Genomic DNA, 55,925 nt, shown 5'->3' on the forward strand with positions numbered 1-55,925 from the left:
TACGCGATCCCGAAGGTCCGCTTCACGGACATCCGGGTCGACGGCACGGGCACCTCCGTGGTCAGCGCCCGCGTGAAGGGCTCGGCGTCCTTCGAGAACGTGGACGCCCGCAACGTGGGCGCGGTGGGCGTCAACAACTGCGGGTCCTTCAACTTCCCGCCCACGGGATCGGAGTTCTCCCTGACCGACCTCGGCGGCAACGACGGCGGCTGGCTCGCCCCCTGGATGCTGCCCAACACCATCACCTGCGACGACCGGCCCCCGGTCGTCCCCCCGCCCGCCCCGTCCCCCTGGTGACGACGAGGTGCACGAGCTTTCCCCGCGGTGTGCAAGCACGATACGGGGGGCTGCCACCCGCATCAGAGGCTCAGGCATTCGCAGACTGAGGCTGATCGCGTGATCGTTCAGGACGTCCGTCGCCTGCACCCAGATGCAGGCGGCGGACGTCGCGGTGTCCGAGCCCGGATGATCTCCGGGACCAGGCGTCGAGGGCTTCGGCAATAGGGGTGATCGTTCAGCCGTCTCGGTGGTTGCTCACGATCGAATGGAGCAGCGCCGTCGCGGCGATTCCCGCCATCGCCCCGGAGGCCACGCTGGCGCTCGCCACACCCACGGCCGTTCCGGTCGGCGGCGAAGGGGATTACCTGCACCGTGACATGAGGTTCCTGCGCGACGGCGAGGAGGTGCTCGAGCTGGGTGGCCATGACCGCGGGACCGGCGACCACGCGCCGCAGCGCCGCCTCGTCGATGAAAGCCGAGTAGCGCGGGGGATCGCTTAGCGACAGGATCCGACCGCGGCGCATCCGCACCTCTACACGCCGGAGCACCTCACTGGCACTTGCATCAGGGAAATGCCACTGGCAATTGCCAATGCCGCAGGCCCGCCGGGAGGTGGCGGCGACCCTGACGAGGAGGGGACGGGTCGGCGGAGAGGTCAGACAGGGGGCTTGTCGGCGGCGGGGACGGTGGACAGTTCGACCGTGCAGAAGGCGCAGCGCCGGGCGTCGACGGGGATGTCCGACAGGCACTCGGGGCACTTCTTCTCGGTGCTTTCCTTCTTGGTGTCGAAGAGGCTCAGGAAGCGGGTCATCGGCAGGACGACGAGCCAGTAGACCACGGCGGCGACGATCAGGAACGTCAGCAGGTGGTTGATGAAGTCGCCGTACTTGAACACCGCGCCGTTGACGGTGAACTTGTAGCTGGAGAAGTCGGGCTGTTTCCCGCCGGTGACGGCCGCGATCAGGGGGGTGATCAGGTCCTGTACGAGAGCCTGGATGAGCCCGCTGAACGTCGCGCCCACGACCACGGCGACGGCGAGCTCCACCAGGTTGCCCCGCATGAGGAACTTCTTGAATCCGCTCATGGGGCAACGACCTATCCGGTTTTGCCCCCGTGATGCAAGGGTGTGACCCGGATTGCGGACCCGAAAAGATCAACACAAGGAAGGGGAAGAAGTTGCCGGAGCGATCGGAAAGCCTCGCCGGCGAGCCTTTCGGTGGCCGGTATCCGACCAGCCATGAACGGATGACCGGGCTGTCATGGGACGCGTCGTATCACGGCGGTCCCGCGCCGTGGGACACCGGACGACCGCAGCCGGCGGTAGTGCGTCTGGCATCGGAAGGCGGATTCGCCGGCGCGGTTCTCGACGCGGGCTGCGGGACCGGAGAGAACGCTCTTCACGTCGCCTCGCTGGGATTGCCGGTTCTGGGCGTCGACGTGGCCGAGACGGCACTGGCGATCGCCAGGGCGAAGGCCCGCGACCGTGGGATCGAGGCGGAGTTCGCCGCGGCCGACGCCCTCCGTCTGGAGCGTTTGGGGCGCAGGTTCGAGACGGTGCTGGACTGCGGGCTGTTCCATACCTTCGATGGCGACGAGCGGTCCGGATATGTGACGAGTCTCGCGTCGGTGACCGAACACGGCGGAACCCTGTACGTGTTGTGCTTCAGCGACGACGGCCCCGAGACCGGCCCGCACCCCGTCGGCCGGGAAGAGCTCAGGGCGGCGTTCGCTCCTGGCAACGCATGGAGTGTCGTGGCGATCCAACCGGACCGGGTTCAGACGAGGTATCACGACGACGGCGCGCCGGCGTGGTTCGCGACGATCAGACGGATCTGACCGCCGGCCGGGGGCTGGGCGTCGTCGGCCGGCCCCACGGCAGTAGAAGATGATTTCGGACGCGAGCTGAACGCTTAACGGACGCGGTCGGACTTTCGGTCCTGACCGAACTCAACAGAGGGTTGTTCTGGGAGCGCTCCCACGTCAGGTGTCACGGGCCTCGGCGAGGGCGGCTTCGACCCGGTCGAGCGCGGCCAGCAGTTCCCCCTTCAGCGTGAGCGGCAGCCGTCCCTCCTGATACCGGACCTCGATCTTGGTACGTATGGTGGACAGCCCCTGACCGTTGCCGACGGCGTTGCGCAGCACCTGCTTGAGATCGAGTGCGACGTCGTCGTCGATGTCGTGGGTGGCCTCCGCGCCGTCCACGAGCAGGTTGAACTGCCGGACCGCGGTGTCGACCCGCAGCGGCGCGGCCGTGGTGGCCAGAGGCAGCGGCGCCACGTCGGACTTGCGGGTGGCCGAGGTCTTCGGCCGCCTGACGGTGTCCCCGGCGTGCCGGTCCTTCTCGACGACCTTGACGCTGACCGAGGGGGAGGGGTGGTGCCGGACCGGCCCGGCCGTGCGTAGGGGGTCCGCGACGGGCGCGACCGTGTGCCGGGGTTCGGCGACGGCTTCGGCCCGCTGCGGCGGCGAGGCGGTGGCCTGCGCGTACACGGGCGACGGGCTGGGCAAGACGGCGACGGCTCCGACCTCAGGACCGTGCGTCTGGGTGAACCAGAGGATGCCGCCCAGGGCCGCGGCTCCGACTGCGGCGGCGCCCCAGCCGGCCCCCCGCGGTCCGGGCGGCTTCTTCACCGCGGTCAGGGCGGCGGCGACCGCCCGCGCGCTCGGCCGGTCCACGGGGTCGGGGCTCAGGCAGAGCCGGCACAGGTCGGCGACCTCCTGCGGCAGGCCCGGCACCCCTTCGGGCGCCGGCGGCGGTCCCTCCCGCCGTGCCGCTTCGATCGCCTCCCAGGTCTTCTCCGGGTAGGGCAGGGCGCCCGTGAGCATCTCGAACAGCAGCACGCCGAGCGCGTAGACGTCCACGGCGGGGTCGGCGGTCGTCCCTTTCAGCCGCTCCGGCGCGACGTACGGCGGCGTGCCGAAGTCGGCGACGAGCTGGTCGTCGGCCTCGCCGATGAACGCGGCGATCCCGAAGTCGAGCAGCTTGGGCCCGTCGTCGGCGAGCAGCACGTTTTCCGGGGTGACGTCCCGGTGGACGATGCCCCGGTCGTGCGCCGCCGCCAGCACCTTCGCCAGCCCGGCGGCGATCTCCACCGCCTCGGCCCAGGGCAGCGGGCCCTCGGTGATCCGGTCGGCCAGCGACCTGCCCTCCAGCAGGCGCATGACCACGAAGGACGCCAGCCTGCCGCCGTTCGTGACCGTCTCGCCGTAGTCGTAGACCTCGATCGCGTCCGGGTGGATCAGCCGGGCGGTGGCCCTGGCCTCCCGCCGCATGAGTTCCCGCCCGGGGTTGTCGTCGTCGAGCGAGCCGTCCAGCACCTTGATCGCGACCATGCGCTGGAGTGACTGGTCGAAGGCACGCCAGATGACCGACATCCCGCCCGTCGCTATGCGCTCCTGGAGCAGATAACGACGGGTCAGGACATCGCCTTCTCGAAGCTCAGGCCGATTCACGAACCACCAGTTCCGTGGGCAGCACCGGATTGCCCTTGGGATTGTCCCCGTCCCCGAGTGTCATGAGAAGCAGTCGTGCGGCGAGCGTGGCCATTTCCTCGACCGGCTGCCGGACCGTGGTCAGCGTCGGCGAGGTGTGCCTGGCCACGGGCGCGTCGTCGTACCCGATGACGGCCACGTCGTCCGGCACCTTCCGCCCGGCGCGGCGCAGCGTCTGCATCGCCCCGGCCGCCATCACGTCCGACGCCGCGAACACGGCGTCGAGGTGCGGCGCCCGTTGCAGCAGCCACTGCATGGCGTGCGCGCCCGACGCGTGGGTGAAGTCGCCGTACGCCACGGGCATGTCGAGCACGCCGGCGTCGCGGAGCGTCTGCCGGAAGCCCTCCAGCCGGTCGCGGGCGGCCGGCAGGGTCGGCGGCCCGGCGATCGTGGCGATGTGCTTGCGGTTGTTGAGCAGCAGGTGCTCGGCCGCCTGCCGTCCGCCGTCACGGTTGTCCATGTCGACGAACGGGAGGTCGATGCCGTCCGGCGGCCGCCCGGCACAGCGCACCGGGACGCCCGAGGCCGCCAGCGTGACCGCGAGGGGGTGCCGCGCGCGTGCCCCGATCAGGAGGACGCCGTCGACGGCGCCCGCGACCAGCGGCGGTGCGGCGATGGAGGCGGTCGCAGGGGTCGCGGTCATCACGACCATGGGGACCCCGTGCGTCGTCAGCACCTCCTCGCAGGCGGACAGGAGCCTGGCGTAGAACGGCTCGGTGAAAAGGCGTGGACTGTGCTCGCAGACGACCGCGGCGATGATCTGCTCGGCCCGCCTGCCCGCGGATCCCCTGGGGGCGCGGCGCCGTACGTAGCCCAGACGCGACATCGCGTCGTGGACTTGTCGGCGGGTCGACGTGGTCACGCGTACCGAGCCGGTCAAGACCCGGGAAGCTGTTGCCGGGGAGACGCCGGCTGCGGCGGCTACCTCTGCGAGGGTGGGAAGATCGGCCATCCGGTCTCCTCGGCCCGAAGGTTCACACGGCTTGGGAGCGCTCCCAAGCGAAAGTATCACTGTTTCGCTCGTGTCAACAGAGGTTTCCTCGGTGTGAAACCTTTCGTAGAGTTTCGCTCCTGTTTGGCACAGTTGGAGGCTAGAGCACGAGGGTGATCCAGGGAAGCGAATGGGAATTTTGACACAAGATGCCCAGCTTGTCCGATAATCACCGTAAATATGCCGAAATGCCATGCGGGGGCGGCCGGAGTCGCTGCCCGGCGGTAGGGTCCTGCGGCAAGGGATCACGGACGGACCCGATCGCGCCCGGCCCCGGCGGCCGTCGCGTCCGTCCCCGAGCGAGAACCGGAAAGGCCCTCAAGTGACGACCACTATCCGCCGGCTGCCCTCTGTGCAGGCTCGTGTGACGGCCGCGTTAACGGGCGTGCTCGCGACGGCCCTGCTCGCAGGATGCGGCGCGCCGGACCGGGCGGGCGACGCCGCCTCGCCCGCCCCGGCGGTCCCGGCCGCCACCTCGCCCGCCGCCACCCCCGAGGCGGCGCTCACTCCGGAGGCCACGCCGAGCCCCGAGACCACGCCGAGCCCCGAGGCCGCGCTCACCGCCACGCCGAGTGAGACCGGCGCGGCGGATCCGTCCACCGGGAGCAACGCCGCCGACGTGGCGTTCGCCCGGCAGATGATCCCGCACCACCTCCAGGCCCTGGAGATGGCCGGGCTCGCGCAGGCGCGGGCGGGCGACCTGTGGCTAAGGGAGTTCGCGGCGAAGGTCGCCGTGGCCCGCGACACCGACACGCGCACGCTTAAGGGCTGGCTCGACATGTGGGGGGCCGAGCCGCTGCCGCGCGACCACGCGATGCCGGGCATGCAGACGCGGGCCGAGATCGAGGCGCTCGCCAAGCTGAACGGCCCGTCCTTCGACCGGAAGTACGTGACGCTGATGATCGAGCACGACAACGGTGCGATCAAGCTCGCCCGGACCGAGCAGGCGGACGGCGCCTTCGCCGGAGCCAAGGCGCTGGCCGTCGCCACCGCCACCTCGCTGGGCGCCGAGGTCAAGGAGCTCAAGAAGCATCGCGCCCTCCTGGACTGAGCCAACCCGAACCGGGCCCTCCTGCACCCGGGGCCTCCGGCCGGGGCACTGGTGAATGTTGAACTGGGCCCTGCCGGACGGACCGCGCCGGCTGGGCCTGCTCAGTTCTCGTACGTGTCGAGCCTGGGCGGCAGGGCGTTCCATGTGCAGAACGCCGACGACTCGTGGATGTCCCGGAGGAACGCGACCCGCAGCCACTGGTCGGCCTCCCAGACCTTGACCTCGTAGCCGTCGTTCGGGGTCGCGGTCACGACGCGGCAGTCCCTGGAGGTCACCGCGATCGTCGCCCGGCCGCCCTTCAGCGTGAACGTGTGCAGGCTCTCCCCGCCGGCGGCCTTGCGCGGCCGGGCGGTGGGCGAGGACTCCGCCGATCCCGCCGATCCCGCTGGTTCCGTCGGCGACGTGGAGCGGGCCGGGCGCGGCGCCGGGGAGGTCCGCGCGGTCCGGGCGGGAGCGAGGGTGGACCGGGAGGGGGACGGCACTCCGGACTGCTTCTCGGGCGGCTCACCGGACGGCTGCCCGGATGGCTTCTCGGGCGGCTCCCCGGCCGGTTCCCCGGACGGGCCGGCGGAGGCTCCGCCGTCCGGCGTGCCTTGCGGGGTGGGTGCGGGGGTGCCCGGAGAGGCGGAGAGGGGAGCGGCGACGGCCACCACGGGGGCGAGGGGCGCGTCGTCCAGGATCGCGCTGCGCAGCACGTCGCGCACGCCGAGCCAGGACACGCCGACGGCGAGTGCGGTGGCCCCGCACCAGGCGATCAAATAACCTGCGGCCCTTCTCATGGTGGCCGCTCACTCTATCTCGTGGCCCCTATTTACCGCTCCGCCGTTTTCGGGCAACCATTAGCAATTTTGGCCTGCCTTAAATCGCCACAAGTCTCCACGTTTCGGATCGCTCTTCCCGGGACGCCGTACCCGGCGGGAGTGTACGTTTCTGCCCCATGGCGACCGTTCTGGTGGTTGAGGACGACGAGTTCGTCCGATCCGCGATCATCCGCGACCTGACCGGGCGCAGCCACGTGGTCCGCAGCGCGGGCCGGGCGCTCGACGCCCTGCGGGAGATCGCCCACGTCGCCCCCGACGTGGTCGTCCTCGATCTGGGGCTGCCCGACCTCGACGGCGCGGAGGCGCTGAAGATGCTCCGGGCGATCTCCGACGTCCCGGTCATCGTGGCCACCGCGCGGGACGACGAGGCCGAGATCGTCCGCCTGCTGCGCGACGGCGCGGACGACTACCTGGTCAAGCCGTTCTCCGGCGACCACCTCAACGCCCGCCTGGAGGCCGTGCTGCGCAGGGCCAGGCCCGGGGCGCCGTCGTCGGTCGCGAGGGTCGGCGGCCTGGTCGTCGACGCCGACCGCAGGGAGGCCCGCCTGGACGGCGTGCCGCTCGACCTCACCCGCCGGGAGTTCGACCTGCTGGCCTACCTCGCCGCCCGTCCCGACCGCGTGATCTCGCGCAGGGAACTGCTGGCCGAGGTGTGGCGGCAGTCGTACGGGGACGACCAGACGATCGACGTCCACCTGTCCTGGCTGCGGCGCAAGCTCGGCGAGAGCGCGTCCCGCCCCCGATATCTGCACACCGTGCGGGGCGTCGGCGTACGCCTCAGCCCCCCTGCCGGGGGCTGAGCCCCCGAAGCGGGAACCGCGATGACGGCACGAGCCCCGGAGCGGGAGCGGCGGTGAGACGGAGCCTGGCCCTGGTGGCGGTGGCCGTGACGGCGATGGTCGCGCTGGCCTTCCTCATCCCGCTGGCCGTGGCGGTCAAGGAGATCGCGGAGAGCCGCGCGCTCGCGGACGCCGAGCGGCAGGCCGCCACGATCGTGCCCGCCCTCGTGGTGACCGACGACGCGGCCGCACTGGAGCGCGCGCTGGCCAGCACCCCGGCGGGAACCTCGCGCCTGGCCGTCCACCTCTCCGGCGGGCGTACGGTGGGCCGCTCCCGGGTGGAGCCCGCCGACGTCGCGAGCGCGGCGGAAAGCGCCAGGACCGTGCCGGTCGGCAGGGGATACGTGCTGCTCAGGCCGGTCGCGCTGGGCGGCGGACGGCGGGCCGTCATCGAGGTGTACGCGCCCGAGGCGGACGCGAGGAAGGGCGTGTCCACCTCCTGGGCCGTGCTGACCGGCGTCGCGGTCACCCTGGTGGTGGGGTCGGTGGTGGTGGCCGACCGCCTCGGGGCCCGGGTGGTCCGGGCGGCACGCAGGCTGGGGCAGGCGGCGGCGGCACTCGGGGCGGGCGACCTGACGGTGCGCATCGTCCCGGACGGCCCGCCCGAGCTGGTGGCCGCCGGGCGCGCGTTCAACACGATGGCCGACCAGGTGGCGGGGCTGCTCGCGGCCGAGCGCGAGCTCGCCGCCGACCTGTCGCACCGGCTGCGCACCCCGCTGACCGCGCTCCGGCTGAACCTCGGCGGCACCGGTCCCGAGGCCGAGCAGCGCAGGCTCGCCATCGACCGGCTCGAACAGGCCGTGGACGAGATCATCGAAGCCGCCCGGCGGCCCTCCCGTGCCGTGCCGGCGGGCTGCGACGCCGCGCTCGTGCTGCGGGAACGGCTCGCCTTCTGGTCGGCGCTCGCCGAGGACCAGGCGCGGCCGTGGCAGCTCGTCGGCGCGGACGAGCCCAGCCCGGTGCCGGTCGCCGCGGCGGATCTCGGCGCGGTGGTCGACGCGCTGCTCGGCAACGTCTTCCGCCACACGCCGCAGGGCACGGCCTTCCGCGTCACCCTGCACCGGGGCAGTGGCATGGTGGGCATCCTCGTCGCGGACGCGGGCCCGGGCATCCCCGATCCCGAGAAGGCGCTGCGGCGGGGCAACAGCGGAGCAGGTTCCACCGGGCTCGGCCTCGACATCGCCCGGCGCCTCGCCGAGTCGACGGGCGGCGGGGTGCGCATCGAGCCCTCGGCGCTCGGGGGGACCGGGGTCAACCTGTGGCTGCACACCGACGGCCGGGCCGCCGGCCCGCGTCGCCGTCTGCTGCGGCGCACCCGCGCCCGCGGCTCCCGCCACTGACCGTTTGTCGCAGATCGTCCGAAAAGACCGACTGGGGCGGGATACATTCGGGGGACCGCAACCGGAGGGGATCGCGTTGGAGTTCCGCGTGCTCGGCCCGGTCGTCGTGCTCGACGACGGGGGGACGCCGCTCGACATCGGGCCGTCCCAGCAGCGGGCGGTGCTGGCCCTGTGCGTGCTGGCGGCGCCGCGTCCGGTGAGCACGGCCAGGATCGTGGACGCGCTCTGGGAGCAGGAGCCGCCGCCGGGGGCGGTCAACACCGTGCAGGCGTACGTGTCGAAGCTGCGGCGCGTGCTCGAACCCGGCCGGGTGCGCAGGGCGAAGCCGTCGGTGCTGGTGAGCAGGCCGGGCGGCTACGCGATCGAGCTGCCGCCCGAAAGCTTCGACCTGGGTCGTGCCGGGGCGGCCGTCGCGGCGGGCAGGCGGCTGCTGGAGGCGGGCGACCACGCGGGAGCCGCCGGGCAGCTCCGCCTGGCTCTGAAAGAGTGGCGGGGCGAGCCGCTGGCGGGGTTCGAGGACGAGCCCTGGGCACGCGACGAGATCGCCCATCTGACCGAGCTCAGGCTTTCGGTCGTCGAGGACGTGGCGCAGGCCGAGCTCGCGCTCGGGTCCGGGCGGGCGCTGGTGCCCGAGCTGACGAGGCTCGTGGCGGCGCATCCCCTGCGCGAGCGGCTGCGCAGGCTCGGCGCGCACGCCCTCTACCAGGCCGGCCGTCAGGCGGACGCGCTCGCGCTGCTCACCGAGGGCCGCCGGCTGCTCGTCGGCGAGCTCGGCCTGGACCCCGATCCGCGCTCCCGCGAGCTGGAGCGGCGGATCCTGGAGCAGGACCCCGCGCTGACGCCCGCGCCCGCGACTTCCCACGACCCCGCTCCCGTAGCCGCCGCGCTGCCCGCGACTCCTCGTGACCCCGCTCCCGTAGCCGGCGCGCTGTCCGCGACTTCCCGTGACCCCGCCCCCGCTGCCGATGGGGCAACGGGCGCCGACGGTCCCGGCCGGCGGGAGGGCGCGCTCATCGGGCGGGCCGCCGAATCACGCGTCCTGCGCCGCGCCGTCACCGCGGACGGCCCGCGGATCGTGCTCGTGGCGGGCGAGCCGGGCATCGGCAAGACCAGCCTGGCGGAGGACGCCGCCGCGCACGCGCCCGTCGCGGTCTTCGGCCGCTGCTGGGACGGCACGGGCGCGCCGCCGTTCTGGCCCTGGGCCCAGGCCGTACGGCAGCTGACCGGACGGCACGGCGAACTGGCCGAGACGCTCGGCGCGACCCGGGAGTTCGCGCTGTACGAGGCGTTCGCCCGGCTCGTCGCCGAGCACGCCGCGGCGCACGGCAGGGTGCTCGTCGTCCTCGACGACCTCCAGTGGGCCGACGCCTCGTCCCTGCGCCTGCTGGAGTTCCTCGCCACCACGCGGGCGTGCCCGGAGCTGACCGTGATCGCGACGTACCGCGACACGGAGGTCGGCGGGCCGCTGGCCCGCACGCTCGCCACGCTCGTACGGCTCCCGCACGTCGAGCGGATCACGCTGGGCGGCCTCGGCGAGGACGCCATCGCCGAATACCTGCGGCGGGCGGGCGCGGACGCGACGCGGGCGGCCGAGGTGGCCAGGCGGACCGGCGGCAACCCCTTCTTCCTGGGGGAACTGGTCCATCTGGACGGCGGCGAGGTGCCGGGGGCGGTGGCGGACGTGCTGCGGGGCAGGATGGCGGCGATGCCGCCGGGCGCCCCCGGCGTCCTGTCGGCGGCGGCGCTGCTGGGCCGCGACGCCCCGCTGGACGTGCTGCTCGACGTGGTGCGCGACGTGATCGACGTGCCGCGCGACGAGGTGCTCGACGTGCTCGACGCGGCCGTCCGGGCGCGCCTGCTCACCGAGCACGACCTCGTCTACCGGTTCGCCCACGACATCGTCCGCGACGTGCTGCGCGACGGCCTCGCCCCGCTGCGCAGGCGCCGCCTGCACGCCGGCATCGCGGCCGTGCTCGAACGGCGCGGCACGCACCTGGCCGAGCTGGCACACCACTACCGCGAGGGCCTGGTCATCTCCGGCATGGCGGCCAAGGCGATCGAGTACGCCCGGCAGGCGGCCGCCCACGCCATGGCCCAGTTCGCCTACGAGGACGCGGTCGAGCACCTGCGGCACGCCGTCGCACTCACCGGCCAGCTTCCGGTGCCCACCGCGAGCAAGAGCCTCGCGCTGCGGTGCGACCTGCTGCTCGGCCTGGCCGAGGCGCAGTCGGCGGCCGGGATGAGCACGCAGGTCCACGCCTCGCTGGAGGAGGCGGCCGAGATCGCCGACGCTCTCGGGGACGACGACCGGCTCGCCCGCGCCGCGCTCGGGTTCTCCGACCCGCTGTCGTGGGCGATGTACGAGGAATGGGCCGCGGGCGGCGCGCTGACCGGGCGGATCGAGCGGGCGCTGCGAAGCCAAGGGGAGGGCTCGCCCTGGCGGTCGCAGCTCCTGGCGGCCTTCGCCGTCACGGGCTGTTTCACCCGGCCGGTCGAGGAGAGCTGCGCGCTCGCCGCTGAGGCCGTACGGGAGGCCCGCCTGCGAGAGGACGACAGGTCGCTGCTGCGGGCGCTGAGCGCGTACGAGATCCTGTCGCGGGGGGTCGCCGGGCACGCCGAGCGGCAGGCGGCCATCGACGAGATGACCGAGGTGGCCCGCCGCACCGGAGACCTGGTGGCCGAATGGCTGGCTCGCGAGGCCGAGCACGTCGAGCTGGTCAAACAGGGCGAGCTGGAGCGGGCGGCGCAACTGCTGACGTGGCTGTCGGACACCGCTCGCAGGATCAGGCAGCCCGCCCTGCTCAGCCTCACCGCCTGGCTGTCGGCGATCCACGCCCATCTCACCGGCGACCCCGGCCGCGCCCTGGCGGAGGCGGAGGAGTCGGCCCGGCTCCATCCGGAGGGCGCGCTCGGCCGCGACCACGCCGAGAGCCGGGCCCGGGTGTTCCGCTGCCTGGCGGCGCGGATGCGAGGTGACGCGGCGGCGGCGCTCGCGCTGTCGGAGGAGGCGCTGGCACGGCGGCCCGGCCAGCCCGGATGGCGGGTGCTGCGCTGCGCGGCCCTGCTCGACCTCGGCAGGAGGGACGAGGCCGCGGAGGTCCTCGCGGGGCTGGCCCGCGACGGCTTCGCCGGCATGCGGGGCGACATCGCCTATCGGTTCATCCCCGACCTGCTGAGCGAGGTGTGCCTGGCCCTGGGTGACACGGCCGCGGCGGCGGCGCTGCACGACCTGCTCCTGCCGCATCAGGGCCGCCTGCTCGGCTGGTCGGTGACCGACCTGTGCCTGGCCCGCCTGGCGCTCGCGCGGGGCGACCGCGAGGCGGCGGGCCGCCGCCTGCGCGCCGCGCTCGCTCTCGTCCGCCGCTCCGGGGCCACCCTGCACGAGAAGCCGATCCTGGCCCTGCTCACCAGCGTGTGATCACCCGTTCTTCAGGGCCTCGGCGAGGGTGTCGCGCAGCGGCGTGGTCGGGCGGCCGATGAGGCGGGACAGGTCGCCGGGGGTGTCGCCGAGCCAGCCGTCGGCGATGTCGGCGTCGACCTGGGCGAACAGGGCCGCGACCGGTTCGGGCAGGCCGTTTTCCTGCAGCGCCTTGGCGTACTCGGCGACGGGCAGGTCCCGATACTCGACCGGTGTGCCGGACACTTCGGAGACCACGGCGGCCAGCTCGGGCATGCTCCACGCGAGGTCGCCCGTCAGCTCGTACACCGCGTTCCGGTGCCCTTCGGTGGCAAGGACGGCGGCCGCGGCGGCGGCGAAGTCGGCGCGCGCCGCCGATGCGACGCGGCCGTCGCGGGCGCTGCCCAGGATGAGCCCGCTCTGCGCGCCCTGCCGGGCCGCCGCGACGTAGTTCTCGTGATACCAGCCGTTGCGCAGGAAGGCGAAGGGCAGCCCGCTCGCGCGGATGTACTCCTCGGTCGCCCTGTGGTCGGGCGCGAGGCCCAGCGGGCTGGTGTCGGCGCGCGGGATGCTCGTGTAGGCGAGCAGCTCGACGCCGGCCGCCCTGGCGGCGTCCACCACGGCCTTGTGCTGGTCGACCCGACGGCCGGGCTCGGTGCCGGAGACGAGCAGGACCCGGGTGGCGCCCTCGAGCGCCGGTCCCAGCGTGTCAGGACGGTCGTAGTCCGCCTCGCGCACCTGGACGCCCCGCCCGGCCAGGTCGGCCGCCTTCTCCGGGCTGCGCACCGCCGCGACGATCCGCGAGGCGGGCACGCGCCCCGCGAGCTCCTCGACGACCAGACGGCCGAGGTGTCCGGTGGCTCCGGTCACGACAATCATGGTTACTCCTCCGCAGTGCTTTCTATCGGTTAGTGCTTTCTATCAGAAAGTACTTCGAGAGCGTAAGCTGGCGGCCATGGAGGAGTTCGAGGACCTCGTCGCCGACGTCTTCTCACGGAAGTGCACCTCGCGCACCGTGCTGGAGACGCTCACCGGCAGGTGGGCGATCCTGGCGCTGGCGGCCCTGCACGAAGGGCCCTACCGCTTCAACGCCCTGCGCCGCCGGGTGGACGGGGTGAGCGAGAAGATGCTGTCCCAGACCCTCCAGGCACTGGAACGCGACGGCATGGTGCTGCGGGAGGCCGAGCACACGATCCCGCCCCGGGTCGAGTACAGCCTCACCCCGCTCGGCCGCGAGGCCGCCGAGCGCCTGCTCCCCCTCATCGCCTGGACGGAGGAGCGCATGCCCGAGGTCGTCGCCGCCCGGGAGCGCCACGAGGGACGCTGAAGCGGGCAAGCCCGCGCCAAGTTCGGAACAAGACCGTCCGCCGAGCCTGTGGAGCATGGACACACAGCCGACAGGTCCCTGGCGGATCGCGCCCGACGTGGTGCTCGTCCCGGTGATCGAACCCGTCGTGGCGGGATACGCCCACACCAACTCGATGGTCATCACCGGACGCGAGCCGGTGATCGTGGACACCGGCGCGGCCGAGCACCGCGAGCGCTGGACCGAGGACGTCTTCTCCGTCGTGGAGCCGCGCGACGTGCGGTGGATCTTCCTGAGCCATGACGACCCCGACCACACGGGCAACCTGGAGACCGCCCTCGAGATGTGCCCGGCCGCGACGCTGGTCATCGGCTCGCCCCCGCGTCCGGGGCGCGGTTTCGCGCCGCCGCCGGGCCGTACGCGCCGGATCGCCGACGACGAGTCGTTCGACGCGGGCGACCGGCGGCTGACCGCGGTGCGGCCCCCGCTCTACGACGCGCCGGGGACCCGGGGGCTGTACGACGACCGCAGCGGGGTCTACTGGGCGGCCGACTGCTTCGGGGCCGAGGCGCCGGTCGCGACCGCGGACGCGGGGGACCTCCCGCCGGAGGACTATCTGGAGGCCGTGCGCGCCTTCGGCTCGGGGCTCAGCCCCTGGCACCGCTGGCTCGACCCGCGGATCTTCGGCCGGCACGTCGACCGGCTCGCGGCCATGGAGATCATCGCGATCGCCTCGGCCCACGGGCCCACCGCGACCGGGGACCGCGTCGCCCGGGTGATCGGCGCCGTACGCGGCCTCGCCGGGGCGCCCGATCCCCGGTGAGTCACAGCCGGACGGCTGCGGTCGGTGACGGGCGGGCGGACGCCCCGCGCCTGTACGCGGCGAGTCGGTCCAGCTCACCGGCGCTTTGCTCGTTGATGGCCGGTTCGCCCCGTTGCCATACGCGCAGTTAACGTGGCGGGACTGTCGAAGCCTTTTCTGGGCAGGCACGATGTCTTATGAACGACGCTCAGCACCACCAGCTCGTGCGCGGAGCTCCCGGGAGGGGCCGGGCCGCGAACGGGCGCGACCATAGAGCCGGTGGGCTCCGGGACCTTCCCGGCATGACCGCCGAGCCGGAGGGCGAGGAGGTCCAGTGAGGGAGATCTGGCCGGGGGATTCCTATCCGCTCGGGGCGACGTACGACGGCGCGGGCACCAACTTCGCGCTCTTCTCGGAGGTGGCCGAGCGCGTCGAGCTGTGCCTGTTCGACGACGACGGCAACGAGGAGCGCGTCACGCTGAGCGAGGTGGACGGCTTCGTCTGGCACTGCTACCTGCCCGGCGTGGGGCCGGGCCAGCGGTACGGCTACCGCGTCCACGGACCCTACTCGCCCGCGGACGGCCTGCGCTGCAACCCCAGCAAGCTGCTGATCGACCCGTACGCCAAGGCGGTGGAGGGCTCGGTCAGCTGGGACCAGGCGGTGTACGGCTACCGCTTCGGCGAGCCGGACAGCCGGGACGACAGCGACTCGGCGCCGTACGTGCCGAGGTCGATCGTCGTCAACCCCTTCTTCGGGTGGGGACACGACCGGCCGCCGGCCACGCCGTACCACGACACGGTGATCTACGAGGCCCACGTGCGCGGCCTGACGATCAGCCATCCGAAGATCCCCGAGCGGATCCGGGGCACGTACGCCGCCCTCGGCCACCCCGAGATCATCGACCACCTCACCTCGCTCGGCGTCACCGCGATCGAGCTCATGCCGGTCCACCAGTTCGTGACCGACCACATGCTGGAGAAGCGGGGGCTGTCCAACTACTGGGGCTACAACACGATCGGCTTCTTCGCGCCGCACAACGCGTACTCGAGCTCGGGGCAGCGCGGCGGGCAGGTGCTGGAGTTCAAGGCGATGGTGAAGGCCCTGCACGAAGCGGGCATCGAGGTGATCCTCGACGTCGTCTACAACCACACGGCGGAGGGCAACCACCTGGGCCCGACCCTGTCCATGCGCGGCATCGACAACGCCAACTACTACCGGCTGGTCGAGGACGACCGGCGCTACTACATGGACACCACCGGCACCGGCAACAGCCTGCTGATGCGCAGCCCGCACGCGCTCCAGCTGATCATGGACTCGCTGCGCTACTGGGTGCGCGACATGCATGTGGACGGCTTCCGCTTCGACCTCGCGGCCTCCCTCGCCCGCGAGCTGCACGAGGTCGACCGGCTGAGCGCGTTCTTCGACCTCGTCCAGCAGGACCCGGTGCTGTCGCAGGTCAAGCTCATCGCCGAGCCGTGGGACGTCGGCCCCGGCGGCTACCAGGTCGGCAACTTCCCGGCCCGCTGGACAGAGTGGAACGGCCGCTACCGCGACACGATCCGGGACCTGTGGCGGGGCGAGCCCGCCGCGCTGCCGGAGTTCGCCAGCCGCCTCACCGGGTCGAGCGACCTCTACCAGGACGACAGCCGCCGCCCGGCCGCGTCGATCAACTTCGTCACCTGCCACGACGGCTTCACGCTCCAGGACCTGGTGTCGTACAACGACAAGCACAACGAGGCCAACGGCGAGGACAACCGCGACGGCGCCGACGACAACCGCTCCTGGAACTGCGGGGTGGAGGGCCCGGCCACCGGGCCGGTCGCCCAGCTCCGCGAGCGGCAGAAGCGCAACTTCCTGGCCACGCTGTTCCTGTCGCAGGGCGTGCCGATGCTGTCGCACGGCGACGAGATCGGCCGCACCCAGCAGGGCAACAACAACTCCTACTGCCAGGACAACGAGGTCAGCTGGGTCGACTGGGGCGCGATCCTGGAGGCCGGCGCCAGGGACTCCAGCGCCAGGGACTCCGGCGCCAGGGTCTCCAGCGGGAAGGACGACGCGGGGATCCGGGAGAAGCGCCGGTTGCTCGACTTCACCCGGCGCCTGGCCCGGCTGCGCCGCGACCACCCGGTCTTCCGCCGCCGCCGCTTCTTCTACGGCCGGCCCGTACGCGGATCGCACGATGAGCTGAGCGACATCGCCTGGCTCACGCCGTCCGGCACGGAGATGACCGACGCCGACTGGACGAACGGCTACGCCAAGGCGCTGGCGGTGTTCCTGAACGGCGACGCCATCACCGAGCCCGACCGGCGCGGCCGGCGGATCCGCGACGACTCGTTCCTGCTGCTGTTCAACGCCCACCACGAGGTCATCAAGTTCACGATCCCCGACGACTACGGCGAGCTGTGGGCGACCGAGCTGGACACGGCGATGCCCGTGCTGAGCGAGTCGCGCGTGTGCCGGGCCGGCGAGGCCGTTCCCGTCAGCGGCCGGTCGGTGCGGGTGCTGCGCCGCGTCTGACCCGTGCCGTCTCTGAGCCCGCGCTGTCTCCGGCCCACGCTGTCTCCGAGCCGCGCTGTCTCCGAGCCGTGCGGTCTGACCTGGCGCGATGGCCTGACCAGCGGTGATGTCGCACTAGAGTGCGATGCGGTGTTAGTCCGCGTCGCACCGGGCAGGAGGGGAGCCGGTCCGTCGCTCCTCCTGGCCGTCGCGGTGCTGGCCGGGGCGCGCTCGTGACGTGCACTATGAACACGACCTCCGGAAACGCGCTGCGAAAGGTGGCTCGGTGACTTCTACCTATCGGGTGCAGCTGACGCCTGACTTCGGATTCGCCCAGGCCGCGAGCCTCGTCGGATACCTCCGCGAGCTGGGGGTGGGCCACTTCTACCTGTCGCCGATCCTCCAGGCCTGCCGGGAGTCCCAGCACGGGTACGACGTGACCGACCACGGCCGCGTACGCGAGGAGTTCGGCGGAGAGGACGGCCTGCGGGCGCTGGCGGCCGAAGGCATGCCGCTGGTCTCCGACATCGTGCCCAACCACATGACCGTGCCGGTGCCGGAGTCGGACAACGCCCAGCTGTGGGCGGCGCTGCGGGACGGTCCGGGGTCGCCGGCCTCCCGGTGGTTCGACTTCCAGTGGCCGGTCACGCTGCCGCTGCTCGGCGACGACGCCGGCGAGGCGCTCCGCGTGGACGGCGGCATGGACGGCGGCGCGGACGGCGGCGTGGACGGGAGGGTGCTGCGCTACCACGACCACGCGTTCCCGATCAGGCCGGGCACCGAGCACCTGCCGCTGCCTGAACTGCTGGAGGCCCAGCATTACCGGTTGGCCCACTGGCGGGAGAGCCCCGGCTACCGGCGGTTCTTCGACGTGTCGTCGCTGATGGGCCTGCGCGTGGAGGACCCCGAGGTCTTCGAGGCCACCCACGCCGTCACCTTCCGCCTCATCGACGAGGGGGTGATCCACGGGCTGCGCGTCGACCACCCGGACGGCCTGGCCGACCCCCGCGGCTACCTGCGGTGGCTGCGCCCGCACGTGCCCGGCCCGCTGTGGGTGGAGAAGATCCTCATCGACGGCGAACGGCTGCCCGCCGACTGGCCGTGCGACGGCACCACGGGATACGACGCGCTCAACATGGTCACCCGGCTGTTCGTCGACCCGGCCGGCCGCGACGCGCTGATCGAGACCTTCGGCCGCCACACCGGCGTGCGCGACGACTACGAGACCGTGCGCCACGACGCCAAGAAGCACGTCATCGACCTGTTCTTCCGCGGAGAGGTCGACCGGCTGACCGACGATCTCGGCGACCCCGCGCTGCGCGAGGCCGTCGTGGAGCTGCTGGCCGCGATGCCCGTCTACCGGGCGTACGTGAACCCGGGCGAGCAGCCGTCCGCCGAGTCCGAGGCGATCATCCAGGAGGCGGCCGGGCTCGCGGCCACCAGGACCGACCCCGACGCGGTGGCCAAGGCCGCCAACCTCGCCCTGTACGGCCCGCCCGAGGCGGTCACCCGCTTCCAGCAGACCTGCGGGCCGGTCATGGCCAAGGGCGTGGAGGACACCGCGCTCTACCGGTGGTATCCGCTGGCCTGCCTCAACGAGGTGGGCGGGGAGCCCGACAGGTTCGGGGTCTCGCCCGCCGAGTTCCACGAGTTCTGCGCGGGGCTGCCGCCGCGGACGATGACCACGCTGTCGACCCACGACACCAAGCGGTCGGAGGACGTGCGCGCCCGCCTGGCCGTGCTGTCGGAGCTGCCCGAGGAGTGGGCGATGGCCGTCGACTCCTGGGCGGCGGCCGTGTCGTTCGACCCCAGGCTCGACTACCTCGCCTGGCAGTCGCTGATGGCGGCCTGGCCGATCGGCCTCGACCGCTTCACCGACTACCTGCTCAAGGCGGCGCGGGAGGCCAAGACGTCCATCTCCTGGCTGAATCCCGACCCGGCGTACGAGGAGGGCATCAGGGACTTCGCCCGGCGGGCGATGGACGCCTGCGGCTACTCGGTCGCCTCGTTCACCGAGGTCGTGGACCGGTACGCGCGGGTCAACTCGCTGGGGCAGAAGGCCGTCCAGCTCCTCATGCCGGGCATTCCGGACGTCTACCAGGGCAACGAGATCACCGACTTCTCCCTGGTCGACCCGGACAACCGGCGGCCGGTGGACTTCGAGCGCCGCCGCCGGCTGCTGGCCGAGCCCGACGACAGCTGGGACGGCCAGAAGATCCGCGTCACCGCCGCCGCGCTCGGGCTGCGGCAGCGGCTCGACCCCGAGGCGCCGTACGCGCCGATCGAGGCGGGGAAGCACGCGGTCGCGTTCACGCGGGGCGTTCCGGGGCAGGGGACGGCCGCGGTCGTGGTCGCGACCCGGCTGCCGGTCGGGCTGGAGCGCAGGGGCGGATGGGGGAGCGACACGATTACCCTGCCGCAGGGGCGCTGGCGCGACCTGCTCACCGGCGCCGAGCACGCGGGTGAGGTGCGGATGGCCGACCTGCTGTCCGCGTATCCGGTCGCGATTCTCGAAGGCTGACGGCTTCGTCCAATAGGGGGATATGCGCATGTTCGAGGTGTGGGCGCCCGGGGCGGCGCGGGTCGAGGTCGAGCACGGAGGCGCCCGGCACGCGATGACGCGGGGCGAGGGCGGCCGGTGGACCGCCCCCGGCGACGAGCACGGCCTCGACTACGCCTTCTTCGTGGACGGCGACGGGCCGTTCCCCGATCCCCGGACGCGGCGGCAGCCGTACGGGGTGAACGGCCCGAGCCGGGTCTACCACCACGACAGGTTCGCCTGGAGAGACCAGGACTGGCTCGGCCGCGACCTGCGCGGCGCGGTGATCTACGAGCTGCACGTCGGCACGTTCTCGCCCGAGGGCACGTTCCGGGGCGTGGCCGACCGGCTGGAGCACCTGGTGGACCTCGGCGTCGACTTCGTCGAGATCATGCCGGTGCCGCCCGTGCCGGGCAAGCGCAACTGGGGCTACGACGGCGTGGACCTCTACGCGGTCTTCGAGGAGTACGGCGGCCCGGACGGGCTCAAGAGCCTGGTCGACGCCTGCCACCGGGCCGGTCTCGGCGTGATCCTCGACGTCGTCTACAACCACCTCGGGCCCTCGGGCAACTACCTGGCCAAGTTCGGGCCCTACTTCCACGACGCGAAGGGGTCCTACTGGGGCGACGCGGTCAACCTGGACGGGCCCGGCTCGGACGAGGTGCGGCGCTACTTCATCGAGAACGCGTTGCAGTGGCTGCGCGACTACCACATCGACGGGCTGCGCCTCGACGCCGTGCACGCCCTGCACGACAAGCGCGCCGTCCACTTCCTGGAGGAGCTGTCGGCCGAGGTCGACGCGCTGTCCGCCGCGGTCGGCCGCCCCCTGACGCTCATCGCCGAGTCGGACCTCAACGACCCCCGGATGGTCACCCCGCGCGAGGCCGGCGGCCTCGGCATGCACGCGAGCTGGAACGACGACGTCCACCACGCCATCCACGCGAACGTCACGGGGGAGACCAACGCCTACTACGGCGACTTCGCCACCCTGTCGTCCCTGGCCAAGGTGCTGACCAGGGGATACTTCCACGACGGCACCTACTCGTCCTTCCGGGGGCGCTCGCACGGCAGGCCGGCGACGGGGGTGCCGGGTCACCGGTTCGTCTGCTGCGCCCAGAACCACGACCAGATCGGCAACCGGCCCGAGGGCGACCGCATGCGGCCCGAGCAACTCCGCCTCGCCTCCGGGCTGCTGCTGACCTCGCCGTTCACCCCGATGCTGTTCATGGGCGAGGAGTGGGGGGCGACCACGCCGTTCTACTTCTTCACCGACCACTTCGAGCCGCACCTCGCGGCGGGCGAGGGCGAACGGCGCAGGAAGGAGTTCGAGGGCTTCGGCTACGACTGGAAGGCCCCCGAGCCGGGTGAGGAGGACACGTTCCTGCGCTCCAAGCTCGACTGGGAGGAACTGGCCAAGGACGAGCACGCCTCGCTGCTGGGCTGGTATCGCGACCTGATCGCCCTGCGCCGGTCGCGTCCCGACCTCACCGATCCCCGTCTGGACCGGGTGCGGGTCGAGGTGGACGAGGACCGGCGCGTCGTGGTGATCGAGCGCGGCTCGCTGCGGGTCGCCGCCAACTTCGCCGAAGGCCCCGTCCCCGTACGGCTGGCCGCGTCGCGGATCCTGCTCGCCTCCGACGAGTCCGCCCGCCTGACCGACGACGTTCTCGACCTGCCCGGACGCTCCCTGGCCGTCGCGGAGATCTGAGCGGTGCGCGCGGACGCACCCAGGTGACTCCAGCCACGGTACGCGACACGCACGTCGTTGCTCCCGAGCACCAGGAGGACGTCGGCTTCGACCGGCCCGCTGTCGACGACATGGAAATCCCAGAGGGTCTCCACATCTTCGCGGATTCCGGGTGCGAGCCTGGTTTCGAGATCATTCATGGTGAACCAGCCTGATGGACGGGCGAAAAGACGGTTCAGACATCTGTAACACGCCGAAGCGTTGCCAGAGCAATCTCCGGCGATTCGGGGGAACTCGATGTTGCTCTTTTCCGAGCGGCAGTCTCGCATGTGCCGTCCGGTGCTGATCGAAGACGAGCGCCTGGCCCGCCGTCAACCGTACGCGGACGGCGGCATTCCTCAGCACCCGGTCGAGAGCGCGCAGCGCCGCCCTCTCTTCGGCGGCGATCGCTCCATGGAGCAGCAGGCGCCCGGTATAGCGGAATCTCCATTTGCCGTGATCGGCAATCGCCTGGTCGATATCTGCGCGCTATTCGGTGCCGTTGGCACATGCGCCGGCCAGTATGGTCCTCCTCTCTCGTTTCCGCCAGACGTATCGTGATTTGGCGTGCCCGATTTCGTGGCAGCCCGCTATTCGGGCGGTCGGTATCGCAAGGAATCGTTGCGCGAAATGTCGTGCCGCCGCTTTTCGCCCGCCGCGTCGCCGTGATTGGTGAACGTGCTCAAGCGGCCCGGGCGACGGGCAACTCGAAGGTGACGGTGTCAGGGACCGCGGTGTAGAGCCGCCAGCTCAGGTGGTCGCGCTGGGAGACGACGGTGACGTGCAGGCCGCGGCCCGCCAGCCAGACGGCAAGGTCGGCGAAGAAACCGTCGCCCGACCCGATCACCGCCCGCTCGAACCTCAGGTCGATCCGGTCCGTACGCGCGGCCTCGTCGAGCGCCCGGTCGGCGCCGTCGGGGCCGGAGCGGACCAGCAGCTGCACGCCGCCGAGCGCGAGCCCCATCGCGACCCCGACCGGCACGAGCGCGTTGTGGTTGACCGCGACGATGAACTGGTCGAGCGGGCCCACCGGGACGTTGTGCCGATAGGCGCCCATCACCCGTTGCACGTCCTCGGTCGTCGGCACGGGAGAGCCGGCCAGGTTCTCGATGTCCAGGAGATGGATCGCGCGCCCGCGACGCAGTGACCTGAGGCGTGTGATGGGGGTGCTCACGATCCTTGCTCCCTTCCATGGCGACTCCTGGCGTCCATTAGAGCATGTGTTGACACAATCAACCAGGTCTTGGCGCGACGTTGCCCATGTCCGAGGCATCGGATATGGTCCGGTCTGATCGGAGAACTGGCGGAAGGCGGAGCGGGGTGCGGCGAGACGTACACGTCACCGCGGCGGACATCGCCCGCCTGGCCGGCGTGGGACGTGCGGCGGTCAGCAACTGGCGGCGCCGGCACGACGACTTTCCCGAGCCCGTGGGGGGCACGTCCACCAGCCCGGCGTTCTCACTCGCGGAGGTCCGGGAGTGGCTGCGCGGCCACGCCGAGGGCAGGGACCTCCCCCCGGACGAGTGGCTCTGGCAGGACCTGCGCACCGCCGTCGACGACGACGACCTCGCCGACCTGATCGCCGATCTCGGGGCCTTCCTGGTGTACGTGCAGCACGAGGCGGACGACTGGGACAGGCTCTCGGCCGGGACCGACGAGGAGGTCGCGCGGGAACTTCCGGCCCGGGTAAGGACCGCGTGCGCGAAGACCGTAAACGCCGAGGCGTTCCCCGAGACCGTTCCCGTGACCCGGATGCCGCTGGTCCGCTCGATCGCCCGGCTCGCCGCCGAACGCGGCGCCCGCGGCACCTTCGAGTTCCTGCGTGAGCGGTACTTCGAGGTGCACACCCGGCGCGTCTACTCCACCCCCGCCGAGATCGTCACGCTCACGCTCGACCTCGTGGGCGACGGGTTCGGCTCCGTGCTCGACCCGGCCTGCGGCTCGGGCCGCATCCTCGGTCGCGCGCTCGAGCGCTCGCCCGGGGCCCGGCTGCTCGGCCAGGACGTCGATCCCGTGGCCGCCCGGCTCACCGCCGTACGGCTCGCGCTGCGCTGTGACAACGCGCGCATCAGGGCGGGAGACTCCCTGCGCGCCGACGCCTTCCCCGGCGAGCTGGTGGACGCGGTGGTGTGCAACCCGCCGTTCAACGACCGCAACTGGGGATATGAGGAACTGACGGCCGACCCCCGGTGGGAGTACGGCCTGCCGCCGCGCGTGGAGCCCGAGCTGGCCTGGGTGCAGCACGCGCTCGCGCACCTGGCGCCCGGAGGCGTGGCCGTGCTCCTCATGCCCCCGGCCGTCGCCAGCCGCAGGTCGGGCCGGCGGATCAGGTCCCAGCTGCTGCGGCGCGGCGCGTTGCGCGCGGTCGTCGCGCTCCCGCAGGGCGCCGTGCCCAACGTGGCCGTCGGCCTGACGCTGTGGATCCTGCGCCAGCCGCCCGAAGGAGGCACGCCGAGCCACGTGCTGATGGTCGACACCTCCGGCAGGCCGGACGACTACGCCAGACTCGCTGTCGAGGCGTGGCGGGAGTTCGGCGAGGGGCGTGAGCTGGACGAGCCGGGGGTGAGCAGATCGGTCCCGCTCGTCGACCTGCTCGACGAGGACGTGGACCTCACCCCCGCCCGATACCTGTCCACGGCCGCCGACGACCTGTCACCGGAGCGGATCGCCGGAGCTCGTTCCCGGCTCGCCGAGCTGCTGGGAAGCATCGCCCGGATGATGCCGTCCGTCGCGGCGGCACCGCCGGACGAGCTCGCCCTGGTCCCGCTGCCCGAGCTGGTGCGGCGCGGCATGCTGGTCCTGGAGCAGCAGACGCCGTCCCGGCCGGGGGAGGAACCTCCTCAGGGGGCGCCGGTGCTCACCGTCGAGGACGTCCTCGAAGACCGGCCCGCGACGGGGACTTCGCAGCACGCCGGGGCGAGGCCGATCGTCACGCGGCCCGGTGACGTCGTGGTGCCGCAGGTCGTGACCGCCCCGGTCGCGCGGGTGCTGACAAAGGGTGACGCCCTGCTCGGCCCGCACCTGTCCCTGTTGCGGCCCGACCCGGAGGTGCTCGACCCCGAATTCCTCGCCGGCTTCCTGTGCGCATCCATCAATGTGCGCCATTACAGCTCCATGTCGTCGCGTTATCGGGTGGACGTACGGCGTGCGGAGCTGCCCCTGCTGCCGATGGAGGAGCAACGCAGGTACGGCGAGGCGTTCCGGCGCCTGGCCGAGTTCCGGTCGGCCCTGCGCGAGACGGCGGCGCTCGGCGACGACCTGGCGAGGCTGGTGGCCGACGGCCTCACCCACGGCGTGCTCGCACCGGCCGGGCACGTCGATATGGACGGCGCGGGGGTTGACTGATCCTGAGATCCTGCTCCCTGTCGCCGTTGCGGTAAACGTCCATCACGCCTGAGTGGCTTCTTCGCCGGCTGGTTGGAGCCCCGCTCCACCGCTTACTCTGGCGGCGACGGCGGAGGTGCAGTACGTGCACGGTCACCGGCGGGCGGCCGTACTCCAGCGGGGGCCGCGCGACCTGTGGGACGAGGTTGAGGCCGCCTTCCTGCGCTGGGTTTCTCTGGGCAGCCCCGGCGCCGACCCGTTCGGCTGGCGGTCACGCCCGACGAGCAGTACGTCTGGCTCGACACGCCCGGAAACCGTTTGTGCGACGAGCTCCACCCGGTCGCGATGGACGGCGGTCTCGCGGCGGGCCGGGTCGAGTAGGGTCGGCTGCGTGAGCGGTGACCTGGAGGATCTGGCCGCCCGCCTGCGAGAGTTTGTGCGTGTCCGGGACTGGGAGAGGTTCCACACGCCCAAGAACCTGGCGATGGCCCTCGCCGGAGAGGCGGGGGAACTGGTCGCCGAGTTCCAATGGCTGACGGCCGAGGAGTCGCGGAACCTCGACGAGGACGCCCTGCGCAGGGTTCGCGCCGAGCTCGGAGACGTGACGTTGTATCTGGTCAGGCTGGCCGACGCGCTGGGCGTCGACCTCGCCGAGGCCGCGAACGCCAAGCTGGACGACAACGAGCGCCGCTACGACCCCGAGACCTATCGCGGCTCCGCCAGGAAGGCGCCCCCGCTGACCCCGTGACGACGCGTGCGCGGGTGGCCGCGCCGGCAGGAACGCCTAAACGTGAAGGTCTGCCTTGGAGTCCAGCCCCGCCGCCTTCGGCATCGGATGCTCGTGGTGCATCGACTACGGCTGTTGGGTCAGCGTCAGCCACGGCATCTCCGCGGGCAAGGTGGAGGCGATATCGGCCTGGCGGGACAGCGATCTGTTCACCGATCTCGAACGTCGCGTGCTCGCCTATGCGAAGGCTGGAATTCAGGGCCAGGCGAGGAGTTGGAACCAGACCGACTTGCCGTACGGGGTGAGGGCCCAGCCCCAGTGGTGGGAGAACGCCTCGACGATCGCCAGGCCCCGGCCGTGCAGGTCGAGTGAGCCGGCCTGACGCAGCCGGGGGAGCGCGGGGCAGGGGTCGTGGACGCTCACGACGAGCAGGTCTTTCTCCCGGCTGACGGTGACACGGACCGCGCTCGTCGCCGGAGCGCCGGTGGTGCCGGTCGTGCCGTGGGTGAGCGCGTTGGTGACGAGCTCCGACACCAGGAGTTCGGCGACCTCCGGGACGTCCTCGGCCGCGTGCCAGTCGACGGCCACGTCCCGGACGAACCGCCGCGCCGAGGCGACGCAACGGATGTCGCGCGGCAGCCATTTCTCGCCGAGCACCGGGACGAGCCGGTCCGGCGTGTAGCGGTATTCGGCCAGCACCGTGCGGGCCGCGATTGCCTCGGTCATCGGCGTTCTCCCTGGTCTCGGAAATCCACGTCCAGACTGTCGAGATCCGACTACCGTGAGTATCGATTTCGTTACCAAGGCCGACATTTGAAGGCCATATTCATGTCGTTGAACTCCGGCACGAGGAGGCGTCGTGGTCGATACCTACTCGCCCCAGGCGATATGGGGCAGGGAGCTGCGCCACTACCGGCAGGCGGCGGGGCTGACCCAGGCCCAATTGGCCCAGAAGGTGCATTTCAGCGAGTCCCTGATCAGCGGTATCGAGACCGGTCAGCTCCCGGCCAGCCCGGAGTTCGCGCAGTGCTGCGACGAGGTCCTGTCCACCGGCGGCGCGCTGCATCGCCTCCTCGACTGGCGCAAGGGCCAGGTGTTTCCCTCCTGGTTCGGCAAATGGCGCGACAAGGAGCAGGTCGCCACGACGCTGCGGGCCTACCAGCCGCTCCTGATCCCAGGCCTGCTGCAAAGCGAGGCGTACGCCCGGACGGTTCTGCGGGGGAACGTCGAAGCGGTGGCGGCTCGCCTGGATCGGCAGGGCATCCTCACCCGAGAGGACCCGCAGCCGCCGATCTTCCGGTGCGTGATCGACGAGGCGGTGCTGTGCCGTCCGATCGGCACCGCGGAAGTCATGCGCGAACAACTCGATCACCTGGTTGCGGTGGTCAGCCCTCGGCTGAGCGTCCAGGTCGTCCCGCATGGGATGCATTCGGGGTTGCTCGGAGGGTTCGTCATCGCGACGCTGGAGGGCGGAAGTGATGTTCTGTACGCGGAGACCGCCGTCCGCGGCATCACCACGAGCGACGTGGAGGATGTCGCGGCGGCGATCGAGCGTTTCGAGGCCATCCGGACCGAGGCGCTGCCGCTGACCATGTCCCTCGAACTGATCAAGAAGACGGCGGAGGAGAAATGGACCTGAACACCGCGCGCTGGCGCAAGTCGAGCTTCTCGGGTGACAACGGTGGGGATTGCGTCGAGGTCGCGGAGGTCGACGGAGGACCCGAGCACAAGAGCGGCCGTTTGATCGCCGTACGGGACTCCAAGGACCCCAACGGTCCCGCGCTGTTTTTCACTCCGGAGGAGTGGAAGGCGTTCCTGCTCGGCGTCCAGGCCGGCGAGTTCGAGCCGACCCCCTGAGGCCGCACGCGCTCAGCACGCCGTGCCTCGGCGAGGTCCTAAGGTTCAAGAAGGCACGGCACGACCAGGGAACGGGAGTCGACGATGTACCTCGCCGAGGTCAAGGTCTCCGGCATTCGCGGGTTCTCCGGACCCCGAAGCGTGGACCTTCGGCTCACCCGTCCCGACGGTAGTCACGCGGGCTGGACCGTCCTTGCCGGTCGGAACGGTTCCGGCAAGACCACGTTGCTCCGTGCGCTGGCACTGGCGATGGCAGGCCCATTCGTCGCCCGTAGCCTGGTGCCGGCCTTCGACGGCTGGATCTCTGATGATGAGCAGAAGGGAACGGTCGGAGCCGAAATTGCTTTCGACGAGAAATGGGACGGGTTCTCTCCTGTTAGACGGGGCGCGAGGAATCCTTTTCCGGTGCGCCTGACCTGGACCCGCCAGCGGCTTGACGAGTCCGGACAGTACGGCGCGCAGCCGGCCTTGCATGCCGGGGACAAAACCGCTGCAGCTCGGGGGCCGTGGAGAGAAAACCCGCAGGGGTGGTTCTTTGCGGGCTACGGTCCCTTCCGCCGCTTGGTTGGGGGCTCCGCCGATGCTCAGCGGCTCATGCTGGGCGCGAGTCCGGTTTCCCGTCTGGCCAGCCTATTTCACGAGGATGCTTCTCTTTCGGAGAGCGTGAGTTGGCTGATCGACCTGCATTTGAGACGGCTGGAAGGACGGCCGGGTGCCGAGCAGTTGCTCTCCTTTGTCATCGATCTCCTGAACGACGGGCTGTTGCCTGACGGCTTCCGCGTCGTGCGAGTGGACAGTGAGGGTCTGTGGGCCGAGCGGAACGGCCGCTTGATCGCGCTCAGGGAGATGAGCGACGGCTACCGGACCGTCACCGCATTGGTTCTCGACCTGCTACGGCACATGAGAGATATGTACGGGGGTGCTATCACGGAGGTCTTCCTTGGAGCAGGGCGGTCGGAGACGGGAAATCCGGTTATTCGTATGCCGGGTGTCGTGCTGATCGATGAGATCGACGTTCACCTGCATGTGAGCTGGCAGAAGAGGATCGGCGAATGGCTGAAGGCCCACTTCCCTGCCATTCAGTTCATCGTCACCTCGCACAGCCCGTACATCTGCCAGAGCGCCGATTCCGGCGGGCTGATCCGGCTTGCGGGAGTGGACGAAGACGTCCCTCCACGCGTCGTGGAGGAGGACCTGTATGAGCGCATCGTGTACGGCAGCGGCGATGACGCGCTGCTTACGAACCTCTTTGGCATCGACTCGCCCTACTCGGAGCGTGCCGAAGAACTGCGGCGCCGGCTGACCGTGCTCGAACGAGCTGTCCTACGCGGTAGAGCGACACCTGAGGAACTGAAGGAATACGACCGTCTACGCGAAAGGCTGAGCAGCACATTGACCGCGCGAGTGGACGAGGTGGCCGCGAGGATCGCCGACACGCCATGATCCGCCTGCATCGTCTGGCGCTCCCCCCTGAGCTGGCCGAGCAACTCCGCGGTCGCACCAAGAGATTACGAGAGAAACAGGCAGGTGGCTCGGCGGCGCGAGCTGACTGGAAGTCAGCCAAGAACATCCGAGTGCAGTTGACGATCCGTCTCACCGAGATGGCCACCGGCATCAGGCGGTGCATGTACTGCGGCGACGGACTCGGAACGGACATCGACCATTTCGAGCCGCTCACCGAGGCGCCTTTACGCGCCTTCGACTGGCCCAACCACCTTCTGGCCTGCTCCCACTGCAACAGTCACCAGAAGCGCGAACTGTTTCCGCGGGACGAGGACGGCGCACCGCTGCTCGTGGACCCCTCCGCCGAGGACCCGTACGAGCATCTAGAACTCGTGCTCAGCACCGGCGTCTACGAGGCGTTGACGCAGAGGGGAGACGCCACGATCGAGGTCTTCGGCCTCAACCGAGCCGATCTCGTGCGGGGCCGCGCATCCGCCTTCGTTCGAACGGTCTCAATGCTTCGGGATCGCTCAAGGCTTCTGCACGCGAGGGACGGCGAAGAGGCGGCTGAGATCGTCGCGTCCCTGCGTGACCAGCCGTTCGCCGACGTGCTCTACGCCATGCTCCGATACAGGACCCTTCCCGGAGCGCATCTTGTTCTGCGCGGCAGGGAAGTCGTCGACGCCCTCGAGGATCCGGCACTTCACTTCTGGCCCCTCGCCAGCGAGTTCGAGCCGAGCCGCTGAACCTGAAGCCTCACGGTGGTGTAAGCCCGCCTTCGATGGCTGGATCTCGGACTGAGGGGCAGCCACGCGTCGGTACCGTTCAAGGCGTGGAGCGTCGGATGCGCTGGATCAACCGCCAGACGTCGGTGCTGGGGTTCGACCTGGACGGTGAGCCGTCGCCGTCATGCTTGCGGTCAAGGGCCTGGGCCCGGCTCATCGCTATCTCGTGGCGCTCGATCAGTTGCTCCAGAGCCCTCGTCGTGAGCACCTTGTCGCAGCCCAGGAGCGCTTTCGCCGAGTCCTGCGCCTCGTAGCGGTCCAGGCTTGCCCGTTGATCCTTGAAGTGCAGTACGAACCATAATTCGATGCACGGGTTCGACACGGCGATGTTGATCGAGCTCAAGGACGCCAGTTCGATGGCCCGGGGAAGGGAATGATGCTCGTCGACGTCAAACACGCACCAGTACTCATCGAAGGCTCTGCCACGCCCGCGCTTCTGCTCGCGAAGGTCGGATTCCCTGCGGTCACGCGCCGCCTCTACAAGCTGCAACGGACCGCCGTGAAAGTCTCCGATCGCGACGATCACCTGATCGCGATGCTTCCGGTGCCATTGCTGAATATAGAGGGGCTCCGTCTTCCGCCCCTCGGTGAATACCAGGATTTCACGGCGTTGAGCGGTTTGTGGCTGCCGGCTGCCCCGGGGCCCGTGCGATGCTCGCCTCATCCGCGCCTACCGGCAATCGCGGACTGGACGGCCTCGGAGAACTCCTGGTGGCTCACGATCGGGGTAGCCCCGTAGCGTCCGGCTAGGTAGCGCCGGCCGATCGCCTCCTCCTTCCTCGGCCCGAGATCCGACAGCGGATACAGGCGAGTGCTGCCGTCGGCGAGTTTCTCGGTGAACCAGATTTGGTCTCGCCCAAGCACGCGATCATCCGACGCGCCACCCAGGAGCGTGGCGTCGTGCGAGCTGAAGATCAGTTGTCCGCCGAGCGGATTGGACTCGGGGTCCTGGAAGAGACCGATCAACCGCGTGACGAGTGCCGGGTGCAGGCTCGCGTCAAGTTCATCCGCGAGCAGGACGGCTCCTTTCTCCAGAGCAGAGACGGTGGGTCCGATCAGGCCCAGCCAGACAAGGGTGCCGAGTGACTCCTCCTGCACGTCGAAATCGACATCCTCGTCCGAGCCGGAATGGCTGAGCACCAAGCCCATTTCCGTCAGATCGATCTCAACGGCCCCGTCGGCGTCCTCCTCTCGTCCCGCGAGGATCTTGACAGCGCGGCGGACGCGATCCACGACCTGGGGATCGAGCGGCCGGATTCGGGCGTCCGCGATGCCGAGATCAGCGGCCTTGATCAATGCGAGAACCTGCTCGCGGCTGTCGTCATGCCGAAGGAGGTGAGTGGTGTAGGCCCACCGCATCTGCCGGCTGGACGCTTCGGCGAGGAGGAGGTTCCTCTCGAACCACTGGAAAAGAGGAAGCAGGTCAGGGTGTCCTCCCGCTGCCGCCGCCGAGAGAAACAGCGAGTTGGGTCGAGTGATCTTTTCGACAGCCCGGCCGATGGCGCGGTTGCTTGATCCCAGCTCTATAGGCTTGCCTGCCTCACGTTGAAACATGAGCGCGGCACGGCCGCGTGGGTAACGGTAGGCCCACTCCCGCGCAACTTGATCGTCATCGAAGAGCACCCCGTACTCGTGCCGGACGCCGGACAGGACGAGGTCGATTTCGAAACGTGTCGGCCTGTTCTTGGCCGCGGTGTCGAGCCGGAACGGATGCCGTGGCATGCCGCCAGAAGGATCACCGGAGCGAAACGACAGCAGGACGTGGTCGCGAAGCTCGCCCATGGCCTTGAGCACGTTCGTTTTCCCGGACGCATTGGCACCGTACAGGCCTGCGACGGGAAGCACTCGGACAGGGTGACCCCCTTGCCGCCACGGCACCTCGCGTGGCACCCCCGGCTCCGCGAGAGCGGTGGCCTCCATGGAGAGCTCCATCTCGTCGCGGAACGAGCGGACGTTCTCCGCACGGAAGGCCAGCAGCATGGAGACGGGACCAGCCCCTGTGTCCCTCATGAGGCCGATTATTGCGGGTAACCTGCAATTTTTCAATCGAGAGGCAGGGCGGCGATGGTCAGGATGATGATGACGGCGACGGCGTGCCGGCCCGTGCCGTCACCCGGCCCGGCGCCCGTCCCGCCCTGGCCGCGCGGGTGCTTGCGGGGGTCGTACTCGCAGCGCCGAAGTGATTCGCCTTGCCCAAATTTGACTGTTTCGGTCATCTTCCGGTTGATGATCCGCGAGGATGACCGCCAGGACGCCGCCCGGACGGAGGGCGGCGGTTGGGAAAGGACAACGTATGCGCAGGTCCGCGAGTACGGTCGTCGTCGCAGCGGCGCTGGCCGTCGGAGGGCTCGTCGCCAACCCGGCATACGCGATCTCCGCCGGCTACACCCCCGAGGGGGTGTGCGGCTCCGGCTTCGGCCGGGTCAGTGACAGCACCCGTGCGGTGAAGACCCATTCCGGGCGCGTGTTCGGGTACGTCTACCTGCTCTACAACCGCAAGACCGGCTACAACTGCGTCACCACCATCAAGACGGCCTACGTTGGCACGGCCACCCGGACGTCCGCCACCCTGGAGACGCAGACCAGGCGCCACCGCGACGAACCGGTGCGTACGGCGCGCAAGAGCGACAGCAGGAAGTACAAGTACTACGCCGGGCCGGTGAAGCTCTACGCCAAGGGTCTGTGCGTGAAGTATTCCGGCACGATCGCCGACACGCGGATCGACGGGGAGATCGCGAGTGGCGGCCGGAGTTCCTGGGGCAACTGCGGCTGAGCCGGACGGCCGCCTCCGCCCAAGGCGGAGGTGGCCCACAGCGAACGTACGTCCTTCGCCGCCCGGGGCCTCTTCTCGCACCCTCGGGCGTCCGGTCACCGGGTGGTGGGGGCGTCGTGCAGGGCGATGGTCAGGTCCAGGTGCAGCTCCCGCGCCGCGCGGCCAGGGCAAGCCTGGCGCCGAAACGCCCGCGCGCTCGCCGGGCCCATGCGGGGATGTCTCTCACGACGGGTTCGAGTAGCTCCGCCGCTCTCCGGGAGCGGCCGAGGTCGTGATAGCACCAGCCGCTGACGGCGGCTCCGAGGTCGCGGACCGTTGAGGAACCGATGACCAGGTCGTCAGGTTTCCCGGTGTTCGAGCCCGCCTCGGGGAGGAGCCCGTCGGCCCGGTCGAGGGCCCGCTCGCAAGGTGACGTACCAGGAGTTCATCGAGCGCAACGAGAAGCTCAAGGAGGCCGAGGACTCCGGCAGGGGGTCGATCCTGAAATCGACTATCTCAAGGCGGTTGTCGTCCTGCCGGGCTCCTCGCCGGCCGTCGACTACCACGGCTACTTCCCCGCCGACCGGGGGGAACTCGACCGCGGCGCGGTCCGCTGTCCCGGGTGCGGCTCCGAACTGCGCCTCGTCAACCGCCGAGGCGTACGCACGATCTGGGTGCCGATCATGACCACCGAGGCCGACCAGGACCGCCCGATCATCCAGGAGCACAAGGTCTGGGAGGTGGAGACCTCCTGACCGGCGGCCACCCGGGCACGGGGCCGTTAGCATCGGGTGCGGCATGACCCGGATGCGAGGAGACGCACGTCCATCATGGGCGCCAATCACAGCCATGGCACGACCGCCCCGCCCGTTTCCCGCCGGACCGTGGTGGCGACGCTGGCCGTCATCGTTCCCGTCGCCCTGGTGACGGTGGCCGCCCTGATGTGGCTGTGGCCGGGCGACGGCCGGCCATCCGGTTCGTCCTCGTCGTCGCTGCGGCAGGTCAACGGGACGATCATCGACATCGTCCCCAGGCCGTGCCCCGCCGCACCGGACGAGCAGGCGGCCGGACCGGCCGCGGCGCCGGGCTCCGATGCCTGCGGGAACGTCCGGGTCACGATCACGAGTGGGTCCGAGGAGGGCCGGACCGTCACCACCGATCTGCCCACCGGTCCCGGTGCGCAGCGGTTCGCGGTGGGGGAGGACGTCGTGCTGGTCCATGTGCCGGACGGCGCGCTCGACGCACCCGAATATCTGCTGTCGGACCACGACCGGTCGGCTCCGCTGTGGCTGTTCGTCGCCGCGTTCGCCCTCGCGGTGGTCGCCTTCGGGCGCTGGCGCGGGCTGACCGCGCTGGTCGGGCTGGCCGTGACCTTCGTCCTCCTGCTGACCTTCGTCGTCCCCGCGATCCTCGCCGGTGAGCCGCCGACCCTGGTGGCGATCGTGGGCTCCGCCGCGATCATGCTGGCGGTCCTCTACCTCACCCACGGCTTCACGATCGCGACCTCGATGGCGGTGCTGGGCACGCTGGTCAGCCTCACCCTCACCGGCCTGCTGTCCGCGTTCGCCATCGACGTCGCGCACCTCGCGGGGGTCACCGACGACAGCTCGTTCCTGCTCGACAGCAACTACCGGATCAACGGGCAGGGCCTGCTGCTCGCGGGGATCATCATCGGCGCGCTCGGCGTCCTCGACGACGTCACCGTGACCCAGGCGGCCACCGTGGGGGAACTGGCCGTGGCGAACCCCGGCTACACCTTCGGGCGCCTCTACCGCGCCGCCGCCCGCGTCGGCCGGGCCCACATCGCCTCCGTGATCAACACGATCGTCCTCGCGTACGCCGGGGCCGCGCTGCCGTTGCTGCTGCTGTTCAGCGTCGGCGACCAGCCGCTCGGAGACGTGCTGCGCAACCCCGTCGTCGCCCAGGAGATCATCCGCAGCATCGTCGGCACGCTGGGACTCATCGCCGCCGTCCCCGTGACCACCGCGCTGGCCGCCCTGGCGGCGCCCCGGCGGCGCTCGGGGGAGGAGCCGAAGGGCCACTGGACGGCTCGTCCCGCGGCGGAAAATCATTGGCCGGCCGAGCGGCACGTCCGATAGAACAAGCGCAGACCTACGACGACGAGAGGAGGGACGAGCCGATGTGTGCCAAGAATGTCGTGCCGGTTCCTTCCCGGGGTACGGCCGGACGCTGACCCCTGGGCGTGAGCGGGCACGCCTCACCTGAGGAAGTGCAGTGAACCCCAACGACATGATCATGCGCCCCATCGTGGGGCGCGAGGAGCTCGACCTTTTCCGCCGCCTGCCCTACGTACTGAACGACGAGCTGAACGACGACCTCGCCTCCGGCCGCCGGCGACCGGAGTGGATGTGGATGGCGCTGCGCGGCGACCACCTCGTCGCCAGGCTGGCCTGGTGGGCCCCGCGCGCGGGCGAGGCGCCGGCGCTGCTGGACATCCTCGACCTCGACGACACCTTGCCCGGACCGGCGAGCATCGACGCCGGGGTCCGGTTGTTCGAAACCGCGAGTGCCGCGGTGCTGCCGGTCGGGGTGCGCCCGCCGGAATACAACGGATTCGTCCCGCCGCAGTGGCGTGACGACGCGGAGGTAAGGCGCGCCGTCGAGGCCCGCATGGCCGTGCTGGAGCGGGCCGGAGCCCGGCCGCTCGTCGAACGGCTGCGGCTGGAGTGGCGTCCAGGCACCCCCATCGCGCCGCCGAGCGGGCGGCTGACCTTCCGGCCCGTGACCGGCAGGGAAGAACTGCTCGCCCTGATGACCCTCGTCCTCGACGGGACGCTCGACGCCCACAGCCGCGCCGACCTCACCCGCATGCCCGCCGAGCGGGCCGCGGCCCAGCACTACGACGACGAGCTCGCCCACTACCGAAGCCCGCGGGAATGGTGGCGGATCGGCACATCACCCGAGGGCGAACCGGTGGGATTCGTCGTCCCGGCACGCAACGACTACAACCCGATGATCGCCTACATCGGCGTCGTGCCCGCCCACCGCGGCAACGGCTACATCGACGACCTGCTGGCCGAGGGGACGCGGATCCTCGCGGGGCAGGGCGTCCCGCGGGTCCGCGCCGCCACGGACGTCGGGAACGTCCCGATGGCCCAGGCGTTCCTCCGCGCCGGATACGAGGTCATCGGGCAGCGCATCGACATGACCTGGAGTGAGGGCGGGCCGCAGTAGGGCGGCGCTGCCGCGACAGCGGCGGCGGAGGACACGCGGAAAATGGTTTGCGGGTCCTCCCGTCGTGCTCGCTAGGGTGACGCCCATGTGCTGCTTCGCATGCTTCACGAGGATCCGCCGCTCGTAGCGGCGGGTCCTTCCTCTCGTACGGCTCCGCCGCCATCGGTGTCCTCGCCGGTGCGGCGCTTCGCGCTGCCCGGCTCCGATCGCGCACTCGCGGAGCACTTCCATGGTTCATCAGACCGGACGGCACGAGCTCGGCCAGAACTTCCTCGTCGACGGTACGGTCATCACTCGCATCGGGGAGCTGGTCGCCGGGACGACCGGCCCGATCGTCGAGGTGGGCGCGGGGGACGGCGCGTTGACGCTTCCCCTGAGCCGGTACGGCAGGCCGCTGACAGCGGTCGAGGTCGATCCCGGGCGGGCGCGCCGCCTGGCCCGGCGCGTCCCGGCGAACGTCACCGTCGTCAACGCCGACATCCTGCGGTTCCGGTTTCCCCGGCATCCTCACGTGGTCGTCGGAAACCTGCCGTTTCACCTGACGACCTCGATCATGCGGCGGCTCCTCGCGACGGCGCACTGGGAGGCGGCCGTGCTGCTGGTGCAGTGGGAGGTCGCCCGGCGGCGGGCCGGCGTCGGCGGCGCCAGCATGCTGACCGCCGCCTGGTGGCCGTGGTACGCGTTCGAGGTGCACGCGCGGGTGCCCGCCCGGTCGTTCCGGCCCGCCCCCTCGGTCGACGGCGGCCTGCTCACCATGACGCGCAGGGCCGTACCCCTGGTCGCCGAGCGGGCGCCTTACCAGGACCTCGTGCGCCGGGTCTTCACGGGGCGTGGGCGCGGCCTGATGGAGATCCTCGAACGCACGGGACGCCTGGACCGCCAGACCGTACGCGCCTGGGCGCGCGAGGCGCGGGTGACGCCGCACGCGCTGCCCAAGGACCTGACCGCCGGACAGTGGGCGTCCCTCTGGCGGGAGGTGGCACGTCGTCGGCGGCCGGGCCTGTGATGATGTCCTTCTCGTTGCCGGCGTCACCGTGGACGGAAGGATTCATCGTGGACGATCTGGTCGCCCGGCTGTGGCGGAGCATCGGCGGCTCGGTGCAGTGGCGACTGCTGTGGCTCTCGCAGGCGAAGTTCATGGTCGGCGTCACGGGGATCGTTCGCGACGGGGACGGGCGGGTGCTGTTGCTCCGGCATCGGTTGTGGCCGGAAGGCCGGCAGTGGGGGCTGCCCACCGGCTGCGCCATCAAGGGGGAGACGTTCCAGGACACGGTCGTCCGGGAGGTGCGGGAAGAGACCGGTTTGCAGGTGCGTGTCGGCGAGCTCGTCCAGCTCAAGAGCGGCTACCGGCTGCGGGTCGAGGTGGCGTACGAGGCCGAGTTCGCCGGCGGCACGATGAAGATCGACCCCAGGGAGATCCTGGAGGCGCGGTGGTTCACGCCGGACGACCTGCCGGAAGGAACCCTGGAGTCCCATCGGCTCCTGATCTCCGGCAAGGCCGGTTAGGCGGGCGCCGGACAGGCCCCTTGACCGGCGACCTGTGGACCGGGGAGACGCGGCGCGGAGATTCGCCCGTTCTGCTCGACGGTTGTCCACAGAGCGGCGTTCGGGTGGGACGGACTGCGGCGGATTCGCGCAGGCTGTGGCCCTGCGGCAGTGCGAGGAGCGGTGGGGGTGGTGCCGGCTGCTCCTGCGGCACTTCCCGCGGCCGCTTCGGCGGTTGTACGTGCAGCACGTCGCGGAGGAGGAGCCATGCGAATCACCTATCCCGTGCCCGCCCAGACCTCGTCGGTCTTCGTCGTCGTCACGGACCGTACGCCGACCGATCTCTCGTCGGTCGTCCCGTGGCGGATGGGGCCGTCCCATCGACGCGCCGCCAGGGACGCGCTCGGCACGCCCCGGCTGACGCTGGAGGCGTTCCGGTCGACGCGGTCGCCATGGCGGCGGATGGACCTGAGCGCCGAGGACCTCAAACGGGTGAGACGGGCCCGTCATCACGTGGTGGTGACGAGCACCGCCCCCGTCGAGGAACAACCCGAGGCCGCCCAGGTCGCCCGGGCGGCCGCGCGCGGGATCGCGGAAGCCTACAACGGCGCGTTGTTCGACCCGCTCACGGGAGCGGCCGTCTACCACTGCGCCGAGTGCCCGGGCGAGCGGCGGGACTTCCGCCTCGGCGACGACTGGCTGGGCTGGAGGGTGTCGTGTGCCGACGAGGAACACGCCTGTGCCCTCGGCCTCGGCGCCGCCGCACCCGCGGGAGCCGGCGCCGATGTCGACGGGGGCTGTTCGTGCCTCGTCACGACCTCACGCGGCCTGCGGCGTTTCGGCCTGCCGGAGATCACACTGACCGGTCTCGGCTGCGCGCACAGCCTGTGCGCGGTCACGGTCCTGCGCACCGTGGCCGAGTCGCTGCTCGCGGGCCACTTCGCCTGGCTGACCACCGGCCCTCAGTGGCAGACCGAAGCACCGCCGCCCTGCCGCGGCGTCGCCCGCCGCCTCCGGGTGGCGGGGATGGACTACGCCGTGCTGTCCGGCGGAGCCGACCCGGAGAGCGGTCCCGTCCACATCCCGGCGGCCGAGTGCAAGTCTCCGCCCGGCATGCCGGAGGAGTCGAGCGAGCGGCGTGAGGTGGGATGGACGAGCCGGCTGGATCGGGAGAGCGGCCGCATGGCCGACGGCGAGCGCGGGCCCCTGCCCGGGATGCCGGACGAGGAGAGCGCACTCCTGCGCGTACGCCTCACGCCGGCCGCCGCCGCCCGTTCCTGCCTCAAGCTCCGCCTGCCGGGCGGTCACGACGGAAGTCACCACCCGCACCACACCCCCGGCCTGCTCGTCGCATGACCCTTCAGCACCGCGGGCCAGGCCCGCCGGGCTGCCGGCAGAGGACGCGGCGGGGCCGCCGCTGGCCGCTCTCACCGTGTGGCAGGCGCTGGCCGGCGTCGCCCGGGTCGAGGAGGGCGACCGGGTGCTCGTCCACCGCGCCGCCGGAGGCGTGGGTCATCTGTTTCGTGACGTCGGCCGGGCCGGTGGACGTCGTCGTCGACCTGCTGGGCGGGGAGTACGGAGAGCGCTCCGCGGCGGCTCGCCCAGACCTGAGCGGGAACGTTTGGGGGTCTATCGGACGTCTGTGAAGTGTGACCCCTTTCGGTGCCATCGATGACGAGATCCGGGACGCGCGGGACCGTGCCAGACGCCGGGACCAGCTCACCCGGCAGCGTGCCACTCTCCTGACTCAGATCGAGGAGGTCCGTGGCATGCTCACGGACCTGGAGCGGCAGCTCGCCAAGGAGGATCGCGACGTCGTCAAGCTGGAGCAGGGCGGCTTCGCCGCCTTCCTGGCGGGTCTGACCGGGGGCAAGGAGGAGCGCCTGGCGCGGGAACGGGCCGAGGCGGTGGCGGCCCGCCAGCGGGTCACCGGCCAGCGCACCCGCCTGGAGTGGCTCAACAGCGACCTGCGTAGCACCGACCAGGCCCTCGCGGAGCTCGGCAACCCGCATCACGAGCTGGAGGTGCTGCTCGCCCGCAAGGAACGGATGCTGGTCGAGTCGGACGATCCGCGCGGGCGTGAACTGGCCGACATCGCCGCCCGGCTGGCGAACGTGAGCGCCGACCTGCGTGAGCACCAGGAGGCGCAGCAGGCCGGGGTCGCCGCGGGCCAGGCGGTCGGCTATGTCCTGCGGCATCTCGGCGGCGCCCGGGGGGCCTCGACCTGGGACATGTTCAGCAGCGGCGGCGGCTTCGCCGACATGGTCGAGCACGGGCACCTGCGTCAGGCCGACGAGGCGGCCTGGCATGCGCAGGGTGCGCTCGACCGGTTCTCCCGCGAGCTGGCCGACATCGGTGTCAGCGCCGCGCCCCAGTTGCCGGAGGTGGACACCCGCTGGTTCGTCGACGTCTTCTTCGACAATATCATCACCGACGCCATCAAGCACCAGCGGATCGCCCGTACGGCGGAGGCGGTGCGCGAGATCGCCGAGTGGGTCGCGGCGATGGTCAACCAGGTGTCCGCCCGCTGTGGTGAGCTGACCCGCCAGCAGGAGTCCCTCGCCCGGCGGCGCGAGGAGGTCCTGAGCTCCTAGCCGGCTGATCGGGCGAGGCCGGCGAGCACCGCGAGGGTGCGTTCCCGCTCGCGCGCGTCACCGTACGGCACGCCGCGAACTCGGTGATGTGACGACCGAGAGTGCCAGGGACCGTCGGCGGCAGGCGGAGTCGGGCGACGTGGGCTCACCGGCCGCTGGGCCGGCGGGTGCCCCGGGCCCACCGGCCGACGCTGCTCGAACCACGTGTCGCCCGCGGAGGCGCTGCGCACCCGGCTGCGGGCCGTGGCCGAGCACCCGACCGCGATGCGGGGCCTGGTGGCCGCCCGGATGGCCGTACCGCCCGCGCCGGACGCCGACGCGGCGCTCGCGGCGTGCCACGAGCGGATCCGCGCCACCGGCGCCGCCCTGCTCGGACGCGCGCAACGGGAGGGCGCGGTGCCCGGAGACCTCGAGATCGCCGACCTCCTCACGCTGGTCAACGCGATCGCGTGGGTCAGCGAGCAGGCTCCGTGTGACGAATATCTGCTTGACCGCCTCCTCGCCCTCGTGCGCGGAATGGAGCCATCGCCCCAGGAGGAGAAGACATGACGAGCAGAGTGACGGCGGTGAGCCGCAGCGCCACCCACACCTTCAGCAAGACTCCGCTGGAGTCGATCCGGCTGCTGGCCGGCCTGGGCGTCGAGGGGGACGCCCACGCCGGGGTGACCGTGAAGCACCGGTCGCGGGTCGCCCGCGATCCCAGTCAGCCGAACCTGCGCCAGGTGCACCTGGTCCACGCGGAGCTGCACGACGAACTGCGCGAGGCGGGCTTCGCCGTACGGGCGGGGGACATGGGGGAGAACGTCACCACCAGGGGCGTGGATCTGCTCGCGTTGCCCACCGGGACCCGGCTGCACCTCGGCGAGACGGCCGTCATCGAGGTGACCGGCCTGCGCAACCCCTGCGTGCAACTCGACGGTTTCCAGCACGGGCTGATGAAGGCCGTGCTGGACCGGGACGACGAGGGCAACCTGGTACGCAAGGCCGGGGTCATGGGCATCGTCGTCGAGGGCGGCGAGGTTCGGCCCGGCGACCCGATACGGGTCGAGCCGCCGGCCGGACCCCACCAGCCTCTCCGGCCGGTATGAGCGGTGCGGACGCCTACCCGCGGTCGCCTACGTCGCCTGCCGGCGGTTGCCTACCCGCGGTTGCCTACCCGCGGTCCTGCGACGCCGCGTTGATCACCTCGTCGAGGACGTCACGCGAGTTGACCAGCTCGGTGATCATGCGGTCGATGCGGTCCCGCTCGGTGACCAGGTCGGCGACCAGCCGGGGGGTGGCGATCGCGGAGGGGCCGCCGTCGGCGTCGCGCATGCAGGGCAGCAACTGCGCGATCTTCTTGCTGTGCAGGCCCGCCGCGAACAGTTCCTGGATGCGGATGACGCGATCGACCGCCTGCTCGGGATACTCCCGCTGGCCACCGGGCGTACGCTCGGCCACCAGCAGTCCCTGCTGCTCGTAGTAGCGCAGCGACCGCTCGCTCACCCCGGTGCGCCGCGCCAGCTCGCCGATCCGCATCGCGTCACCCCCTGCGGGCTTGAACTTGACATCGATGTTAGCTTCTACCGTCGGGGCATGGAGAACACGCTCTTCGACTACAGCCCGATCACCGAGCGTCCGACGATCAACTGGCCCGGCGGCGCCAGGGTCGCCGTCTACATCGGCCTCAACATCGAGCACTTCCTGGTCGACCGCCCGTCCACCAGCATCTGGGCCGGTACGGCCGACCTCGTGCCCGACGCCCTCAACTACGGCTGGCGCGACTACGGGGCCAGGGTCGGCGTCTGGCGCGTCGCCGACATCCTGGACCGGCACCGCATCAGGGCCAGCGTCCTGCTCAACTCCGCCGTCGCCGAGCACTACCCGCAGATCATCAAGGCCGGCCTCGACCGCGACTGGGCCTGGCTCCTGCACGGCCGGACCAACTCGATCCTGCACACCGGCATGTCCCTGGAGGAGGAACGCCGCCTCCTCACGGAGATGGCCGGCACCATCGCCGAGGCCACCGGCCGGCGGCCGCGCGGCTGGATGGGCCCCGGCCTGACCGAGACCTTCAACACGCCGGCCCTGCTCGCCGAGCTGGGGTTCGGTTACGTGTTGGACTGGACCAACGACGACCAGCCGTACCCGTTGAACGTCCCCGGGATGATCAGCGTCCCTTACTCGGTCGAGCTCAACGACCTGCTCCTGTTCGACAGGGGCGTCACGGGGCCGGAGTTCGTCCAGATCGCCAGGGACCAGTACGAGCAGTTGCACGCCGACGCCGCACACAGCGGCAGGGTCATGGCGCTGGCCCTGCACCCCTTCGTCATCGGCCAGGCGTTCCGGGCCAGGTATCTCGATCAGGCGCTGGCCTTCCTCACCGCGCAGCCCGACGTCTGGCTCACCACCAGCGACGAGATCGCGGCGCACTACCTGCGCACGATCAACCAGAGCACGATCAACCAGAGCACGGGCGGCCGGTCCGCGTAAGGGGCCGGCAAGGACGCGCCGGTCCGGCCGGTGGCCGGCCGGGCGCCCTCTCGTGGCCCGGCCTCAGTGGATGTGGCCCGGCTCGTCGTGGTCGTGGTCGTGGTCTTCCTCGTCCTCCAGGACGCCCTCCGACGGCTCCACGCCGAGCATCGCCTCGCGCGGCTCGATCTCGGCCACGTGCTCGACCAGGCCGAGCACATGGTCGGGCTCGATCAGCCACTGCAGGGCCGCCGCGCCCGTCTCGTCGGAGTTGACCAGCTCGATCTGCTCCTGCCGCTCGGCGTCGTCCAGCTCGGCCTGGGGGTCGCGGATCTCGGCGAGCGCCGCCGCCTGCAGCGCGTCGACATCGAGGACCTCGACCACCAGGTCGACGGTGAGCCGCAGGTAGCGACCGGTGTCCGTTCCATCGCTCATGGTGGTGATCCTATCGGCAAGCCGTCACGGCAGTTTCCACTCGACCGGCGCCCCGCCCTGCTGCTCCAGCAGGGCGTTGGCCCGGCTGAACGGACGGGAGCCGAAGAACCCGCTGCGCGCCGACAGCGGGCTGGGGTGGGCCGACTCGATGCACGGCACGTCCCCCAGCATGGGCCGCAGGTTGCGGGCGTCGCGGCCCCACAGGATCGCCACGAGCGGCCCGCCCCGATCGACCAGCGCCTTGATGGCCTGCTCGGTCACCTCTTCCCAGCCCTTGCCCCGGTGGGAGGCGGGCTTGCCCGGCATCACCGTCAGCACCCTGTTGAGCAGGAGCACGCCCTGCTCGGTCCACGGGGTGAGGTCGCCGTTCGAGGGCGGCGTGGGGTGGCCGAGGTCGGCCATGTACTCCTTGAAGATGTTGACCAGGCTCCCCGGCAGCGGCCGTACGTCCGGGGCCACGGAGAAGCTCAGGCCGACCGGGTGGCCGGGGGTGGGGTAGGGGTCCTGGCCGACGATCAGCACCCGGACCTCGCTCAGCGGCTGCTGGAACGCGCGCAGCACGTTGTTCCCCGCCGGGAGGTACTGGCGGCCTTCCGCGATCTCTTGCCTGAGGAAGTCGCCCATGGCGGCGATGCGCTCGGCCACGGGTGCGAGGGCCTCGGCCCATCCGGCTTCCACGAGTTCGTGCAACGGACGTCCTGACATGTCCGCGCACTCTATCGGCTTTTCCGCCCCCGTACGGCCCGGCGGCGGAAAGATCGGATGCCCGCTTACCCCCGTGAAGCGGGCATCCGACGCCCTTCCGGCACGGCTCGCCACACACGGGACATTTCCCGTGTCGACCGCGGTGATGCCGGAGGCCCCGGACGACTCGGGGCCTCCGGCCGGTCACTTGACCGAGCCCGCGAGCATGCCCTGCACGAAATACCGCTGGAAGGCGAAGAACAGCACCAGCGGGATGATGAGCGACAGGAACGCGCCCGGCGCGAGGATGTCCACGTTCGTGCCGAACTGCCGCATCTGGGATTGCAGTGCCTTCGTCATCGGCTGGTTGTCGGTGTCGGCGAACACCAGCGCGACGAGCAGGTCGTTCCACACCCACAGGAACTGGAAGATGCCGAGCGACGCGATCGCGGGCTTGGCCAGCGGGAACACGACCGTGGCGAAGATCCGCCACTCCGGCGCGCCGTCCATCCGCGCCGCCTCCAGCAGCTCGCGCGGGATGCCCGCGAAGAAGTTGCGCAGCAGGAAGATGGCGAACGGCAGGCCGAACGCCACGTGGAACAGCACGACCCCGAGGATCGAGCCGAAGATCCCGAGGAATCCGTACAGCTTGGCGATGGGGATCAGCGCGATCTGCACCGGGACGACCAGCAGGGCGATGACCACGAGGAACACCATGTCCCTGCCGGGGAACTCGATCCAGGCGAACGCGTACGCCGCCATGGCCGCGATGCCGATCACCAGCAGCGTCGCGGGCACCGTGATGAGGACGGTGTTCCAGAACGACGAGCTGAAGCCCGACGCGAGCAGGTTCGAGTAGTTGTCGAACGTGAGCTGCGCGGGTTTGGTGAACAGCGTCCACCAGCCGGAGGAGTTGTTGTCGGTCTCGCCGCGCAGCGAGACGACGAGCAGCCCGAGAGTCGGGATCAGCCAGAACAGTGCGACCAGGATCATGAAGACCTGGACCAGGCCGCCGCCGAGGCGGTCGACCACCCGCGCGAACAGGCCGCGCTCGATCGCCGGCGCGTGCCGGGGTTCGGCCAGGGTCGTCATCCCTCGTCCCTCCTGAACCGGCGGATGTTGAAGATCATGAACGGCACCACCAGCACGAGCAGGAAGATCGACAGCGCGCTGCCCAGGCCCTGGTTGCCGCCGCCGCCGAACGACACGCGCCACATCTCCAGCGCGATCACGTTGGCCTGCGGCTGCACCGAGCCGGGGGCGATGATGAACACCAGGTCGAAGACCTTCAGCACGTTGATGATCATGGTGACGAAGACGACGAGCAGCACCGGCGACAGCAGGGGCACGGTGATCCGGCGGAACACCTGCCACTCCGTCGCGCCGTCGATCCGCGCGGCCTCGAGGGCGTCGCGGGGGATCGCCGACAACCCGGCCGCGATCAGCACCATCGCGAACCCGGCCCACACCCAGACGTACGCGCCGATGATCGCGGGGGTGATCAGCGACGGCCCCAGCCAGGTGAGCCCGTTGAAGGCCGCCGAGAAGTTCGACTGCGGCAGCCGTACGACGTAGGAGCCGGCCGGCAGGCCGGAGAAGCGGAACGTGCCGTCGGCGGCCGTCTCGGTCGTCGCCTTGACCGCGCCGCCGGACACCGCCTCGACCGTGATGCCGCCGAGGCCCTTCTCCTGCGGGTCGATCTGGTTGAGCGTGCCCCCGCCGCCGCGGACCACGTCGAGCCAGACGGTGCCGCTCAGGCCGTCGCCGCCGGGGGCGGCCTTGGCGGGCGCGGCGTCCTTCACCACGTCCTGACTGAGGCCGACGAGCGGGATCAGCACCGGCGTGCCCGCCTGCACCTGCTGCCTCGTCACCACGGCGCCGCCCTGCACGACCGCGGGCGCCTGGTCGTTCTCCCGCGGCCGGGCGCCGGGGTAGCCCGCACTGGAGGAGAAGGCGTCGTGGACGGTCGTGATGATCGCGTTGGCCACGCCCTTGTCCGGGTCCTGCTCGTAGACGAGGCGGAAGATGACCCCGGCGGCGAGCAGGGAGACGGCCATCGGCATGAACAGCACCAGCTTGAAGGCCGTGGACCAGCGGATGCGCTCGGTGAGCACCGCGAAGATCAGGCCGAGCGCGGTGACGATGATCGGGGCCACCACGACCCAGATGATGTTGTTCCTGATCGTGGTGAGCGTCGAGGAGTCGGTGAAGATCGAGACGTAGTTGCCCAGTCCGACGAAGCGGTCGCCGGTGGCGTCGAAGAGGCTGCGCCAAATCGAGTAGACGACCGGATAGATCATCCACGCGGCGAGCAGCAGCACCGCCGGCAGCAAGAACATCACCGCCAGTCTCGGCGACGGGCCGAGGCGCACGGGCGCCTCCGCCGCGCCCGCCGTGGCGACCGCGCCGGGCGGGGCCGCCGTCGCGTACCCCGCCGCCGCCGGACCCGCGGGCGGCTCGTCGGAAGTGGTCGCGGAGTCCGGGGCGGCCGGGGCGGAGTCGTCCGGGGAGCCGCCGGGGGAGCTCGGGGAAGGATCTGCGGGGGGTTCGCTCGGTCCGGAGGAGGCCCCGGCGGCGGAGTCTCCGCCGCCGGTGGCCTGCGGGCCGTCCAACCGTTCGGTCACGGCCGTCCTTCCTTTACTTCTTGAAGGCCTTGGCGGCGTCCGCCTCGAGCTTCTCCTGCGCGCCCTTCACGTCGGACGGGTTGCGGAGGAAGTCCTGCAGGTCCTTCCACTCGCCCTTGCCGTCGGTGCCGCCGAAGGCGCTGGGCGCGAGGTCGGACATGTCGTACCGCACCGACTCACCGGCCGAGATGATCGTCTGGGCGAGCTGCTTGGTCAGGTCGTCGGGGTAGTTGTCGGGCGAGACGTTGCGGTTGGGGGACAGGTAGCCGGGCTGCTTGGCCCAGACCTCGCCGCCCTCCTTGGAAGCCAGGTATTCCACGAGCGCCTGCGCGCCCTTGTTGTCCTTCATCACCACCGCGACGTCGCCGCCGAGGATGACCGGAGCGGTGTCGCCCGCCTTCGGGAACGGCATGATCTTGGCCTCCTCGCCGACCTTGGCGCCCGACTGGCCCAGGGAGGCGGCGACGAAGTCGGCCTCGATGACCATCGCGGCCTTCTTCTGGGCGTACACCTGGGTGACGCAGGTCGGGAAGTCGGTCTGCAGCGCGCCGGACGAGCCGCCGAGCATGAACTCCTTCTTGCCGAAGATCTGCGCCAGCTTCTCCAGGGCGGTCTTGACCGAGGCGTCGGTCCAGGGGATCTCGTGCTTGGAGAGCTTGTCGTAGTTCTCCGGGCCCGCCGTGGAGAGGTAGACGTTCTCGAACAGGTCGGTCAGCGTCCAGCCGGAGGCGGCGCACAGCGCGAACGGCGAGACACCGGAGTCGGACAGCGTCTGGGCGTTCTTGATCAGGTCGTCCCAGGTGGACGCGGGCTGGGCGCCGGCATCGTCGAAGGCCGACTGGCGGTACCAGACGAGCGACTTGTGCGCCGCCTTGACGAGCACGCCGTACACCTGGCCCTTGGCGGAGCCGAGCTCCTTCCAGTACGGGGTGTAGTTCTGGTCGATCTGCGCCTGCACCTCGGGGGACAGCGGCTTGAGCGCGTTCTCGTCGGCGTACTGCTGCACCAGGCCCGGCTGCGGCAGGATCGCGACGTCCGGAGGGTTGCCGCCCTGGATGCGGGGGCCGAGGTAGGCGCCGGTGTCCTCACCGGTGGAGGCGTAGGTGACCTTGGCGCCGGTCTTCTCCTCGAACGCCTTGAGCACCTTCTCGAAGTTGGCCTGCTCGTCGCCGGTCCACTTCGCGGCGACCTCGACCTTCACACCCTCCAAGGGCTTGGCGGCGGCGCCGCCGCCGGCCGAGGCGCTGCCCGAGGCGGCCGGCTCGCTGCCGGAGTCGCTGCCGCACGCGGCGGCGGCGAGAGCGAGGCACGCGACCATGATGGGGGGAAGTTTGCGCATATCTATCCTCCGGGCTGGATGACCTCGCCGAGCCCCTGTTTCAGGTCGGCGACGGTCTCGTCTACGGGTTTGGCGAGAGTGAGCGCGCCGGAAACGGCGCTGGAGATCAGCAGGCTGATCTGGTTGTAGTCGGCCGTGACCGGCCTGGGCCGCGCGGAGACGATCGCCTCCTTGAGCGCGGGCAGGTACGGGAACCGCTCGATGAGCTCCGGGTCGTCGTACAACTCGGCCCACACCGGGGGGAACGAGCCCTCGGTGAGCACGAGCCGCTCGTTGTCCCGTCCGGTGAAGTAGCGGATGAAGTCGAGCGCCGACTTCTGCCGCTTGGAGAAGGCGCTGATGGCGAGGTTGTAGCCGCCGAGCGAGCTGGACCCGGGCCCGTTCAGGCCGGGCAGCCGGGTCACCGAGAACTTCCCGGCCAGCTTCGAGTGAGCGGCGGGGCCGTACGCGTGCGGCCAGTTGCGGGCGAACAGCAGCCGCCCCTCCTGGAAGGCGAGCCGGGACTCCTCCTCCTTGTACGTCAGCGCCTCGCGGGGGATCCACCCCTCCTTGACGCCGCCGACGAGGAAGTCGAGCGCGGCCCGCGCGCTGCCGAAGTCCATCGTGACCGTGCGGGCGTCCGGGCTGAGGATCGACCCGCCCGCCGACTGGACGGCCTCGGCGAAGTTGACCGTCAGCCCCTCGTACGGCAGGAACTGCCCGGCATATCCCCCGATGTGATACTTCGCGCTCAGGCGGGAGGCCTGCTCGCGCAGCTCCGCCCAGGTCCTGGGCGGCTTCAGGTGCTCCTTCTTCAGGATGTCGGACCGGTAGTAGAGCAGGCCGGCGTTGCTGGTGTACGGCGCCGCCCACAGCCTGTCGCGGTAGATGGCGGTGTCCGCGACGCCCTTGAGCAGCCTGTCCAGGGGGAACAGGCTGCGGTCGAGCGGCACGATCCAGCCGGCGTCGGCGAACTCGGCCGTCCACATCACGTCGAGCGCGAGCACGTCGTAGACGTCGTTGTGCGCCTGCAGGTTGGCCACCATCTGGGCGCGCTGCTCGTCGGCCGCCTCGGGCAGTTCGAGCAGCGACACCGGCTCGTCCGGGTGTGCCTGGTTCCACCGGTCCAGCAGCGGGCGGAGGTACGCGGTGGTGTCCCTGCCGATCGCCAGCGTGATCGGCCCGGTGCCGTCGCTGCCCACAGCGGAGTCGGCGCCGGTGTCGGCGAGCCCCGCGCAACCGGCCACCAGGAAGGTGGCCAGGACGGCTACGGCTCGGCGAACCATGTGGCCTCCGCGTGAAAAGCCGGTTACATACGTGTTAGGTAGGTGCATGCATGTTATGCATAGCGATAATGTGAGCGTCAACGGATCGGCTGGTAACGCTCCGATAACTGCTCGATACGGCTTGGGGGTGGGCGCGTGCGGCAGTCGCTGCTGGCGCTCCTTGCGAAGGAACCTGCCCACGGATACGAGCTGAAACAGGCACTCGAAACGATCTTCGGCGGTGCCTACCCGTCGCCCAACATCGGCCAGATCTACGTGACCCTGGGCCGACTGGAGAAGGACGGGTACGTCCGGTCGGTCGACGTCGAGCAGGCCAACCGGCCGAACAAGAAGGTCTACTACATCACCGCCACCGGCCGGGAGGCGCTGGAGACCTGGGTCGAGGAGCCCACCGAGGGCCCCCGGGTGCGCGACGAGTTCTTCATGAAGCTCGTGCTGGCTCCGATGACCGGGCTGTCCGACCGCATGGCCCTGGTGAACCGGCAGCGACGGCACTACCTTGCGCTCATGAGAGACCTCCGCGAGCTGGCCGAGCGCACCGACCCGGCCAACCGCGTCGCGCTGCTGCTCATCGAGGGGGCCATGCTCCACCTGCAGGCCGACCTCGACTGGCTCGAACGCTGCCAGGAGGACCTGCCATGACCGCCGACGCTCCGGTCGTCCGGGCGGTCAACCTGGTGAAGATCTACCAGACCGGCGGGCTGCCCGTGCCCGCCGTACGCGGGGTCGACCTGACCGTCGAGGCCGGGGAGTTCATCGCCATCATGGGCCCGTCCGGGTCGGGCAAGTCCACCCTCGTCCACATGCTCGGCGGCCTGGACACGCGCACCAGCGGCGAGATCTGGCTGGACGGCAGGCGGGCGGACACGCTCTCGGAGAGCGGGTGGGCGGTGCTCCGCCGGGAGAAGATCGGCTTCGTCTTCCAGTTCTTCAACCTGGTCGCCAACATGACCGTGGCCGACAACGTCGAACTTCCCGCGCTGCTGGGCGGCGTCTCACCCCGCCAGGCCAGGGAGCGGCGCGAGTATCTCCTCGGCGAGCTCGGCCTGGCCGACCGCGCCGGGGCGTCGCCCGCGCAGCTCAGCGGGGGCGAGCAGCAGCGGGTCGCGCTGGCCCGCGCGCTCGCGAACCAGCCCCGGCTGCTGCTGGCGGACGAGCCGACCGGCAACCTCGACAGCCGCAACACCCGCGACGTGCTCCGCCTGCTCGGCCAGGTGCACGGGCAGGGCCAGACGATCGTGCTGGTCACCCACGACGCCCGGGTGGCGAGCATGGCCGACCGCGTCGTCACCCTGCTGGACGGCCAGATCGTCGACGACGGTGCGATCCCGAAGTCGCGCCGGCGCCCCCTGGGAGCGGCCGGAGACGTCGTGGAGCTGCGCACTTGAGATCGTCCGGCGACGCACGGGACCGGCACGAGGGGGCCGCTTGATCACGACGAGGACCGCGGAGCTGCGGTGGATCCGCGCGGACCTGCGGGCACGCCGGGGTCAGGCCGCGCTCACGGTCCTCGCGGTGGCGGGGATCGTCACCGCCCTGATCATCGCGGCCACGCTGCTCGAGGACGGCACCAACCCCTGGCGGGGCCTGTTCGAGCGCAGCAACAGCGCGCACATCTGGATCCACAGCAAGGACGTCCCCGACGTGTCGGCGCTGCGCCGCCTGAACGGCGTGACCGACGTCGCCGGGCCGTATCGCAGCGCGCCGGCCACGCTGGTCGCCCGCGGCCGGCGGGTGCCGATCACCCTGCAGGAGACGCCGGCGGCCTTCCCCGCCGTGGCCCGCCCGCTCCTGCGCGAGGGCCGCTGGCTCGACGTGCGCACCCCGAACGGCGTGGTCGTCGAGCGGTCGTTCGCCCGCGCCCTCGGCCTGCGGCCGGGCAGCCCGTTCACCGTCACCGGACTGAACGGCGCGACCCACACGCTGACCGTCGCCGGGCTGGCGGAAAGCGGCGACCAGGGCTTCTACCCGGAGTGGACCCCGGGCCTGGCCTGGACGCTCGCGCAGACGCTGAACGTGGTCGAGCCCGCGCCCGGCCGCACCGAGACCGTGACCGGGCTGCGGCTGGCCGACCCCGCCACCACCGATCTCGTCGTCCAGAGGGCCGTCTTCACGCTGCGCAACCAGGTGCAGCGGGTGGCGACCTGGCGCGAGGTGCGGGCCTCCATGGAGCTGGACAACCGGCTGCTCGGCCTGCTGCTCGCGCTGTTCGGCGTCGCCGGTCTGGTCGCCGCCGCGCTGGCGCTCACCAACGCCGCCGGAGGCCGGGTGCTGATGCAGCTGCGCGACATCGCCACGCTCAAGTCGCTCGGGTTCACCCGGGGCCAGGTGATCCGGATGCTCGTCGCCGAGCACGGCACACTCGGGTTGCTCGGCATCGCCGTCGGCGCGGTCGTCGCCCGGCTGATCACGGCGTACGCCATGGGGGAGACGGTCGTCGTGCCGCTGTCGGCCGGCCCTCTCACCGCGATCATCGCGGGGACGTCGCTGACGGTGCTGGTCGCGGTCCTGATCCCGGCCTGGCGCGGCGGGCGCACCCCGCCGATCCCGGCGGCCCCGGCGGCGCCGCCGCGCGGGCACCTGTCGCGGCTGGCCCGGGTCGCCCTGCTCGTACGGCTGCCGCCCGCGCTCGTCCTCGGCGCCAGGGACGCCTTCACCCGCAGGACGCCCGCCGCGCTCACCGTGTGCGGCGTCGCCATCCCGATGATGATGATCACCATCGGGCTCGGCTGCTGGACGACCCTCGACGACTTCATCCGCCATCCGGAGAGCGTGGGCCAGGCGGCGGCCCTGTCCGTGCGGCCGGGCGAGCTGACCGCCGAGGAGGCGCGCCAGCGCGCGATGGCCGATCCGGACGTGGTCGCGGCCTACCCGGGCGCCGAACTCGACGCGCTCGTCCCCTGGCAGACGAGAACCGTGCGGACCAGGGCCCTCGGCCTGTCCTCCGACCCGTACCCCTTCCCCGTGGTGGAGGGCCGCATGTTCGCCGACCGGGGCGAGGCGGTCGCCGGGCAGGGCCTGCTCGACCTCCTCGGCGTACGGATCGGCGACCGGGTGCGCATGACGATCGGGGGCACCCCGCTGATCGTGCGGATCGTGGGCCGGGTGGTCGAGCCCGAGCAGGACGGCGAGGTGCTGTCGTTCGGGGTGGACAGCCTGGCGGCCAAGGACGCGCTGCCGCCGCAGTTCTACGCCCTGGTGCTGCGGCCGGGCGCCGACGCGGCCCAGGTGCGCGCCCGGCTGCAGGGGCAGGGGCTGGAGGTGGCCCAGGCCGTGAACCCGGCCGACCGGCTGTCGGTCATCCGCGTGATCATCGTCGCGCTGGTCGCCGTGCTGGCCCTGATCGGGCTGGCCAGCCTGCTGACGGCGAGCGCGCTCGGGCTGCGCGACCACGTCTTCGACCTGGCGGTGCTCAAGGCGATGGGCCTGACTCCGCGCCAGGTGACGGCCACGCTGGTCACCGCCACCGGTCTGCCCGCGGCGGTGGGGGTCGTGCTGGGGGCGGCGGCGGGCGCGTCCTGGTCCCGCTGGCTGATCGACCTGGAGGGCCGCGGCAGCGGCGTCGGCGCAGGCATCGGCCGCGCCCCGACGCCCGGCATGCTCGCCGCGACCCTCCTGATCGCGGTCGGCGCGGCGTTGCTGGTGGCGCTGATCCCCGCCAGGCGGGCGGCGCGGGCGCAGGTGCCCGTCACCGCCCGCTGAGGCGCGGCCCCTCAGACGCCCTCTCAGGCGTCCGGGGACCTGCGCAGGGACAGCCAGTAGAAGCCGTAGCCCGGCAGCGTGAGCAGGTAGGGCAGGTCGCCGACCGTCGGGAAGGAGACGCCGCCGCGGCACTCGATCGGGGTGACCCCGGCGAAGCGCCGCAGGTCGAGCTCGACCGGCTGGGCGAAGCGCGACAGGTTGTTGACGCACAGGACCACGTCGTCGCCCTCCTCCCGCAGGAAGGCCAGCACGCTCGGGTTCGGCGACCACAGCTCGGTGTAGCTGCCGGTGCCGAAGATCGGGTGCTCCCGCCTGATCTGCAGCATCCGCCGGGTGAAGTGGAGCAGCGACGACTCGCTCTTGGTCTGGGCCTCGACGTTGACCGCCTGGTAGCCGTACACCGGGTCCATGACCACCGGCAGGTACAGCCGGCCGGGGTCGGCGTCGGAGAATCCGGCGTTGCGGTCCGGGGTCCACTGCATCGGCGTGCGGACCGAGTCGCGGTCCTCCAGCCAGATGTTGTCGCCCATGCCGATCTCGTCGCCGTAGTACATGACCGGCGAGCCCGGCATGCTGAGCAGCAGCGCGGTGAACAGCTCGATCTGGTCCCTGTCGTTCTCCAGCAGGGGGGCCAGGCGCCGCCGGATGCCGAGGTAGGCGCGCATGCGCGGGTCCTTGGCGTACTCCGCGTGCATGTAGTCGCGCTCCTCCTCCGTCACCGTCTCGAGCGTCAGCTCGTCGTGGTTGCGGAGGAAGATGCCCCACTGGGCGCTCTCCGGCAGCTTGGGGGTGCGCGACATGATCTCGGAGATCGGCTCGCGGCTCTGCCGGCGCACGGCCATGAAGATGCGCGGCATCAGCGGGAAGTGGAAGGCCATGTGGCACTCGTCGCCGCCCACGGTGGGGTCGCCGAAGTACTCCACCACGTCCTCCGGCCAGCCGTTGGCCTCGGCGAGCAGCACCCGGTCGGGGTAGAGCCGGTCCACCTCGGCCCGGACCTTCTTGAGGTAGTCGTGCGTCTCGGGCAGGCCGGCGCAGGAGGTGCCCTCACGCTCGAACAGGTAGGGCACCGCGTCCAGCCGGAACCCGTCCACACCGAGGTCGAGCCAGAAGCGGATGACCTCCATCATCGCTTCCTGGACGGCCGGGTTGTCGTAGTTGAGGTCGGGCTGGTGGTGGAAGAACCGGTGCCAGTAGTACTGCTTGCGCACCGGGTCGTACGTCCAGTTCGACTCCTCGGTGCCCACGAAGACGATGGGGACGCCCGAGTACTTCTCGGGGTCGTCCGACCAGACGTAGAAGTCTCCGTACGGGCCGTCCGGGTCGGTGCGGGACGCCTGGAACCACGGGTGCTGGTCGCTGGTGTGGTTCATGACGAGGTCGGTGATGACCCGCAGACCGCGCTCGTGCGCCGCCTCGATCAGCTTCACGAAGTCGCCGAGGTCGCCGAACTCCGGAAGGATCTTGAGGTAGTCGGAGATGTCGTAGCCGCCGTCCTTGAGCGGGGACTCGTAGAGCGGCAGCAGCCAGAGGCAGTCGACCCCCAGCCAGCTCAGGTAGTCGAGCTTGTCGATCAGCCCGCGCAGGTCGCCGGTGCCGTCGCCGTTGGAGTCCTTGAACCCGCGGACCAGCACCTCGTAGAAGACCGCGCGCTTGTACCAGCGGGGGTCCTGCGAGGTGAAGTCGGTGATCTCCGGGAGATCGCCGGAGGACGCACCGTGTGACGCCGGAACCGGGTCAGGGCAGGGCGCAGCAGCGTTCATCTGGTTCTCGCATCTGAGGAAAGAAGGGGCGCGTGGTCAGGTCACACCCGAGCTTTGAAGCTCACGCCGTGATGTTTGGCTCTATTTGACCAAAACTACCACCAGAGGTGGCCTGACCGAAAAGGCTGACACCGGTCTGACATGCAGTTTTTACCTGTTTTCAAGTGATCACGTACGGCTACCGCACGGGCGCGCGGCCGGACTGTGCGGGCCACCCCCTCGGGAGGGCCCGCACAGGCGTGCGGCGTCACCGCGCGGGCTACCCGCCGGACGGCGCCGGCCAGGGCGGGGTGAGGTCGCCGAGCACGTCCTCGTAGTCGGCCAGCCACGCCCCGAACGCCACCAGGGCGCGCAGCCAGAACCGCGAGTTCCACGAGCCGAAGGCGGTCAGCGCGTCCGGCCCGCCGGCGATCGCCTCCGTCATCCGGGCCGACATCAGCCCGGGGATCTCCGCGGCCTTGACCAGCATCCGGTGGTTCCACTCGCGGGCGACCGGTCCGTTCGAGCGCAGCGGCACCCGGCGGTTCGGCAGCAGCGGAGTGTTGGTCGAGGGCAGTGCCGCCACCCGGGGGTTGGCCGCCCGCAGGACCTCCCGGTAGAACTTGCCGCCCTCCTTGCGGGCGACCGGCACCGACAGCGCCGCGTCGAAGAACTCCGGGTGCAGGAACGGGAAGACCGGGGTCGCCTCGGGGCCGACGAGGTTGACCGGGGACCGGGCGATGCCCCGCACGGTCCGGGTGTGGAGCACGCTCAACGGCAGCTCGGCCCGGTGCCCGTGCAGCATGGAGGTCGCCCGGGTGAACGCCGCACGGACCCGGTCGTCCATCCACGCGGCGGCGGCCTCGCCGAGCACGGGGATGTGGGCGTCGCCGGTCGCCAGCGCCTTCAGCAGCGCCTCGCGGCGGGACGCGCCGGTCCCCGCGCCGACGGCGTCCGCCGTGATCAGGAAGTTCTTCATCAGCGGGCCGCCCGCCAGGCCGTCCACCAGCGCCCGGCCGGCGCCGTGCACCTCTCGGGCGAAGGGGGAGTACCACGCGTGGTGGCTGGTGAGGAACTCCAGGCGCCGGGCCGCCCACAGCGCCTCCTGCGGGTAGGCGGCCGGGTCCTGCGGCATGATCCGGTGGGGGATGCCCAGCTCGCGGGTGATGTAGCGGGCGAAGTCGATGTCGTTGTCCAGGCCGTCGTCGGGGCTGGTGGTCCACGACTCGACGTCCATCTTCCTGGCCACCGCCACGCTGGCCAGCAGCCGCGAGTCGTACCCGCCGCTCACCGGCACCAGCACCCGCTCGTACGGCTTGAGCGCGTCGTGCAGCAGCGTGACCAGGTCGCCGCCCGTCACGCCCCGGTCCACCGGCTCCTCCCGCACCCAGCGCGGGGCCCGCCGGTCGGTCCTCAGCCTGCGCTCGCGCCGAGACCAGGTCAGCGCGGTCGCGCCGGGCAGGCGCCGGATCTGGCGGTAGGGCGTGTCCTCAAGCAGCGGGTAGGTCAGCGTGAGGATCGCCGCCCACGCCTCCCAGTTCACCTCGTAGGGCCGCCGGGCCAGCGCGAGGAGCGGCTCGATCAGCGAGGAGAAGTAGACGGCGTCGCCGTTCTGCAGGTAGTAGACGTCGACCAGGCCGAGACCGCCCGTGTGCAGGCTCACCGACTCCGGCCCGTCCACCAGACCCGGGGTCTCGTACGTCTCCGCGACCCGCAGCCACGCGTTCGCCCGGGGCTCGCCCCCGGTCTCCGGTGTCCGGCCGCCCCACGCGTACGCGGCCGTCCGCTCACCCGTGGCGTACGGCGCCAGGGGAGCCGACGCGAGCAGCGCGGCCTCCGGGGCGGTGTGCACGGCCTGGACGGCGGGCCCCGACCGCGCCAGCAGGTCGAGTGTGGCCTGCTCGAAGGGCCCGACGGCCCCGCAGACGTACGGCCTGGCCTGGAATCGCGGCCACTCACCCTTGCGCACGGTTTGCCCTCCCTTGAACCGCAGCCGAGTCTACGGACCTCCCAGCCGGCTCGGGGGCGACGCCTTACCGCTTGGGCTAACTCGCTTGGCGAAGAGGCTGGAACTGGACACTGAGCCGGACCTCCAGGGCTTCGGCGAGGCGTTCCAGCATGGGAAGGGTAGGCATGGTGCCGCCGGCTTCGAAGCGGGCGACCGCGGGTTGCTTGAGACCCGCGCGTTCGCCCAGCTCCGTCTGTGTCAGGCCGAGTTCCTCGCGACGTCGCCGCACCGCGTCGCCGAGTTCGAAGCGGAGGCGAGCGGCCTCGTAAGCGGCTCCGGCACCGGGCCGATTCATGATCTCGGCGCGTTTGTCCGACCATGCCTTGCGCTCGCCCATGTCGATCACTCCTCGTCCGCCGTGTGCGCCTCCGCGATACATCGCCGCATCGCCCGCACAGCTCGCTCGATCTCGGCCGTCTCCCGCATCCGCTGC

General features: G+C 71.1%; 55 protein-coding genes and 1 pseudogene (2 of these 56 only partly in view). 33 read left to right on the forward strand and 23 right to left on the reverse strand.

Annotated elements, in window-relative coordinates; translation table 11 throughout:
- On the forward strand, positions 1–297 hold the 3' end of the coding sequence (locus tag ABZ857_RS17845) for a glycosyl hydrolase family 28-related protein (RefSeq protein WP_357044156.1). It extends 1,680 nt beyond the left edge of the window; the window shows 297 of its 1,977 coding nt (coding positions 1,681–1,977); the start codon falls outside the window, past its left edge; its stop codon occupies positions 295–297.
- Between the two features lie 107 nt (positions 298–404).
- Here ABZ857_RS17845 and ABZ857_RS17850 read toward each other — a convergent pair whose 3' ends face one another.
- Together ABZ857_RS17850 and mscL are read right to left on the reverse strand one after the other, a co-directional pair.
- Positions 405–803 (reverse strand): Scr1 family TA system antitoxin-like transcriptional regulator, encoded by a 399-nt coding sequence (locus ABZ857_RS17850; RefSeq protein ID WP_357044158.1) that lies wholly within the window; start codon positions 801–803, stop codon positions 405–407.
- Between the two features lie 131 nt (positions 804–934).
- Positions 935–1,363 (reverse strand): large conductance mechanosensitive channel protein MscL, encoded by a 429-nt coding sequence (mscL, locus tag ABZ857_RS17855; RefSeq protein ID WP_357044160.1) that lies wholly within the window; start codon positions 1,361–1,363, stop codon positions 935–937.
- Between the two features lie 92 nt (positions 1,364–1,455).
- On the opposite strand from mscL, the gene ABZ857_RS17860 reads away from it, so the two are divergent.
- Positions 1,456–2,115 carry a class I SAM-dependent methyltransferase gene (locus ABZ857_RS17860; RefSeq protein WP_357044162.1) on the forward strand — a complete coding sequence of 220 codons (660 nt, stop codon included), beginning with the start codon at positions 1,456–1,458 and terminating at the stop codon, positions 2,113–2,115.
- 144 nt (positions 2,116–2,259) lie between these two features.
- Here ABZ857_RS17860 and ABZ857_RS17865 read toward each other — a convergent pair whose 3' ends face one another.
- Positions 2,260–3,732 carry a serine/threonine-protein kinase gene (locus tag ABZ857_RS17865; RefSeq protein WP_357044164.1) on the reverse strand — a complete coding sequence of 491 codons (1,473 nt, stop codon included), beginning with the start codon at positions 3,730–3,732 and terminating at the stop codon, positions 2,260–2,262.
- On the reverse strand, positions 3,719–4,723 hold the full coding sequence (locus tag ABZ857_RS17870) for a LacI family DNA-binding transcriptional regulator (RefSeq protein ID WP_030510556.1): 1,005 nt from the start codon (positions 4,721–4,723) through the stop codon (positions 3,719–3,721). The genes ABZ857_RS17865 and ABZ857_RS17870 overlap by 14 nt, the downstream gene beginning before the upstream one ends.
- Before the next feature lie 403 nt (positions 4,724–5,126).
- Here ABZ857_RS17870 and ABZ857_RS17875 point away from each other — a divergent pair, with 403 nt between their 5' ends.
- Entirely contained in the window at positions 5,127–5,813 is a 687-nt protein-coding gene (locus ABZ857_RS17875; RefSeq protein ID WP_357044166.1) for a DUF305 domain-containing protein, read from the forward strand.
- A gap of 101 nt (positions 5,814–5,914) precedes the next feature.
- On the opposite strand, the gene ABZ857_RS17880 is transcribed toward ABZ857_RS17875, so the two are convergent.
- Positions 5,915–6,592: a hypothetical protein gene (locus ABZ857_RS17880; protein WP_357044168.1), complete on the reverse strand. Its 678-nt coding sequence runs from the start codon at positions 6,590–6,592 to the stop codon at positions 5,915–5,917.
- A gap of 158 nt (positions 6,593–6,750) precedes the next feature.
- Between ABZ857_RS17880 and ABZ857_RS17885 the strand changes: the two genes are divergently transcribed.
- The 3 genes from ABZ857_RS17885 to ABZ857_RS17895 all read left to right on the forward strand — a co-directional run bounded on the left by ABZ857_RS17885 (position 6,751) and on the right by ABZ857_RS17895 (position 12,231).
- Positions 6,751–7,434 carry a response regulator transcription factor gene (locus ABZ857_RS17885; protein WP_357044170.1) on the forward strand — a complete coding sequence of 228 codons (684 nt, stop codon included), beginning with the start codon at positions 6,751–6,753 and terminating at the stop codon, positions 7,432–7,434.
- A gap of 53 nt (positions 7,435–7,487) precedes the next feature.
- A complete protein-coding gene (locus ABZ857_RS17890; protein WP_357044172.1) occupies positions 7,488–8,813 on the forward strand; it encodes a HAMP domain-containing sensor histidine kinase in 1,326 nt (441 codons plus the stop codon).
- Positions 8,814–8,889: 76 nt separating this feature from the next.
- Entirely contained in the window at positions 8,890–12,231 is a 3,342-nt protein-coding gene (locus ABZ857_RS17895; RefSeq protein WP_357044174.1) for a BTAD domain-containing putative transcriptional regulator, read from the forward strand.
- Here the strand turns inward: ABZ857_RS17895 and ABZ857_RS17900 are convergent, their stop codons facing one another.
- Complete coding sequence (locus ABZ857_RS17900) at positions 12,232–13,089, reverse strand: SDR family oxidoreductase (protein ID WP_357044176.1); 858 nt, start codon at positions 13,087–13,089, stop codon at positions 12,232–12,234.
- Positions 13,090–13,165: 76 nt separating this feature from the next.
- Here ABZ857_RS17900 and ABZ857_RS17905 point away from each other — a divergent pair, with 76 nt between their 5' ends.
- From ABZ857_RS17905 to treZ, 5 genes are all read left to right on the forward strand, one after another.
- Entirely contained in the window at positions 13,166–13,537 is a 372-nt protein-coding gene (locus ABZ857_RS17905) for a helix-turn-helix domain-containing protein (protein ID WP_357044178.1), read from the forward strand.
- Positions 13,538–13,592: 55 nt separating this feature from the next.
- Positions 13,593–14,339, forward strand: coding sequence for an MBL fold metallo-hydrolase (locus ABZ857_RS17910; RefSeq protein ID WP_357044180.1), 747 nt, complete (start codon positions 13,593–13,595; stop codon positions 14,337–14,339).
- Between the two features lie 313 nt (positions 14,340–14,652).
- Positions 14,653–16,836 carry a glycogen debranching protein GlgX gene (gene glgX / locus ABZ857_RS17915; protein WP_357044182.1) on the forward strand — a complete coding sequence of 728 codons (2,184 nt, stop codon included), beginning with the start codon at positions 14,653–14,655 and terminating at the stop codon, positions 16,834–16,836.
- Positions 16,837–17,101: 265 nt separating this feature from the next.
- A complete protein-coding gene (gene treY, locus ABZ857_RS17920) occupies positions 17,102–19,336 on the forward strand; it encodes a malto-oligosyltrehalose synthase (RefSeq protein WP_357044184.1) in 2,235 nt (744 codons plus the stop codon).
- A gap of 28 nt (positions 19,337–19,364) precedes the next feature.
- Positions 19,365–21,062 carry a malto-oligosyltrehalose trehalohydrolase gene (gene treZ, locus ABZ857_RS17925; RefSeq protein WP_357044186.1) on the forward strand — a complete coding sequence of 566 codons (1,698 nt, stop codon included), beginning with the start codon at positions 19,365–19,367 and terminating at the stop codon, positions 21,060–21,062.
- Positions 21,063–21,233: 171 nt separating this feature from the next.
- On the opposite strand, the gene ABZ857_RS17930 is transcribed toward treZ, so the two are convergent.
- Complete coding sequence (locus ABZ857_RS17930; protein ID WP_357044188.1) at positions 21,234–21,446, reverse strand: hypothetical protein; 213 nt, start codon at positions 21,444–21,446, stop codon at positions 21,234–21,236.
- Here ABZ857_RS17930 and ABZ857_RS17935 point away from each other — a divergent pair.
- The gene (locus tag ABZ857_RS17935) at positions 21,381–21,641 is read left to right on the forward strand and encodes a hypothetical protein (RefSeq protein ID WP_357044499.1); all 261 of its coding nucleotides are present in this window, start codon (positions 21,381–21,383) and stop codon (positions 21,639–21,641) included. The two genes, ABZ857_RS17930 and ABZ857_RS17935, sit on opposite strands and share 66 nt — an antisense overlap.
- Before the next feature lie 121 nt (positions 21,642–21,762).
- Here ABZ857_RS17935 and ABZ857_RS17940 read toward each other — a convergent pair whose 3' ends face one another.
- A complete protein-coding gene (locus ABZ857_RS17940) occupies positions 21,763–22,254 on the reverse strand; it encodes a hypothetical protein (RefSeq protein ID WP_357044190.1) in 492 nt (163 codons plus the stop codon).
- A gap of 146 nt (positions 22,255–22,400) precedes the next feature.
- Here ABZ857_RS17940 and ABZ857_RS17945 point away from each other — a divergent pair, with 146 nt between their 5' ends.
- Together ABZ857_RS17945 and ABZ857_RS17950 are read left to right on the forward strand one after the other, a co-directional pair.
- The gene (locus ABZ857_RS17945) at positions 22,401–24,425 is read left to right on the forward strand and encodes an N-6 DNA methylase (protein ID WP_357044192.1); all 2,025 of its coding nucleotides are present in this window, start codon (positions 22,401–22,403) and stop codon (positions 24,423–24,425) included.
- Positions 24,426–24,795: 370 nt separating this feature from the next.
- Positions 24,796–25,152: a nucleotide pyrophosphohydrolase gene (locus ABZ857_RS17950; RefSeq protein ID WP_357044194.1), complete on the forward strand. Its 357-nt coding sequence runs from the start codon at positions 24,796–24,798 to the stop codon at positions 25,150–25,152.
- Positions 25,153–25,386: 234 nt separating this feature from the next.
- On the opposite strand, the gene ABZ857_RS17955 is transcribed toward ABZ857_RS17950, so the two are convergent.
- On the reverse strand, positions 25,387–25,857 hold the full coding sequence (locus ABZ857_RS17955) for an ATP-binding protein (RefSeq protein WP_357044196.1): 471 nt from the start codon (positions 25,855–25,857) through the stop codon (positions 25,387–25,389).
- 133 nt (positions 25,858–25,990) lie between these two features.
- Between ABZ857_RS17955 and ABZ857_RS17960 the strand changes: the two genes are divergently transcribed.
- The 4 genes from ABZ857_RS17960 to ABZ857_RS17975 all read left to right on the forward strand — a co-directional run bounded on the left by ABZ857_RS17960 (position 25,991) and on the right by ABZ857_RS17975 (position 29,177).
- Positions 25,991–26,770, forward strand: a complete 780-nt coding sequence (locus ABZ857_RS17960) for a helix-turn-helix transcriptional regulator (RefSeq protein ID WP_357044198.1) — start codon at positions 25,991–25,993, stop codon at positions 26,768–26,770.
- A complete protein-coding gene (locus ABZ857_RS17965; RefSeq protein ID WP_357044200.1) occupies positions 26,761–26,988 on the forward strand; it encodes a DUF397 domain-containing protein in 228 nt (75 codons plus the stop codon). The genes ABZ857_RS17960 and ABZ857_RS17965 overlap by 10 nt, the downstream gene beginning before the upstream one ends.
- 84 nt (positions 26,989–27,072) lie before the next feature.
- Positions 27,073–28,431 carry an AAA family ATPase gene (locus tag ABZ857_RS17970; protein WP_357044202.1) on the forward strand — a complete coding sequence of 453 codons (1,359 nt, stop codon included), beginning with the start codon at positions 27,073–27,075 and terminating at the stop codon, positions 28,429–28,431.
- A complete protein-coding gene (locus ABZ857_RS17975; RefSeq protein WP_357044204.1) occupies positions 28,428–29,177 on the forward strand; it encodes an HNH endonuclease in 750 nt (249 codons plus the stop codon). The genes ABZ857_RS17970 and ABZ857_RS17975 overlap by 4 nt, the downstream gene beginning before the upstream one ends.
- A gap of 79 nt (positions 29,178–29,256) precedes the next feature.
- Here ABZ857_RS17975 and ABZ857_RS17980 read toward each other — a convergent pair whose 3' ends face one another.
- From ABZ857_RS17980 to ABZ857_RS17990, 3 genes are all read right to left on the reverse strand, one after another.
- The gene (locus tag ABZ857_RS17980; RefSeq protein ID WP_357044206.1) at positions 29,257–29,880 is read right to left on the reverse strand and encodes an RloB family protein; all 624 of its coding nucleotides are present in this window, start codon (positions 29,878–29,880) and stop codon (positions 29,257–29,259) included.
- Positions 29,877–31,196 (reverse strand): ATP-binding protein, encoded by a 1,320-nt coding sequence (locus ABZ857_RS17985; RefSeq protein ID WP_357044208.1) that lies wholly within the window; start codon positions 31,194–31,196, stop codon positions 29,877–29,879. Before ABZ857_RS17985 ends, ABZ857_RS17980 begins: the two co-directional genes overlap by 4 nt.
- A 62-nt stretch (positions 31,197–31,258) precedes the next feature.
- Positions 31,259–31,432 (reverse strand): hypothetical protein, encoded by a 174-nt coding sequence (locus ABZ857_RS17990; protein WP_357044210.1) that lies wholly within the window; start codon positions 31,430–31,432, stop codon positions 31,259–31,261.
- Between the two features lie 77 nt (positions 31,433–31,509).
- Between ABZ857_RS17990 and ABZ857_RS17995 the strand changes: the two genes are divergently transcribed.
- The 11 genes and pseudogenes from ABZ857_RS17995 (at position 31,510) to ABZ857_RS18045 (ending at position 40,330) form a co-directional block, all read left to right on the forward strand.
- Complete coding sequence (locus ABZ857_RS17995; RefSeq protein ID WP_357044212.1) at positions 31,510–31,989, forward strand: hypothetical protein; 480 nt, start codon at positions 31,510–31,512, stop codon at positions 31,987–31,989.
- Between the two features lie 326 nt (positions 31,990–32,315).
- A complete protein-coding gene (locus tag ABZ857_RS18000) occupies positions 32,316–32,723 on the forward strand; it encodes a hypothetical protein (protein ID WP_357044214.1) in 408 nt (135 codons plus the stop codon).
- Positions 32,724–32,798: 75 nt separating this feature from the next.
- On the forward strand, positions 32,799–34,067 hold the full coding sequence (locus ABZ857_RS18005) for a YibE/F family protein (RefSeq protein ID WP_357044216.1): 1,269 nt from the start codon (positions 32,799–32,801) through the stop codon (positions 34,065–34,067).
- A 136-nt stretch (positions 34,068–34,203) separates the two neighbouring features.
- Entirely contained in the window at positions 34,204–35,163 is a 960-nt protein-coding gene (locus tag ABZ857_RS18010) for a GNAT family N-acetyltransferase (protein ID WP_357044218.1), read from the forward strand.
- Between the two features lie 229 nt (positions 35,164–35,392).
- The gene (erm, locus tag ABZ857_RS18015) at positions 35,393–36,169 is read left to right on the forward strand and encodes a 23S ribosomal RNA methyltransferase Erm (RefSeq protein ID WP_357044220.1); all 777 of its coding nucleotides are present in this window, start codon (positions 35,393–35,395) and stop codon (positions 36,167–36,169) included.
- Positions 36,170–36,216: 47 nt separating this feature from the next.
- Positions 36,217–36,669 (forward strand): NUDIX domain-containing protein, encoded by a 453-nt coding sequence (locus tag ABZ857_RS18020; RefSeq protein WP_357044222.1) that lies wholly within the window; start codon positions 36,217–36,219, stop codon positions 36,667–36,669.
- Positions 36,670–36,915: 246 nt separating this feature from the next.
- Positions 36,916–38,004, forward strand: a complete 1,089-nt coding sequence (locus ABZ857_RS18025) for a hypothetical protein (protein ID WP_357044224.1) — start codon at positions 36,916–36,918, stop codon at positions 38,002–38,004.
- Between the two features lie 58 nt (positions 38,005–38,062).
- Positions 38,063–38,167 (forward strand): annotated as a pseudogene (locus ABZ857_RS18030) (NADP-dependent oxidoreductase); the annotation flags it as partial.
- A gap of 250 nt (positions 38,168–38,417) precedes the next feature.
- Positions 38,418–39,242: a hypothetical protein gene (locus ABZ857_RS18035; RefSeq protein WP_357044226.1), complete on the forward strand. Its 825-nt coding sequence runs from the start codon at positions 38,418–38,420 to the stop codon at positions 39,240–39,242.
- A 204-nt stretch (positions 39,243–39,446) separates the two neighbouring features.
- Complete coding sequence (locus ABZ857_RS18040; RefSeq protein WP_357044228.1) at positions 39,447–39,791, forward strand: hypothetical protein; 345 nt, start codon at positions 39,447–39,449, stop codon at positions 39,789–39,791.
- Positions 39,788–40,330 (forward strand): MOSC domain-containing protein, encoded by a 543-nt coding sequence (locus ABZ857_RS18045; RefSeq protein ID WP_357044230.1) that lies wholly within the window; start codon positions 39,788–39,790, stop codon positions 40,328–40,330. The genes ABZ857_RS18040 and ABZ857_RS18045 overlap by 4 nt, the downstream gene beginning before the upstream one ends.
- Before the next feature lie 64 nt (positions 40,331–40,394).
- Here ABZ857_RS18045 and ABZ857_RS18050 read toward each other — a convergent pair whose 3' ends face one another.
- Positions 40,395–40,760, reverse strand: coding sequence for a MerR family transcriptional regulator (locus tag ABZ857_RS18050; protein WP_357044232.1), 366 nt, complete (start codon positions 40,758–40,760; stop codon positions 40,395–40,397).
- A 57-nt stretch (positions 40,761–40,817) separates the two neighbouring features.
- On the opposite strand from ABZ857_RS18050, the gene ABZ857_RS18055 reads away from it, so the two are divergent.
- The gene (locus ABZ857_RS18055) at positions 40,818–41,714 is read left to right on the forward strand and encodes a polysaccharide deacetylase family protein (protein WP_357044234.1); all 897 of its coding nucleotides are present in this window, start codon (positions 40,818–40,820) and stop codon (positions 41,712–41,714) included.
- A 63-nt stretch (positions 41,715–41,777) separates the two neighbouring features.
- Here ABZ857_RS18055 and ABZ857_RS18060 read toward each other — a convergent pair whose 3' ends face one another.
- From ABZ857_RS18060 to ABZ857_RS18085, 6 genes are all read right to left on the reverse strand, one after another.
- Positions 41,778–42,128: a hypothetical protein gene (locus tag ABZ857_RS18060; RefSeq protein ID WP_357044236.1), complete on the reverse strand. Its 351-nt coding sequence runs from the start codon at positions 42,126–42,128 to the stop codon at positions 41,778–41,780.
- Between the two features lie 24 nt (positions 42,129–42,152).
- Positions 42,153–42,833 (reverse strand): uracil-DNA glycosylase, encoded by a 681-nt coding sequence (locus tag ABZ857_RS18065; RefSeq protein WP_357044238.1) that lies wholly within the window; start codon positions 42,831–42,833, stop codon positions 42,153–42,155.
- 183 nt (positions 42,834–43,016) lie between these two features.
- Positions 43,017–43,904: a carbohydrate ABC transporter permease gene (locus tag ABZ857_RS18070; protein WP_357044240.1), complete on the reverse strand. Its 888-nt coding sequence runs from the start codon at positions 43,902–43,904 to the stop codon at positions 43,017–43,019.
- The gene (locus ABZ857_RS18075) at positions 43,901–45,151 is read right to left on the reverse strand and encodes an ABC transporter permease subunit (RefSeq protein WP_357044481.1); all 1,251 of its coding nucleotides are present in this window, start codon (positions 45,149–45,151) and stop codon (positions 43,901–43,903) included. Before ABZ857_RS18075 ends, ABZ857_RS18070 begins: the two co-directional genes overlap by 4 nt.
- A 298-nt stretch (positions 45,152–45,449) precedes the next feature.
- Entirely contained in the window at positions 45,450–46,775 is a 1,326-nt protein-coding gene (locus tag ABZ857_RS18080; RefSeq protein ID WP_357044242.1) for an ABC transporter substrate-binding protein, read from the reverse strand.
- A gap of 2 nt (positions 46,776–46,777) precedes the next feature.
- Positions 46,778–48,040, reverse strand: a complete 1,263-nt coding sequence (locus ABZ857_RS18085; RefSeq protein ID WP_357044244.1) for an ABC transporter substrate-binding protein — start codon at positions 48,038–48,040, stop codon at positions 46,778–46,780.
- A gap of 135 nt (positions 48,041–48,175) precedes the next feature.
- Here ABZ857_RS18085 and ABZ857_RS18090 point away from each other — a divergent pair, with 135 nt between their 5' ends.
- Genes ABZ857_RS18090 through ABZ857_RS18100 form a run of 3 tightly spaced genes read left to right on the forward strand, consistent with a single transcriptional unit; the run spans position 48,176 to position 51,742 of the window.
- On the forward strand, positions 48,176–48,682 hold the full coding sequence (locus ABZ857_RS18090) for a PadR family transcriptional regulator (protein WP_357044246.1): 507 nt from the start codon (positions 48,176–48,178) through the stop codon (positions 48,680–48,682).
- On the forward strand, positions 48,679–49,428 hold the full coding sequence (locus ABZ857_RS18095) for an ABC transporter ATP-binding protein (protein WP_357044248.1): 750 nt from the start codon (positions 48,679–48,681) through the stop codon (positions 49,426–49,428). The genes ABZ857_RS18090 and ABZ857_RS18095 overlap by 4 nt, the downstream gene beginning before the upstream one ends.
- Before the next feature lie 40 nt (positions 49,429–49,468).
- Positions 49,469–51,742, forward strand: coding sequence for an FtsX-like permease family protein (locus ABZ857_RS18100; RefSeq protein ID WP_357044250.1), 2,274 nt, complete (start codon positions 49,469–49,471; stop codon positions 51,740–51,742).
- A 23-nt stretch (positions 51,743–51,765) separates the two neighbouring features.
- Here the strand turns inward: ABZ857_RS18100 and treS are convergent, their stop codons facing one another.
- The 4 genes from treS to ABZ857_RS18120 all read right to left on the reverse strand — a co-directional run.
- Positions 51,766–53,505, reverse strand: a complete 1,740-nt coding sequence (gene treS, locus ABZ857_RS18105; protein ID WP_357044252.1) for a maltose alpha-D-glucosyltransferase — start codon at positions 53,503–53,505, stop codon at positions 51,766–51,768.
- Between the two features lie 259 nt (positions 53,506–53,764).
- Positions 53,765–55,453 carry an asparagine synthetase B family protein gene (locus ABZ857_RS18110; protein ID WP_357044254.1) on the reverse strand — a complete coding sequence of 563 codons (1,689 nt, stop codon included), beginning with the start codon at positions 55,451–55,453 and terminating at the stop codon, positions 53,765–53,767.
- Between the two features lie 76 nt (positions 55,454–55,529).
- A complete protein-coding gene (locus tag ABZ857_RS18115; protein WP_357044256.1) occupies positions 55,530–55,829 on the reverse strand; it encodes a helix-turn-helix transcriptional regulator in 300 nt (99 codons plus the stop codon).
- Positions 55,830–55,834: 5 nt separating this feature from the next.
- On the reverse strand, positions 55,835–55,925 hold the final stretch of the coding sequence (locus ABZ857_RS18120) for a type II toxin-antitoxin system RelE/ParE family toxin (RefSeq protein WP_357044258.1). The gene runs 254 nt beyond the window's last position; the window shows 91 of its 345 coding nt (coding positions 255–345); its start codon lies off the right edge, out of view; its stop codon occupies positions 55,835–55,837.

This window comes from Microbispora sp. NPDC046933, from assembly GCF_040644635.1.
In the GTDB taxonomy this organism is placed as follows: domain Bacteria; phylum Actinomycetota; class Actinomycetes; order Streptosporangiales; family Streptosporangiaceae; genus Microbispora.

Bases quoted from the DNA above. Each gene is read 5' to 3' on its own strand.
- ABZ857_RS17850 (WP_357044158.1), bottom strand. From the start codon at position 803: ATGCGCCGCGGTCGGATCCTGTCGCTAAGCGATCCCCCGCGCTACTCG.
- mscL (WP_357044160.1), bottom strand. From the start codon at position 1,363: ATGAGCGGATTCAAGAAGTTCCTCATGCGGGGCAACCTGGTGGAGCTC.
- ABZ857_RS17870 (WP_030510556.1), bottom strand. From the start codon at position 4,723: ATGGCCGATCTTCCCACCCTCGCAGAGGTAGCCGCCGCAGCCGGCGTC.
- ABZ857_RS17880 (WP_357044168.1), bottom strand. From the start codon at position 6,592: ATGAGAAGGGCCGCAGGTTATTTGATCGCCTGGTGCGGGGCCACCGCA.
- ABZ857_RS17885 (WP_357044170.1), top strand. From the start codon at position 6,751: ATGGCGACCGTTCTGGTGGTTGAGGACGACGAGTTCGTCCGATCCGCG.
- ABZ857_RS17900 (WP_357044176.1), bottom strand. From the start codon at position 13,089: ATGATTGTCGTGACCGGAGCCACCGGACACCTCGGCCGTCTGGTCGTC.
- ABZ857_RS17905 (WP_357044178.1), top strand. From the start codon at position 13,166: ATGGAGGAGTTCGAGGACCTCGTCGCCGACGTCTTCTCACGGAAGTGC.
- ABZ857_RS17910 (WP_357044180.1), top strand. From the start codon at position 13,593: ATGGACACACAGCCGACAGGTCCCTGGCGGATCGCGCCCGACGTGGTG.
- treZ (WP_357044186.1), top strand. From the start codon at position 19,365: ATGTTCGAGGTGTGGGCGCCCGGGGCGGCGCGGGTCGAGGTCGAGCAC.
- ABZ857_RS17955 (WP_357044196.1), bottom strand. From the start codon at position 25,857: ATGACCGAGGCAATCGCGGCCCGCACGGTGCTGGCCGAATACCGCTAC.
- ABZ857_RS17965 (WP_357044200.1), top strand. From the start codon at position 26,761: ATGGACCTGAACACCGCGCGCTGGCGCAAGTCGAGCTTCTCGGGTGAC.
- ABZ857_RS17970 (WP_357044202.1), top strand. From the start codon at position 27,073: ATGTACCTCGCCGAGGTCAAGGTCTCCGGCATTCGCGGGTTCTCCGGA.
- ABZ857_RS17975 (WP_357044204.1), top strand. From the start codon at position 28,428: ATGATCCGCCTGCATCGTCTGGCGCTCCCCCCTGAGCTGGCCGAGCAA.
- ABZ857_RS17980 (WP_357044206.1), bottom strand. From the start codon at position 29,880: ATGAGGCGAGCATCGCACGGGCCCCGGGGCAGCCGGCAGCCACAAACC.
- ABZ857_RS17985 (WP_357044208.1), bottom strand. From the start codon at position 31,196: ATGCTGCTGGCCTTCCGTGCGGAGAACGTCCGCTCGTTCCGCGACGAG.
- ABZ857_RS17990 (WP_357044210.1), bottom strand. From the start codon at position 31,432: ATGACCGAAACAGTCAAATTTGGGCAAGGCGAATCACTTCGGCGCTGC.
- ABZ857_RS17995 (WP_357044212.1), top strand. From the start codon at position 31,510: ATGCGCAGGTCCGCGAGTACGGTCGTCGTCGCAGCGGCGCTGGCCGTC.
- ABZ857_RS18000 (WP_357044214.1), top strand. From the start codon at position 32,316: ATGACCAGGTCGTCAGGTTTCCCGGTGTTCGAGCCCGCCTCGGGGAGG.
- ABZ857_RS18005 (WP_357044216.1), top strand. From the start codon at position 32,799: ATGGGCGCCAATCACAGCCATGGCACGACCGCCCCGCCCGTTTCCCGC.
- erm (WP_357044220.1), top strand. From the start codon at position 35,393: ATGGTTCATCAGACCGGACGGCACGAGCTCGGCCAGAACTTCCTCGTC.
- ABZ857_RS18025 (WP_357044224.1), top strand. From the start codon at position 36,916: ATGCGAATCACCTATCCCGTGCCCGCCCAGACCTCGTCGGTCTTCGTC.
- ABZ857_RS18035 (WP_357044226.1), top strand. From the start codon at position 38,418: ATGCTCACGGACCTGGAGCGGCAGCTCGCCAAGGAGGATCGCGACGTC.
- ABZ857_RS18045 (WP_357044230.1), top strand. From the start codon at position 39,788: ATGACGAGCAGAGTGACGGCGGTGAGCCGCAGCGCCACCCACACCTTC.
- ABZ857_RS18050 (WP_357044232.1), bottom strand. From the start codon at position 40,760: ATGCGGATCGGCGAGCTGGCGCGGCGCACCGGGGTGAGCGAGCGGTCG.
- ABZ857_RS18055 (WP_357044234.1), top strand. From the start codon at position 40,818: ATGGAGAACACGCTCTTCGACTACAGCCCGATCACCGAGCGTCCGACG.
- ABZ857_RS18060 (WP_357044236.1), bottom strand. From the start codon at position 42,128: ATGAGCGATGGAACGGACACCGGTCGCTACCTGCGGCTCACCGTCGAC.
- ABZ857_RS18065 (WP_357044238.1), bottom strand. From the start codon at position 42,833: ATGTCAGGACGTCCGTTGCACGAACTCGTGGAAGCCGGATGGGCCGAG.
- ABZ857_RS18070 (WP_357044240.1), bottom strand. From the start codon at position 43,904: ATGACGACCCTGGCCGAACCCCGGCACGCGCCGGCGATCGAGCGCGGC.
- ABZ857_RS18075 (WP_357044481.1), bottom strand. From the start codon at position 45,151: ATGTTCTTGCTGCCGGCGGTGCTGCTGCTCGCCGCGTGGATGATCTAT.
- ABZ857_RS18080 (WP_357044242.1), bottom strand. From the start codon at position 46,775: ATGCGCAAACTTCCCCCCATCATGGTCGCGTGCCTCGCTCTCGCCGCC.
- ABZ857_RS18085 (WP_357044244.1), bottom strand. From the start codon at position 48,040: ATGGTTCGCCGAGCCGTAGCCGTCCTGGCCACCTTCCTGGTGGCCGGT.
- ABZ857_RS18095 (WP_357044248.1), top strand. From the start codon at position 48,679: ATGACCGCCGACGCTCCGGTCGTCCGGGCGGTCAACCTGGTGAAGATC.
- treS (WP_357044252.1), bottom strand. From the start codon at position 53,505: ATGAACGCTGCTGCGCCCTGCCCTGACCCGGTTCCGGCGTCACACGGT.
- ABZ857_RS18115 (WP_357044256.1), bottom strand. From the start codon at position 55,829: ATGGGCGAGCGCAAGGCATGGTCGGACAAACGCGCCGAGATCATGAAT.